The following is a 50,395-nucleotide window of genomic DNA, read 5'->3' as shown; positions in this document are numbered from 1 at the left end:
GCCGGCCAGCACGGCGAGCCCGGCCGGCACCAACGTCGCCTCGCTGACGCCTGCGACTACGCCGGCTGATCTCAGCCGCTCGGTGCAGACCGAGCTCGGCCGCGTCGGCTGCTTCTCCGGGCAGGCCGACGGCAACTGGAATACGTCCTCGCAGCGATCGCTGTCGCAGTTCAACCGCTATGCCGGCACCAGGCTCGACGTGAAGGTGGCGAGCACCGACGCCCTCGATGCGGTCAAGGCCAAGCCGTCGCGCGTCTGTCCGCTGGTCTGTGAGCACGGCTTCAAGGCCGATGGCGACAAGTGCACCAAGATCGTCTGCGGCGACGGCTATGCGCTGAACGACGACAACGAGTGCGAGAAGAAGCGCGCCGCCAAGCCCACAGCCTCCAAGCCCGCGACCTCGCGGCGCGACGACAGCGAGGAGCGTCCGGCGCGGCAGCGTCGCCAGGCCGGCGGCGCAGCGGGCGGCTATGGTGCCGCTGCTGGCATTGCTGCTGCCGCGCGCGTCGGCCGCGCCGCGGGTGGCGGGCAGGTTTATTGCAATGGCAGCGGCTGCCGTCCGGTCTCGCGCGGCTGCCATCTCGAATATCGCGGCGGCGGCGGCCCCGGCAACGACGCCAATGCCGAGGTGTGCAATTAGGTCCCGATGTCGTCCTGGCGTTCGCCGGGACGATCGTGGGAGAGACTATGGCGCAATCGCGCTCGCCGCGATGTTCACCGTCAGCGCCAGCAACGCCGTGTTGTAGATGAAGGACACGATGCCGTGCGCCGTCGCCGTGCGGCGGATGGTCTTGTCGGTGATGCCGACGTCGGAGACCTGCGCGGTCATGCCGATCACGAATGAGAAATAGACGAAGTCCCAATAGTCGGCGTGGTCTTCCTTGTCGCCGCTCGGGAACTGAAGGCCGCCCGGCTTGGCGTGCCGATAATAATCATGAGCGTAATGCAGCGCGAAGGTCGTGTGCACGGCGGCCCATGACAGTGCGATGGTCGCAATCGCGACGGTCAGCTCCGACACGCCGCGATGCGGCGTGCCGAGCTCCGAGACGATCGCAGCGATGCTGGCGAAGGCGCCGGTCGCTGTCACCAAAAGGATCACGAAGCGGCCGTCGTCCTGCATCGCGGCGGCGCGGCGGATGTGCTGGTGATCGTTGCAGAGCATCATGGTGTAGACCAGCACGAGATAGACCGCGATCAGCGCATCCCAGCCGAACAGCAGCCGCGTCACGAGCCGGTGCGCGCCAGGGATCAGCAGGCAGACGAGGATGCCGGCCCCGAGCGAGATGAACGTCCGCGGCCGCGCATAAAGCAGCCGCATCGGCCGCGACATCTGGCGGAAGCGGACGAGGACGGGATCTTCCTTGCCAGTGGCCATGACGATGGCGCCCTCTCGGTCAACTCGCGTTGGCGCCGCAGCGGCGCTCTGCTCCCTCTCCCCGCAAGCGGAGCGAGGTGAAGATCGTGCGCTGCGTCAGCTCTTCCGCTCGGCGACAAACCGAGCGGCGGCTTGCAGCACGGCGGCGCGATCGCCGAAGATCGATACCGCGTTGTCGGCACGTGCGAGCAGGTCGCCTACGCGCTGCTTGGCGCCTTCGAGGCCGAGCTGGGTGACGAAGGTGGTCTTGCCGAGCGCTGCGTCCTGGCCCGAAGGCTTGCCGAGCGCCGCCGCATCGCCTTCGACGTCGAGCAGATCGTCGGCGATCTGGAAGGCTTCGCCAAGCGCGCGGCCGTAATCGTCGAGGGCCTGGTATTCCTTTTGCGAGGCCTGGCCGAGGATCGCGCCGGCGATGCAGCCATAGCGAAGCAGCGCGCCAGTCTTCATCTGCTGGAGACGCGCCACATCGACCGGCTCGCGGTCGCCAAAGCGGCCTTCGCCGGCGAGATCGAGCATCTGGCCGCCGACCATGCCGCCGATGCCGGAGCAGCGCGCCAGCGCGCGCGTCAGCAAAAGCCGCACATTGGCGTCGCGATGGATCTCGTCGCGGGTGATGATGTCGAAGGCGAGCGTCAGCAGGCCGTCGCCGGCAAGGATCGCGGTCGCGTCATCGGTCTTCTTGTGCAGGGTGGGACGGCCGCGGCGCAGGTCCGAATTGTCCATCGCCGGCAGATCATCATGGATCAGCGAATAGCAGTGGATGCATTCGAGCGCGGCACCTGCGAGCAGCGCGGCCTCGCGCGGCACGCCGAACACGGCAGCGCTCTCGACCACGAGGAACGGCCGCAGGCGCTTGCCGCCATTCAGGCTCGAATAGCGCATTGCGTCCATCAGTCGCTTGGGGCGGACGATTTCATCGGGCAGGATGTCGTCCGACAACAAGCGCCCGAGCAGGGCTTCGGTGTCATCAGCGGTCTTGTCCAGACGCTTGGCGAAATCGGACGGGGACGTGCCGGTCATCAAGAAAGGCTCCAGAACTAAAATTCGGCCGGACAATCCTTTATGCGCCCGCCTCAGTCAATCGTTTGGAAGGCGTAAAAAGTGCTGGAAAACGCCCGAATTACCACAGACTTAATGGCGGACTCCGTGGCCGAGTTTCATTTTTCGCCGGAAAGGTTGATTTGCGCGTCGTCAGAATCCTGCTGGTGGTGCTCGCGGTCGTAGCTCTCGCGCCCTACGTCATTGCGCCGTTCTATCGCGCCGGCCACCCGGTTTCGACGCTGATGGCCTGGCGCTCGCTGCGGGGCGCGCCGATGCATCGGGAGTGGATCGATCTGGCGGCGATGTCGCCCTATCTGCCGCGGTCGGTCGTGGCGGCGGAGGACGCCCATTTCTGCAAGCATCACGGCATCGACTGGGGTGCGCTGCGCGAGGCGATCGATGATGCGCAGGAGGACGGTACGCCGTTCCGCGGCGCCTCCACCATCACCCAGCAGGTGGCAAAAAACCTCTTCCTCTGGCAGGGGCGGGATTTCGTCCGCAAGGCGCTCGAATTCCCGCTGGCGCTGTGGATCGACTTCGTCCTGCCTAAGGCGCGAATTCTGGAGATTTACCTCAACATCGCCGAGTTCGGCCCGCAGGGGCAGTTCGGGGTGGAGGCGGGCAGTGCCTATGCCTTCGGCAGGTCAGCGGCTGACCTCTCTCCCCGGGAGGCGGCCCTGCTGGCCTCGATCCTGCCCAATCCGGTCAAACGCAGCGCCAGGGCCCCCGGACCGGGCGTCCGGCGGCTGGCCGTGACCTATGTGGCAAGGGCGCGGGCCAGCTCGCTTTCGACCTGTTGGCGGGAAAATCGCTGATTTCGGGTCCTTTTCAGGCGTATTTTCCGGCCCAAAAGCCTAGCTTTACGGCCAGCCTTCCTCTATAAGCCCGGCCTTGATCGGCATTCAGCTCGCCTCGGATTGCGGGTGCTGAGCCGTCCCCTCGCGGACGATGCCCTGATAACACCAATCCCTAGAGGATATTGAAATGGCCGTTCCGAGAAGAAAAACCTCGCCGTCGCGTCGTGGCATGCGCCGCTCGGCAGACGCCATCAAGAAGCCGACCTACGTGGAAGACAAGGACTCCGGCGAGCTCCGTCGTCCGCACCATCTCGACCTCAAGACCGGCATGTACAAGGGTCGGCAGGTCCTGAAGAAGAAAGAGTCCTGAACCCAGGACCTTTCTTTGGGCCGGATGGTTTGACCTGCCTGATTTCGGCCAACCCATGAGATATGACGGTGACGGCGGCGGAGCAAATGCTTCGCCGCTGCATTGTCCTGTCCGGATATCTTGATCGAGAAGGCATTTCGCCGATGGTCGGTTTCCCGCTGCTTCTGATTCCGCTCGCGGTCTACAACATCGTCGCCTTCCTGATGCCGAGCGTGTCCTTTACGGACGTGCTATTCAAGGTGCCGATGATCACGGGCGAGACTTGGCCGGTCACGCTCGCCGACCTCCTGCTGGCGCTCGGTATTGTGCTGTTGCTGCTCGAGGTGGTCAAAGGCGCGCGGCCCGGCTCGAAATTCCTGATGGATCACTTGCTGTCGCTGATCGTGTTCGGCGCGGCCGCCGCCGAATTCGTGATGTGGCCCAAATTCGGCAACTCGACCTATTTCCTGCTGGTGCTGCTCGCGATGGCCGATTTCCTTGGCGGCATTGCCCAGCGCACGCGCCGCCGCGTCACCTATGTCGCCGAGACGACAGTGCCGGCGCCGCGCAAGGCCAAGCGCCGGGCCGAAGCGCCGGCGGACGATGCAGTGGCCGAGCCCAAGTTCGAGCCGGTGTCGGCGCCGCAGCCTGCTCCGGTCGTGCCACCCGCGCCCACGGCGCAATCCGTCGCCGAATCCGTGCTGATGGACCATCCTGCGCCCAAGCCCGCGCCGACCATCACGCCCTCGCCGGAAATCCCTTCGCCGCATCTGCAGCCGGGCAACGGCACGCCGCCCTCGTCCGATACGCCGCGCTGATCGATATCAAGCCACCTGCCGCGTGCGCGCGCTGACGCTCGGCAGCGGGTGCTTGCTGCCATAGGCCATCCGCGCATCGTCGGAAGAGGCGCGCCGGAGCCGGCTCGTCTGGGGCAGATGTTCGGCATTGGCGATGAGCTGGGTGACGAAGTTCGAATCGGGGCGCGGCAGCGGCGCCTTGCGGACCCACTGCAACGTCGGCATCAGCGGCACCAGGGCCGTGCCCGTGCCGTTGTCCGCCTCGTCCGATCGATCAGTACCCAACATCGCAATCACCGTTGACCCGGCGAGGCCTGTCGCGTTTCGGGACGCGGGCGCCGGGGCGTGTCATGTACTCGCAAGGCCTATGCCGGCCGGGCCGGTTTGGTTCCGGCCAGCCGGAAAACGTGGTTTCCAAATTGTTTATGAACTTCGCCTAGGGTCATAGGCAAATCTGGCCGTATTCTGTGCCGGCTCAGGACTCTCCGCTGTCCCGAAACGAGGCGATTTTGACACCAGCATTGCCGCAAGCCTCCGACATCCTGGCCGCGCTCGGCCAGGCCGTTTTCGCCTGGGACATCGCCAGCGACGTCATTGTCTGGGGTGAGCAGGTCAGCGCCGTCTTCCCCGGTATCCCGCCCGAACGGCTCGCAACCGGTGCCGAATTCGCCAAGCTGATCGAGCCCGCGCAGTTGCTGCGGACCGCCGCGCTTGCGCAGACCTCGGCCGTGCATGGCGTCGACGGCACGCCCTACCGGATCGAGTACGGCGTGCGCATGAGCGCCGCTGACCCGGTGGTCTGGATCGAGGAGACCGGCCGCTGGTTCGCCGGCCCCGACGGCCGTCCGGTGCGCGCGTTCGGCTCCGTCCGAATCAACAATGAGCGGCATGCCCGCGATGAGGAGCTGACGAGGCTGGCACGGCTCGACCCGCTGACCGGCGAGCTCAATCGCTCCCACTTGCTCGCGGCCCTGGCCGAGGCGATAGAGGAGACGACCCGCTTCCGCTCGACTGCGGCCTTCATGCTGGTCGGCATCGATCATCTCGCTCGCGTCAACGACGCCTTCGGCTTCGACGTTGCCGACGCGGTGATCCTCGACGTCGCCAAGCGCATCCGCGCGCGGCTGCGCGGCGGCGATGTGCTTGGTCGCTTCTCCGGCAACAAGTTCGGCCTGATCCTGAAGAACTGCACCGTCGACGACATGAACGTTGCCGCCGAGCGTTTCCTCGCCGGCATCCGGGACGAAGTCGTACCGACCAAATCCGGCCCGGTTTCGGTTACCGCGTCGATCGGCGCGGTCAGCGTGCCGCGCTATGCCCGCAACACCGACGAGGCCGTCAATCGCGCTCATGAGACGCTGGACGCTGCAAAACAACGCCGCGCCGGCTCGTTCGCGGCGTGGCGTCCGGATGCCGCGCGCGACGCGCAACGCCGCGTCAACATCCGCGTTACCGACGAGATCGTCACCGCGCTGAACGAGCGCCGCATCAAGCTCGCCTATGAGCCGGTTGTTGCGGCCGCTTCGCGGGAACGTGCGTTCCACGAGTGCCTCGTGCGGATGGAACAGGGCAACGGCCAGGTGCTGCTCGCACCCGACATCGTGCCGGTCGCCGAACGGCTCGGGTTGATCCGCCTGGTCGATCACCGCGTGCTCGAGCTTGTGGTCGCTGAACTCGCGGCCGCGCCCGACGCCCACCTCAGCCTCAACATCTCGCCCGACACGACGATGGATCCGGACTGGTGGGCCAGCATCGAGTCGCTCATGCATGCCCATCCCGGCGTCGCCGAGCGGCTGATCGTCGAGATCACCGAGACGGTCGCGATCCAGGACATCGACGACGTCCGCGCCTTCGTCGGCCGTCTCAAGCATTTCGGCAGCCGCATCGCCATCGACGATTTCGGCGCCGGCTACACCTCGTTCCGCAACTTGCGCAATCTCGGCGTCGACATCGTCAAGATCGACGGCGCCTTCGTGCAGAACATCACCCGTTCCGCCGACGACCGCGCCTTCGTGCAGACCCTGATCGATCTTGCCCGCCGCCTCGACATCAAGACGGTCGCCGAATGGGTGCAGGACGAAGAGGCAGCAAACATGCTGCTGGATTGGGGCTGCGATTACATCCAGGGCCGCCTGATCGGACTGGCGTCGGCCGAGCGCCCGTGGGGCACATCGCCGAACAACGCACTGCCTGCGGCGGGGTAAGTATCAGTGCCATCGTAGGGTGGGCACGGCGCAAGGGCGCCTTTGGCCACTCTACGATTTTGGCTATGCGCTCAGTCCTCTCCTCCGTCATTGCGAGCGCAGCGAAGCAATCCAGGATATTTCCCGAGGCGGCAGTCTAGATTGCTTCGCTGCGCTCGCAATGACGATGTGTGGCTATGCCACGCAAATGCCTGGCACCGCGACCTTCTGGAACAGATGCGGGCTTGCGACGGCGGATGCGGGGTAGTCCGCGATCTTCGCGCGGAATTCCGGGTGGGTGAACGCCGCGCGGAAATGCGCATTGGACTCCCAGACTGCGCAATTGAGATATGTCGGATTGTCGCCGACGGCGCGGTGGAGCTGGGTGGAGATGAAGCCCGGTTGCCGCTTCATGAAAGCGGCATCGTCCTGCCAGCTCTTCAGGAAACTCTGCTCGTCCGCGGCATCGAGCGTGAACAGATTGACCAGCACCACGGGGCCGACATCGAGTGCGATCTGGCGATCGATCGGAAAGGTCGGGTCGAGCGGACGCATCTGGGGCATGGCATCACTCCGTGCGATTTGGTATTATAATGTCAATTCGACAATATATTACATGGAAATTTGACATGATGATGTCAATAAGGGGTGATCGCTGCAAATGAGCAAGACCAAACGGACCCCGGCGGGCGAGGCGCTGACCGGCTTCATCCTCGACCTGTTCCGGGTCAACGGCCTGCTCCTGACGGCCGGTGACCGGCTGGTCGCGCCACTCGGCCTCACCAGCGCGCGCTGGCAGATCCTGGGGGCGATCGTCGATGCCGAGCGCCCGGAACCGGTCGCCTGGCTGGCGCGAAATCTCGGTGCCAACCGCCAGAACGTGCAGCGGATCGTCAACGATCTCGAGCGGGATGGCCTCGTCGCGTTCGAGACCAACCCGCATCACAGCCGCGCGCAGCTCGTGGTGCTCACCGGCAAGGGCAGGCAGGTCTACGATGCCGCCGGCCGTTCGCAGGTCCCGTGGGTCAACGGCCTGGCGGATGGTTTGTCGGTGAAGGAGATCGAAATGGCCCATCGCGTGATCGGCGCCCTGCGCGATCGGCTCGAGGGAGCCGGCGAGGGCTGATTGCGCCGTACCTTACGCCACGCGTCGATTGCAAATCTCCTCACGCGCCCTCATCCAACGCCACCAGCTCGCGCTTCTTGCGCAGCGTGGGCAACAGCGGAGCGATCAGCAGCACCAGCGCAAGCGCAAGGCAGGCCGCCGAGATCGGCCGCTGCACAAAGGTCCAGAGATCGCCTTGCGACAGGATCAGCGACTTGCGCAGATTGTTCTCCAGCATCGGGCCGAGCACGAAGGCGAGCACCAGCGGTGCCGGCTCGTAGCCGAGCTTGCGCATGAAATAGCCGATGATTCCGAACGCGATCATCACATAGACGTCGAACACGTTGTTGCTCGAGCAGTAGACGCCGAGGATCGTGAACAGGATGATCAGCGGGAAGAGGATGCTGTAGGGCAGCTTGAGCAACTGCACCCACATGCCGATCATCGGCAAATTGAGGATCAGCAGCATGACGTTGCCGATATACATGCTGGCGACGATGCCCCAGAACAAGCCGGGGTTTTGTGCGATCAGCAGCGGTCCCGGCTGCAGGCCGTGAATGACGAATGCGCCGAGCAGCAGCGCCATCACCACGTTCGGCGGGATGCCCAGCGTCATCAGCGGAATGAACGCGCCGCCGGCCGCCGCATTGTTGGCGGACTCCGGGCCCGCGACGCCCTCGATCGCGCCGTGGCCAAACCGCTCCGGCGTTTTCGATAGCCGCTTCTCCAGCGCGTAGGACGCAAACGAGGCGACCACCGCGCCGCCACCCGGCAGGATGCCGAGCAGGAAGCCGAGCAGGGTACCGCGCGCCACGGGGCCGGCGCTCGCCTGCCAATCGGCCTTGTTGGGCAAGAGCTGCGTGATCTTGGCGTTGATGATGTCGCGCTTGATGGCCTGCTCGGTGTTGAGCAGCACCTCGGCAACGCCGAACAGACCCATCACGACAGGCACGAGACCGATACCGTCGATCAGCTCCATGCGGCCGAATGTCAGACGGGGCTGCGCCGTGATGCTGTCGAGCCCGATCAGTCCAAGCACGACGCCGATGCACGCCATCAGCAGCGCTTTCGGCATCGATCCCTGGGTGAGGAAGGTGAGCACCACGAGGCCGAGCACCATCAGGCTGAAATACTCGGCCGGGCCGAATGCGATCGCGATGCCGGCAAGTCTCGGCGCCACCAGCATCAGCGCCACCAGCGCGAATGTGCCGGCGATGAAGGAGCCGAAGGCGGAGATGCCGAGCGCAGGGCCGGCGCGGCCCTGCTTCGCCATCTGGTGGCCATCGATGCAGGTGACGACGGAAGCCGCCTCGCCGGGGATGTTGACCAGGATCGAGGTGGTCGAGCCGCCATACATAGAGCCGTAGTAAATGCCGGCCATCATGATGATGCCGGATTCCGGCGTGCCCGACAGCGTCACTGGCAGCAGCAGCGACATCGCCGAGATCGGCCCGATGCCCGGTAGCACGCCGACCAGCGTGCCGATGAAGACGCCGATGAAACAGTAGAGGAGATTGATCCCGGTCAGCGCGACGCCGAATCCATGCGCGACATTAGCAAGCGTATCCATAAGGTCACCCGATCCCGAACAGGCCCGAAGGCAACTGGATCAAGAGCAGTCGATTGAGCACCCACCACATGCCGAGCGGCACCAGCACTGCGATCGGGATCGCCAGCGGCCAGCGCACGGGGTCGATCAGCCGCAACAGCAGCAGCATCAGCGGGATCGACGACAACAGGAATCCCAGCGGCTCCAGGGCGAAGGAGAACGCGGTGAGGCAGGCGATGATGAGAAGCGGTTTGCTCCAGCGCGCATTCTCCCAGCGTGAGGCTAGCGTGGGTCCGCCCTCGGTGATGGCTGAGACGATAATGGAGCCTGCGAATACGCACATCAGGATGCCCGTGTAGAACAGCACGTAGCCCGAGCCGGGATCGTTGATTGTGCCGAGCTTGAGCTTCAGCCCCGACCAGATCACGAAGCCGCCGAGCCCGAGCCCGATCAACCCGCCCCAGAGTTCGGAGTTGTTGAGGCGGAATTTGACGTTGGTTTGATCGTTCATCGACGCCCTCTCGGCCGTTCCCCGGACGCTGCGCAGCATGAAGTGGTGCGCTGCAGAGCCGGGGCCTATAGGTTCGTGGCAAAGGTGGATCCGCGCTCTGCGGTGCACCGCTGAAGAAGCGCTGCACCGCGTCCGGGACACGAAAGTGGCCGCAAGCCTATTTCTTCGCAAGTCCGAGCGTGTCGATGATCTTGCGCTCGGACTCCGTGACCTCGACGACGAATTTCTTGTAGTCCTCGGTGTTCTTGTAGTTCGGCACCATGTCATATTTGGCGAGCGTGGCGATCACAGCGGGGTCCTCGACCGCCTTCTTGAAGGCGTCGTGCAGCTTGGCGACGATCTTGGGATCCATGCCCTTCGGACCGGCAATGCCGAACGGGGAATCGTAGACCATGGGATAGCCGAGCTCCTTCAGTGTCGGCACATCAGGATAGTTCGGCGATCGCGCGCCAGTCCAAACCATCAGCAGCCGCAGCTTGCCGGCATCGACCAGCGGCCGCCATCCCGTCGAATCGGCTTGCAGCATGGTGTGCTGCCCGAGCACCGCGGCGTTGGTCTCCGCGCCGCCCTTGAACGGCACCTGCGTGAGCTTGATGCCGGACATCGCCGCGATCTGCTCCATGCCGATATGGAGCGAGGTGCCGGTGCCCGGCGTGGCGTAGGTCACCTTGCCCGGATTGGCCTTGGCGAACTCGACTACGTCCTTCCAGGACTTGAACTGCGACTCTGCGCTCGTGGTCACGCCGAACGTATAGCCCGTGAGGTGAATGATATAGGTGAAGTCCTTCGCCGGATCCCACGACACTTCCTGCATCAGGGGCAGGCGGAACACCGTGATCGGAAGCTGCGCGATGGTGTAGCCGTCCGGCTTCGCGGCCGCGGCCATGGTCGCAGGTCCGACCGTGCCGCCGCCGCCGGCCTTGTTGTCGATCACAATCGGCTGCCCCAGCACCTTCGAGGCGCTGTCGGCGATTGCGCGCATCGAGATGTCGGTCGAACCTCCGGCCGGCCACGGCACGATCAGCGTGATCGGTTTGCTGGGATAGTCCTGCGCACCGGCGGCGGTCGCGAGCAACGCGGCCACAACAGCGTATATGGCGGCAGAGGCGATCGTCTTCAGCCTGTATCGCGACATCGAAACTCCTCCCTCGCAGCGGCCTCTTTGGGACCGCCGTTTCGCATTCTTGTGAGGCGATTGTTCCCGAAATCACGAAGGAAGAAAAGCGCATTGCGCGGACCACGCTTGTCGGTGGATGCGGCAATCCTGGCGGAATCGGCACGTGCGACAATTGGTCGTTCGAAGGTGTGCCGAGCGGCGGCATTTGGGGCGGCCGAAGCCTTACGCCACGCGGCGGACCGCGTTCAGCGTCTCGATGGTTCGTCCGACCTCGGCTGCCGGGCAGGGCTTGCCGAAATAATATCCCTGCACCGCGGTGCAGCCGCATTCGCGGACGAAGTCGAGTTGCTCGATCGTCTCAACGCCCTCCGCCGTGGTCTCGACGCCGAGCACGGAGCCGAGGCTTGCGATGGTGCGGACGATGGCGACGCTTTCCGGGCTTTCGCCAAGCGTGCCGACGAAGGAGCGGTCGATCTTGATGCGGTCGAACGGAAACTTGCGCAAATAGCTCAGCGAGGAATAGCCGACGCCGAAATCGTCGAGGCTGACGCGCACGCCGAGCGCGCGGAGCTGGTGCAGGATCTCGATGGTCGCCTCGCTGTCGTCGAGCAGCGCCGTCTCGGTGACCTCGAGTTCGAGTCGCCGTGGCGGCAGGCCGGCCTCTGCAAGCGCGCTCGTGACCATCGTCACCAGCCCGCGCGAGCGAAACTGCACCGGCGACAGGTTCACCGCGACGGTGACATCGGGCCACGACACGGCGGTCGCACAGGCGGTGCGCAGCACCCATTCGCCGATCGGAACGATCAGCCCGTTCTCTTCCGCGATCGGGATGAATTCGACGGGCGAGACGAAGCCACGTGAAGGATGCATCCAGCGCAGCAGCGCCTCGAAGCCGGTGAGCTCGGACGAATCGAGCCGCACCTGCGGCTGGAACACCAGGTGGAATTCGCGCCGCTCCAGCGCGGTGCGCAAATCGTGCTCCAGCGCGTGGCGGCTGCGCGCCTGTTCCTCCATCTCGGGTTCGAACAGCTGATAGGCGCCGCGTCCCTTGGCCTTGGCCTGGTACAGCGCGAGGTCGGCGCATTTCATCAGCTCGTCGGCATCGAGCCCGTGCTCGGGCGCGATCGCGATACCGACGGAGACGCCGACATGGATCGACTGGCTTTCCAGCGGCGGCGGGTGACCGATGATCTCGACAAGGCGGTGGGCGAGCTTTTCGGCCGATTGCGGCTGCGGTCCGCGCTGGAGAACGGCGAACTCGTCGCCGCCGAGACGGGCGATCGTGTCGTGCTCGCCGACATTCTCTTTCAGGCACGCCGCGACCCAGCGCAACAGCCGATCGCCTGCAGCGTGGCCGAGACGGTCGTTGACGGTCTTGAAATTGTCGAGGTCGAAGTACAGCACGGCCATCTCGCCGCCGGCGATCGCGACCTGGTTCAGCCCCTCGCTCATCTCCTCGCGGAACAGCGTGCGATTGGGCAGGTCGGTGAGCGAATCGTGCCGCGCCATGTGCGCCAGGCGGGCCTGGGCCTTGTGGCGCTCGGTGACGTCCTCATAGGTGACGACCCAGCCGCCAAGCTCCATCCGCTTGTGATTGAGCTTGATGATGCGGCCATCGCTCAGATGCCGATGCAGTGTATGCTCGCCCTCGCGTAGCCTCTCGACATAGTCTGCATAGAGCCGCGCACCCGTGGTGTTCGGATGGATGCCCAGCTCGCAGCTGTGCTCCATGATCTCGCGCATCGAAACGCCCGGCTTCACGACGTCAGGCGCCAGTCCATACATCTCGATGTAGCGGCGGTTGCAGACGATCACGTGCAGGCTCGAATCGAGCATGCACAGCCCCTGGCTCATGTTGTTCAGCGCCGCGTCAAAGCGGCGATACTGCTCGCTCAATTCCTCGACCGCGCGCTCGCGCTCGGTAATGTCCTCATAGGTGGCGACAAAGCCGCCTTCGGCCAGCGCGCAGTAGCGCACCGAGACCACGGTGTCGTTCGACATCCGCCGCCGCATCGGCGAGGAATCGTTACTGTCGATCCGCGTGTGGAGGGTTTCCAGAATTTGCTGGAGGCTGTATTCGGACGCGAAGGCGCCGTTCGCCATCGATCGTTCGACCAGCTTCGAGATATGCGTGCCGGGAGCGGCTTCCGCGGGCGACAGATGGTAGATCGTCCGGTAGGTGGTGTTGCAGACGCGCAGGCGCATATCGCTGTCGTAGAATGCGAGGCCGTGCGCCATGTTCTCGAGCGCGGCGTCCAGCATGAAGTTCTGCTGCTTCAGCGCCTCTTCATATTGCAGCCGTTCGGTGACGTCTTCATGCACCGTCACCCAGCCGCCGTCGGGCATGAACCGGGAGGTCGCCTGGACCTTTCGGCCGTCGAAGCGCGTCACCAGGATCAGCCTCGGGTTCCGGGTGCGCACATCGTCGTTTCGGCGCGCCTGGAATTCGTCCTTCGACATGCCGGGCAGATTGCCGCGCGACGCCCAATGCTCGACGACGTCGCGATGCGTGACGCCCGGTTTCACGATCTCGGGGTCGAGGTCGTAGAATTGGAGGAATCTCTCGTTGCAGACGACGACACGGCTGTCGGCATCATACATGATGAGGCCGTGCGACATGTGGGCGAGCGCATGTTGGCTGCGTTCGGTTTGAAGCTGCAGTTCCGCTTCGAGCCGGGCCCGGCGCGTGACGTCGTCGCAGATCGTCATCCAGCCGCCCCCGGGCAGCGGCTTCATATCGAGGGACAGCACGAGGCCGTTCGGCGGCCGCTGCTCGGTCCGGAACGGCTTGCCCGCCTCGATCATCTTCACGCGCTTGGCATAGAGCGCATCCAGCTCACTCACTGGAAAATTGCCGAGCGAGGCGCTGTGGGCGAGCACGTCGCGATAGCTGGTGCCGAGCCGCACGACCTCGGCCGACATGTTGAACATGGTAAGATAGCGCTGGTTGACCAGAACGATCCGGTTGTCGGCGTCGTAGACGCACACGCCCTGCTCCATGTGGTCGAGCGCGAGCTGGCTCAGCGCAAGAAGGGCCCCCGGGCCTTGCTCGCGGCGTGCACCAAGCTCGTTGTCGTGGGTCGAAGTCATGGGATCGGCGGGGTCTCGGCGGGCAATAAACCTAACGCAACGCAATTCCGGTGCCGAGGGTAGCGAAGACCAGGGAAAATTCCCTTAAGCGCAGTAGTTTACGGAGGGTGACTGACGATGGAGAGACGCGTTGCCCGCACGACGCAACGCTCGAAACGCAGGTTGCTTTGTGCCGTCATCCTGAGGTGCCGGAGCGAAGCGGAGGCCTTGAAGGACGACGGCCCGGCTGTATCCCGGCCGTCCATTCTTCGAGGCTCGCCGGCTGCGCACGGCGAGCGCCTCAGGATGACGGAGCTAGAGCGCGGCCCGCGTGCCTGCTCAAGGCCCGTACAGCACGAGCTCCGTGTCGGTGAGGTCGCCGAGCTGGGGCTGATGGGGGCCCTTGAAGTATTTGCGGCCGCGCTGCTCGGTGTACATACCGACGAGGCCCGGAATCGGGCCATTGGAATCGATGGCCACCGAGATCTTGCCGAGCCGCAGCAGCAGCCGGCCGATGCGGCCGGCGCAGGCGGCGTATTCGGCGGCGCTGCGGCAGTAGATCAGCTTCATCGCAGGCGGCGCGATGAAGCCGCGGCGGATGCGCACCGGTTGCAGGATGAAGGGGAACGTTCCCTTCTGCGTGCGGCAGACGAGGCTGAGGCAATTGTAGCGCGCATGCCGCTTCAGCAGCTCGGTCTCGTCGTCGGAAAGCCCCTCGATCGTCTTGGCGTGCTGCGAGATCACCTCGATCTTGCTCCAGCGCGGGGCGCGCGCCAGCGCCGGCACCGAGAAGAATATTCCGCGGCAATAGGCGCGAAAGCCCTGCGTCTCGATAATCGGCCAGGTCCACGGCGCCGGGCTGATGTTGAGATAGGTGACCTCCTTGTGCCGCTGCGCGATCTTGGTCAGCAGTGGAGCGTAGTTGCGGTACGCCGGATCGACGTACCAGCTCGACAGATTGCACTGGATGGCGGTCTCTTCGCCGTCCTTCCGCGCCGTGTAGATCAGCAGCAGCACGCCGACCGGCGTGCCGTCATTGTCGAGCATATAGCCGAAGCGCGGATAGCCCTCCGGCACGGGCCGGAAGGCCTGTCGGCGCAGGCCCTGGATCCAGTAGTTGCGCGAGCGGCCGACGAAGCCGCGCGTCAGCAAGTCCGCGATCGCTTCGACGTCGGACTCGGTGATTTCGCGGCATCGGACCTTGGTGTGGATCACGCTTGTCTTGCCCGTGGAAATGGTAGGCCTCGTTCGCTTAGCGCCAGCCTTCGCCACGGGCATCGGCCGCGAGCTGCGGCTGCATGCCCAGAATGTCCCGCACCTTGGCGGGCCAGGCGGAAAGATCGGTGCCGTGAGTGTGGAACATGGCGACAGCGAGCCGGTCCATGCCGAAAGCAACGCAGCCGGTGTGCGCCGGCTCGCCATTGGCGTCCTGGATGCCCCAGGTCGTGCCGAAATGCTCGCGGTGATAGTTGAAGCTCATGCAGGCGGTCGGCTGCTCTTCCGAGCGCAGCGGAATGAGGAGCTCGAACTTGAGCTGCTGCTGCTTCTGGCTCACCGCCTTCATCTGGCCGACGCGGCCGAAGAACGGATCGCTGGCATAATCGACGCGGAAGGTCAGGCCGAGATCGCGGGCGATCGCCTGCGCGCGCACCATCCAGCGCTCGCGGAAGTCGGCGACGTCCTCGGGTGTGCCGATGCAGACATATTCGCGCATCCGGAACGATTGCAGCCGGTCGAGATGCTTCGACGGTTCGCGGCGGAAGCAGTCGGCGGCGACGTCGAAGCGCACGCCGCCCTTCGGCAATTGTCCGCGGCTCGCCGCGATCGGATAGACGGGATAGCAGGCCGCCGGCGACAGCACGAGATCGGCGGGCGAGAGCGAAGTGGTCCAGTCGCCGCCGGCATCGAAGCGGCTCACCGCGGCGTTGATCTCGCGTTCGGTGCCGTGCAGGCCGCAGACGCAGCCGAGCAGGTTCGGAAAGCTCTTCAGGTAGCCGGATTTCTCGAGCTGGGCGCGGCTCATCACTGGCGGGAAGCGCATCACCTCGGTGCCAGCTTCGCGATGGTTCGTGATCAGCGCGGCGAGCCGCTCGACGATGCCCTCATAGAGTGCGGTACGGGCGTAGACGCCGTCCGAGCCCATGCGGTGGAACAGCTTGTCGGCGAGATGGTCGAGTGGATCTGCGATTTGCGGAGCGGTCTCGGGCGAATCGGGGAGGACGGCAATATTCATGGAATGTCCTGCTATCTCAAGTTTGTTCTTGTTGGTTTAGTCGCGAAGGCTCAATGGCACGCCGCTCATCAGCGTCGAGGTGGCGGCGTTGGCCAGGATGCGGTCGTTGTTGATCATGATCGGCGACGACAACACGTCGCGCAGGTGGCGGCCCATGGTGAATTCGCCGTCGTTGCGGTAGCCGGAAAGGCCCGCGGTGCGCATCGCATGCATCACGGTCTCGACCGCGAGCTCGGAGGCCTGCACCTTCAGAAGCGTGATCGAGGACTGGAAGTCGAGCGAGCTCAGCGCGCGCTCGTCATGCTCGGCGCGGGCGAAGACGTCGAGATTGGCGGCGATCAGCGCGCGCAATTTGGCCAGCGACATCTTCGCGGCGGTGAAGTGCGACGCGGCCGGCGGCATCTGGCCGCCCGAGCTGCGCGCCGCTTTGCGGATGAAGGCCTGCGCGCGGGTCACGGCCGCGGCGGCGATGCCGGCCCAGGCTGACGACCAGCACAGATGCGCAAACGGCGTCATGGTCTGGGCGTGGATCTTGTCGTAGGATTCCGGGAAGACGCGGTCGGCGGGGCAATCGACTTTCAGCTCGAAACCTGTCGAGCAGGTGCCGCGCATGCCGAGCGTTTCCCAGCCCTGCGTCTGCTTCAGCGAATAATCGTCCTTGGCGAGTGCCAGCAGTACCTGATCGGAGGCTGCGGCTTCGGTGGCGCGGCGAGCGATGGTGACGAGACCATCCGCCTCGGCGCCGTAGGAGATCACGGTGGCGTCGCGCACGAGCGAGACGGTGTCGCCGGCGTGATCGATGGCAGCCGCGCTGGCGCGGATGTTGCCGCCGTTCTGGCCTTCGGTGGTGGAGGAGGCGAGCAGCCACTGGTCGCGGGCGACCCGGCGCATCATGGTTTCCATCCAGGGAATGCCGTGGCCATGCCTGACGACGCAGGCGACCTTGGTCTGGTGCATCGCGTAGATCATCGCGGTCGAGGCGCAGGCGCGCCCGAGCGTGTAGCAGATGTCGGTGACGTCGTAGATCGAGGCACCGAAGCCGCCGTACTCGACCGGGATCATGACGCCGAGCAACTTCTGCTCGCGTGCGACCTCGAAAGCCTTGTGCGGGAAGCGGGCGTCACGATCGACAGCGTCTGCGTCGGCAGCCGCCGCCGCGGCGGTCCGGGCCGCGCGTTCGGTCAAGGAGGGACCCTGCTCGAGGAAGCTCGCCTGGGTTTCGTCGACAGTGAGGACTGCTTCACGCACGTTCATACTCGTCCGCCTCCGGTTCGTCGTTCAGGATCGCCGGCATCATTCGCCATGCCGCGTAAGCGATCCTCCGACCATCTTTGCTTGTGAGACGAGGCTACGGATTTAATTCAAATTCGTCGATGAAATAGAGGGTAAACAAAGCGCAATTCCGGACGAACAGTTAAGGCCCGGTTGTCTGCAGCGCCCGAATTTCCGCGATCGCGTTAGTGATCTGGAAGAGGCCGAATTTTAATCAATCTGAGTCATCGTTTACTAAGAAAGGCGAAGTAATCCTCGCGCCCATTGTGGGACCGGCTGCCCGCGGCCATCCTGGCCGTCAGTCCGGTCCGCCCCGATAGATAAATGGGAATTTGCCGATGCAGGCCTTCGATACCGACGTCCGCGATCGAATCATCAAGCTGGTGAAGGGCATCCTCGAACAGAACTCGCTCGCCGCGGACATCACGCCGTCGGCCAGGCTCGTCGATGTCGGCCTGACCTCGATGGACATGGTCAATTTGATGCTGGGCGTGGAGGCCGAGTTCGACTTCACCATCCCGCAGTCCGAGATCACGCCGGAGAATTTCCAGTCCGTCGAGACGCTGGAGCGGATGGTCGCGACCCAGTTGCAGCCGGCGACGGCGGCTTAGTCAAGCGCACGAATCTCTCCCGGGTCATTCTGGCCTTCGCCGGGACGACAGGGAGCGTGGAGGTAGCGCTGAGCGCGCCTCGCGGCATTGACCCCGGCCCAACGCCCCCGTTCCAAAACCATCGCAAAACTGGCATAGCTTCTTCACGTAATCGCGTAGCGCTGATAGGGTGGAGCAGGCATGACGCAGGCGGTATTGGGCATCATCGGCGGCTCCGGCATCTACGACCTGCCGGGACTGCAAGACGCTCGCGAAGAGGTGATCGAGAGCCCCTGGGGCGAGCCTTCTGCTCCCTTGCGACGGGGCTCGATCGCCGGCCTGCCGGTCGTGTTCCTGCCGCGGCACGACAAAGGCCACCGGCTGTCGCCCTCCGACATCAACTACCGCGCCAATATCGACGTCCTGAAGCGGGCCGGCGTCACCGACCTGATCTCGCTCTCGGCCTGCGGCTCCTTCAGGGAGGAACTGCCGCCCGGAACCTTCGTTCTCGTTGATCAGTTCGTCGACCGTACCCACAAGCGCGAGAGTTCGTTCTTCGGCAGGGGCTGCGTCGCGCATGTGTCGATGGCGCATCCGGTCTCGCCGCGGTTGCGGATCCATCTCGCGGCCGCGGCTGAGGCCGAGGGCATCGCGTTCGCACGCGGCGGAACCTATGTCTGCATGGAGGGGCCGCAATTCTCCACCTATGCGGAAAGCATGACGTACAAGACGCTGGGCTATTCGGTGATCGGCATGACCAACATGCCCGAAGCGAAGCTCGCCCGTGAGGCCGAGATCTGTTACGCCACCGTGGCGATGGTGACGGATTTCGACTGCTGGCATCCCGATCACGATGCCGTCACCGTCCAGGACATTATCCGCGTGCTGACCTCGAACGCCGACAAGGCGAAGGCGCTGGTGGCGCGGCTGGCAAAGGATTTCCCGCGCGACCACGAGCCGTGCCCGATCGGCTCGGACCGCGCGCTCGACACTGCGCTGATCACGGCGCCCGAAGCGCGCGACCCGGAGCTTTTGAAGAAGCTCGATGCGGTGGCGGGACGCGTGCTGCGCGGTTGAAGCGAAAGGCAGAATGCCATGAAGGTCGACGGCAAGCATTTCCGCAGCATCTGGCGCGATCGCGACGGCTGGTCGGTCGGCGCGATCGACCAGCGCAGGCTGCCTCATGAGTTCGTCGTTGCGAAGCTGACGTCATGCGAAGACGCCGCGGTCGCCATCCGCGACATGCTGGTGCGTGGCGCGCCGCTGATCGGCGCCACGGCGGCCTACGGCATGGCGCTCGCGATGCGCGAGGATGCCACCGACGCCGGCCTGAAGCGCGCCTACGAGACGCTCGTCGTGGCGCGCCCGACCGCGATCAATCTGAAATGGGCGCTGGACGAGATGCGCACGACGCTCGCACCGATCGATTCGGTTGAAAGGGCGGAGGCGGCGTATGCGCGGGCCGACGAGATTGTCGAGCAGGACGTCGAGATCAACCGTGGCATCGCCGGTAACGGCCTGAAGTTGATCGAGGCGATTGCGGCGAAGAAGAAGCCGGGCGACACAATCAACGTGCTGACCCATTGCAATGCCGGCTGGCTTGCCACCGTTGACTGGGGCACGGCGACGGCGCCGATCTATCTCGCACACGAGCGCGGCATCAATGTCCACGTCTGGGTCGACGAGACCCGCCCGCGCAATCAGGGCGCCTCGCTCACCGCCTGGGAACTCGGTCATCACGGCGTGCCGCACACGGTGATCCCCGACAACACCGGCGGGCACCTGATGCAGCACGGCATGGTCGATCTCGCCATCGTCGGCACCGACCGCGTCGCGGCCAATGGCGACGTCTGCAACAAGATCGGCACCTATCTGAAGGCGCTCGCCGCGCACGACAACGGCGTGCCGTTCTATGTGGCGCTGCCATCGCCGACGATCGATTTTGCGGTCGATGACGGCATTCGCGATATTCCGATCGAGCAGCGCAGCGGCATTGAAGTTTCTGACATGACCGGCCGTACCGCCGATGGACGGCTCGAGACGGTGCGCATCGTGCCGGAGGGATCGCCAGTTGCCAACTACGCCTTCGACGTCACGCCGGCGCGTCTCGTCACCGGCCTCATCACGGAGCGCGGCGTGCTGAAGCCGGATCGAGACTCACTCGCTGCCGCCTTCCCTGAGCGGATTGCCACTGCGGCGAAGTAGATTTTGGTTGGGCGGCATCCCGCCACAGCTGTCGTTGCTCTGCTGCGCTCGCAATGACGAGGCCGTGACGACCGCGGATGCGAATCTCTCTCCCTCACCCTGAGGAGCCGCGAAGCGGCGTCTCGAAGGGCGAGGGGCACAAGCGGGGCCTTCATCCTTCGAGACGCGCGCTAAAGCGCGCTCCTCAGGATGAGGGATTGGCAGCGCAATTAACCGAGCTTCAGCCCCGTCGCCGCCTCGAGTTCCCGAATCGCCTGCGCGCCGCTGGCGACCTTGATCGTGGTCATGCCCATTTCGCGCGCGGGTTTCAGATTGACGCCGAGATCGTCGAGATAGACGCAAGTCTTCGGATCGACCTTCAGGGTGTCGACCATCATTTTGTAGATGCGCGGATCGGGCTTGCGCAGGCCGATCTTGGCGGACTCGATGACGTGGTCGAACAGCACCATCACCTCGGCGACGTAGAGTGAGCGCCCGGTCATGCTGCCGATGGCGTTGGCGGGCAGGTTGTTGGTGATGCAGCCGGTCTTGAAATTCGCCTTGATGCGTTTCAACGCCTCCACCATGTCAGGGCGAAGATCGCCCTGGAGCAGCGGCAGCACTTCGCGGCCGCGCACCTCCGCGCCGAGCGCACGTGATTCGTCGGCGAACAGCTTGTCGAAGGTTTCGATATCGACCTCGGCACGCTCGAACTTGGCCCAGGCATTTTCCAGATGGTTGGCGGCGTTGGTGCGCCGGATGATGTCGATGGGCAGCCCGCGCTCCGTCTCGAACCGCGCAAACGCCTCGAACGGCGAGCTCGTCAACACGCCGCCAAAATCAAAGATCACAGCCTCGATCGCCAATGTCCTGCCCTCGTCAATTCCTTTCCAAGAGGGCTAGCATGCGATATCGGCAAGGACCAGTCCGAAGCATCCCCCGACCTCACCCATGCCGACGCCAGAGCATGTTCCCATGAAGAAGCTTGTTACATTCATTATAGCCGCGCTGCTGCTCGCGACCCCCGCCCATGCAATCGTCGGCGGCGGCACGCCGCAGGCCGATGGCGTTGCGCGCGCCGTCGTCACCATCGTCGGCTCGCGTGGCAATTTCTGCACCGGCAGCCTGATCGCGCCGAAGCTCGTGCTCACGGTTGCCCACTGCGTGCAGCCCGGCGCGGACTACAAGATCGTCGATCGCGGTGCCGACGGTCAGCCGCAGTTGCAGAACGTTCGCACCGTCGCGATCCATCCGAACTTCAACATGCAGGCGATGCAGGTGCATCGCGCCACCGCAGACGTGGCATTGCTGCAACTCGAAATTCCACTCAAGGGAAAATCGGCAGTGCCGGTCGGCATGCCGAATATTCCGATCCAGGTCGGTAGCCGCTTCGTGATCGCCGGCATTGGCGTCACGGTGCGCGGTGATGGCAAGAGCGGCGGCGCGACGCGCGTCGCGGCGCTCGTGGCCACCGGTCAGCCCGGCACGCTGCAGATCCGGCTGGTCGATCCCGTAACCAACGGTGTTCGCGACGGAATCGGCGCCTGCACTGGCGATTCCGGCGGCCCCGTGTTCGAAGACAAGCCCAATGGCACGGTGCTCGTCGGCGTCATCAGCTGGTCCACCGGGCCGAACGGCGCCGACGGCTGCGGCGGATTGACCGGGGTCACACCGCTCACGCTCTATCGCGACTGGATCTTGCAGACAGCGCGGAGCTGGGGTGCGGCGCTGTGATTTGACCGCAAATTGATCTATGTCATTTTGCAGTGGAAGCGCGATGGGCGACCATGCCCGTCGCGGAGGAAACGCGCCGTCCGGTGAAGGGCGGCCACAAAAACAAGCAAGGCATAGAAGCAACAATGAATATCGCTGTTCGCAGTCACGCCACGGCCAAACAGGCTTCTGAACATTTCGACGTGCTGATCGTCGGCGCCGGCATCTCCGGCATCGGCAGCGCCTATCACCTGACCAAGCAGCTTCCGGGCACGGGCTACGTGATCCTGGAAACGCAGGAGACGTTCGGCGGCACCTGGACCACGCATCGTTATCCCGGCATTCGTTCCGATAGCGATCTCCACACCTTCGGCTATCGCTTCAAGCCCTGGATTGGACCGCCGATCGCGACCGCCGAAGAGATCCTCGCCTACATGAACGAGGTGATCGAGGACAACGATATCGCCCGTCACATCCGCTACAAGCACAAGATCAATTCCGCGAGCTGGTCGAGCGAGCAAAATCTCTGGACCATCGAGGCGGTGACGACCGACACGGGTGAGCCCAAGATGTTCACCGCCAATTTCCTCTGGATGTGCCAGGGCTATTATCGCCATTCGGAAGGGTATACGCCGGAATGGAAGGGCATGGACCGCTTCAAGGGCCGGATCGTCCATCCGCAGACCTGGCCGGATGATATCGACCTGACGAACAAGAAGGTGGTCGTAATCGGCTCGGGCGCGACGGCGGCAACGCTGGTGCCGAACATCGCGGACAAGTGCGCGCATGTCACCATGCTGCAGCGCTCGCCGACCTATTTCCGTCTCGGCCGTAACGCGATCGAGCTCGCGGAGGAGCTGCGCCGGCTCCAGGTCGATGAGGAATGGATCCACGAGATCGTACGGCGCAAGATCCTGTTCGAGCAGGACGCCTTCACCAAGCTCTGCGTGTCCAAGCCCGAGCAGGTCAAGAAGGAGCTGATCGGTCAGATCAGCGCGGTCCTCGGGCCCGACTATGACGTCGAGACGCATTTCACGCCGACGTATCGGCCCTGGCGCCAGCGCATCGCGTTCGTGCCGGACGCCGATCTGTTCAAGGGCATCGCCAGCGGCAAGGCTTCTGTCGTCACCGACGAGATCGAATGCTTCGTTGAGAACGGCATTCAGCTCAAGTCGGGCAAGCTGCTCGAAGCCGACGTCATCGTCACCGCGACTGGTTTCAACCTCGCCGCCCTCGGCGACATCGCCTTTGAGGTCGACGGCAAGCCGCTGGCCTTCGGCGACACCGTCACCTATCGCGGCATGATGTTCACGGGCGTGCCGAACATGGTCTGGGTGTTCGGCTATTTCCGTGCGAGCTGGACGCTGCGCGTCGATCTCGTCGCCGATTTCGTCTGCCGGCTGCTCGGCCACATGAAGGCCAAGGGCACGAAGAAGGTCGAGGTCAAGCTGCGCGCCGAAGACCACAACATGCCGATCCTGCCCTGGATCGATCCGGAGAACTTCAACCCCGGCTACATGATGCGCAACATGGACCTGTTGCCAAAGCGCGGCGACAAGCCGGAATGGCAGCACAGCCAGGACTACTGGATCGAAAAGGACGAGATTCCGAAGACGGATCTGGACGACAAGGCGTTCGTGTACGGGTGAGCGGCGCCAAAGGTTTCCCGACCGGATGAACGGCTGGTCTGCGTCGGCAACTTTCGAAGGCGAGTTCTCGAACGTCCCACGCTCCTCCGCCGGCAAGGGTGTCGTGCGCTGTGCGTGGTAGACGCTACCGCTTCTGCTCCGTGGGCTTGCGAGGCGGGCGCGGGGCAGCGGCGGCGGCGGGCGTACCGGCCATCTTGTTGGCGGCCTCGCTGACGTCGAGCAGTGAGCGACGGATATCCTCGATGTAGCTCGCCGATTTCTTCTTCATGGTGTTGGCGAGCTCGCGCAATTCCTTGATCTTCTCGAACAGCTCGTCGGCCTTGCCGTCGACGAAGCCGGGTACCACGCCCTCGATCTTGGTGACCGCCTTGTCGAAGCCTGCAAAGGCGCTGTCGACCTTGGCCATGACGGAATCGATCTCGTCGCCCTTGGCCTTGAAATCGGCGGTGTAGTTCTCGAATGTGCGCAGACCCTCCTTGATCGCGGGGGGCGTTGCTCACGATCGCGCGGTCGACACTGTGCAGGGTCTCGACGATGGATTCGGCATCGCTGAGATCGGCGGTCAGCACCGGGATGCCGTCGGAATCCAGGGGCACCGGCGGCGCGGAGGGGGCGCCGCCGACCAGCGAGATCGCGGCGACGCCGGTGAGGCCCTGGAACTCGATGCCCGCCACGGTGTCCTTGCGGATCGGCGCGGTGTTGTCGAGCATCACCAGCGCGACGATCTTGCGCGGATTGTCCAGCTTGATCGACAGGATCTGTCCGGCCGGCACGCCGTCGAAATTGACCGGGCCGCCGCGGCGCAGCCCGCTTGCGGAACCGCCTTCGAACACCACGCGCAACTGGCTGCGGCTCTGAATGGCGCGCCATTTCTGCACGCCGAGCAGGCCGCCGAACGCCAAGGCGATCACCGCCAGCGTTGCCGTTCCGATCACCAGATTGCTCGCGCGTGCCATGCGGGGCGATTCTACGGCCAAAGCGGGGAAGTTGGAAGGATGATGCTTCGGCCGCGATGTTTAAGCAGGGCGGGTTAGCGAAGCGTAACCCGCCACCGTCTCTCGTGTGCGTGACAGCGAATCGGCTGATTACGCGACACTAATCCGCCCTACGCGACATCAATGCCCGGCCGCGCGTTTTGCCGCAGCATTATTCAGAACGATCAGGGCATCGACGGCCACGCCCGTTTTGGAGTTGATTAGGAACGGGTTGATGTCGATCGAGGCGATCCGGTCGCCGGCATCCGCGATCAGGTTGGACAGGCCGACCAGCGCCTTCACCGCGGAGGTTTCGTGCAAGGCCGGCTTGCCGCGATAGCCGCGCATCTTGATGCCCGCCTTGGTGCGGCCGACCAAAACCCGCGCCTCGGTCTCGTCCAGCGGCGCGCCGGCGAGCGCGACGTCCTTCATCAGCTCGATGTCGATGCCGCCGGTGCCGAACAGCACGACGGGGCCCATCTCGGCGTCGAGGGACGCGCCGACCACGAGCTCGAGATCGGCCTTGACCTGCTGTGCAATCAGGATGCCGTCGAGCTTCGGCTTGCCCTTCAGCTTCTTCACGCGCGCGGTGATGTCGACGAATGCCTTTTTCACATCGGCGGCATTGTTGAGGTTCAGCACCACGCCGCCGATGTCCGACTTGTGCAGGATCTCGGCGCTGACGACCTTCGCCACGACCGGAAAGCCGATCTGCCTGGCGATCTTCACGGCTTCCGCCGCCGTCTGTGCGATCGCCTCCTTCGAGATCGGAATGCCATAGGCCTTCAGAAGCTTTTTCGAGGCGACCTCGTCGAGCGCGGCGCCGTTCGCCGATTTCAGCGTTTTTTCCAGCACTGCGCGCGCGGCCGGCTTCGAGCTCGACACGATGTCGGGCACTTCCTTGCGCAGCTTCGCATAGTCGAGCAGCGACTTGATCGCGGTCACCGCGCGGTCCATGCCCTGCATGACCGCAAGATGCGGCAGCGATTTGCGCAAGGTCTTGGTGAACTCGGTAAAGCCGATCGACATCGCGCTGATGTAGATCACGGGCTTCGAGGCCTGGCTCGCCATCTCGTTGACGATGCGCAAGTTTCGCTCGCGCTGCTCGTGCGGGGCCTTGGGCAGCTCGGAATCGACGATGACGATGTCGATATCGGGATCGTCGATCATCAGCTTGATCGACTTCATGTAGACGGAGGGGTCGACCACCGCAGCAAAGCCCGCGTCGAGCGGATTGCCGACGATCGACCCCGGCCCGAGCATCTTTGCCAGTTCGCCGCTGACATGCGGGCTGAGCGGCGCGAAGTTCAGGCCCTCCGCATAGAAGGCGTCGATCAGCATGCCGCGCTTGCCGCCGGACAGCGTGACCGCGGCGAGCCGGTCGCCTTTCGGTACCTCAGAGTGAACAAAACATTCCGTGGTCTCGATCAGCTCGTCGAGTCCGCCGACCCGGATGACGCCTTCGCGCGTTGCAATGGCGTCGAAGGTCTCGATCGAGCCTGCGAGCGCGCCGGTATGCGCCATCGCCGCTGCGCGGCCACCCTCGGATGCCCCGAGCTTGAGCGCAATCACGGGCTTGCTCGCGGCGCGCGCCGCCTTGCAGGCGTCGCGAAAGGCCTTGGTGTTGCGCACGCCTTCGAGATAGACGACGATCACCCTGATGCTCGGATCCTCGGCGAAATAACGCATCAGGTCCGGCGTCTCGAGTCCGGCCTCGTTGCCGGTCGTCACCATGTAGCCGACTCCGACGCCGCGATCCTCCAGCGCCTGGCGGATCGCCATGACGATGGCGCCGGATTGCCCGGCGATCGCCACCGCGCCCTGGTCCATGGTGACGGTGCGGTCGTCGATGTTGGTGAAGAGCTTTTCGCCAGCGCTCAAATTGCCGAGACAATTCGGACCGGTGACGGCAAGGCCGGTCTCGCGCACGGCCGCCTGCAATTCGGCGGCGAGCTTCTGGCTCTCGTCATCCTGCAACTCGCTGAAGCCCGAGGTGACGATGGTGGCCGAACGCGCGCCGGCTGCGGCGGCGTCGCGGATCACCTGCACGGCAAAACGTGCAGGCACCAGCACCAGCACGTGGTCCGGCTTTTCAGGGAGGCTCGCAAAGTCCTTGTAGCAGGGGACACCCCAGATGGTCTCGCGCTTGGCGTTGACCGGATAGAGCCCGCCCTCGTAGCCGTACTTGACCAGATTATTCCAGATGCGCTCGGCATAGTTGCCGGGCTTGTCGGTCGCGCCCACCAGCACGATGTTGTGCGGGTGCAGCATGGCGTGGATGCCTTTGACGACGTCACTCGCGTCGGGAGGCGGAGACCATGGGCGCGGAGAAACGGACGCAGCAGACACGTGGGCTTCCATGGCATGACCTCACCTATTGTTTTTGTTGCAGCGCGTTGTTTTGTTCTTTGGAGAGTTCCGGCGAGGCCATCGCGACAAGCACAATGCCGCCAGACGGAATGGGCGGGACTTCATGCGAGAAGGCTAGCATCACCGGACTTTTGGCGAAAGTGCGAACGATCCGGCAGCGTGACAACGATCGTCAACGCCGTGCTCCCGCAATCGCTGTTCTCACGCAGTGTCGAATTGTTCGGTCCGCTACCACACCTCACGCGGCCGTGGCGGCGAGGCGAGGCCGGCGAGCAGCACGGCGAGAATTCCCGTGAGGAAAATGCCGTCGAAGGTTCCTGCGCCGCCGATCGACGCGACGGGCGCGCCGAGACCGCCGATCTTGTCGAGGTTGAGGAGATCGGCCCCGATCAGAGTTCCCATCGAGCCGCCGATATAGGCGAGCGGCGCTGCATACTCGCGCGACAGCAGGAACGCCAGGATCGCGGTGGCGACGACAGGCACAAATACGGGCACCGCGATGCCAACCCCCCTGCACGGGCGCTGCCATCATGTGGATGATGAATGCGATTGCAATCACGGCGATCGCTGCTTTCACCCAGAGCTGATACCTCAGCACCAGATAGGTCGACATGATCGCCGGGATGACCGCGCCGCCGACATTGACTGCGAGCACCGTGCCCGGCCATTGCGTCACCAGTGGCACCACATAGCGCATGCCGAAGAAATCGACGATCTCGCCCGAGCGCACCACCTTGGCCGGCAGAACCGTGATCGGAATGTTGAAATAGCTGCCGACCAGCGAGCCGAACAGCAGGAGCAGCGCCATGCCTGGACCGACGCCTAGCCGCATATAGGCGTAGCGCAGGATGCGGAGCTGGATCAGGACGATCAGCCCGGCGAACGAACAATAGCACCAGGATGGAGAACAATCCTGGCGTGATCGGAAGGTACTGAACGTCGCCATTCATGGTCGGATCCGATCGCAGACGATTTCGACCGGCAGCATTCCACGGGACGGCAGGAATGACAAACCTATCCGTCGGCCCCGATCAATGTGGCATGCAGGATGTAGCGCTCCGGACCGGACGTGACAGCGTCGAACGGCCAACAGGTCGTGAGCACCAGTTCAAAATCCTGTGTTGCCGGATCGATGCCCGAGGCGTCGAAACGGACCACGGCCGAGGAGTCCGCGCGATAGCGAAAGTGTTTTCCGTCGCTGCGCGTGATCTCGATCACGTCGCCGATCGCAACATTCCGCAGGAAACGGAAATGCGTGTCGCGATGCGCGGCATAGACCGCAACGCCGCGTTCGCCGGCGTCGGCCGTTCGTTCGACATGGCCGGGGCCGAAGGCGAGCGCCTGGCCGCTTGAGCCGGCCAGCACGATGGCGTTGGCGCCGATCCGCTTCACCTCGATCCGTGCGACCGGCCAGGTGTCGGCCCATGACCATGGCTTCACCAACTCGCCCGTCGCAACGCTTCTGTCGAACGCGCGCTCCAGCATCACCTGCGCAAGCCACGCCTTGGCGTGGATGTAGGCGCCGTCGCCGAACAGGATGACGCCGACTAGCGCCAGAACCAGGGGGGGAGATGAAGCGGGGCATTGGTTCCGCCATGACGGCAAGGAAAAAGGCGCGCGCGGCTGTTGGTGTGGGACGGGCAGCCGCGCGCGCCGAAGTAGAGGAGTTCGGGGGCTCCTCTCTCAAGCGACATCAGTGAGCAAGGGCTGACGCCGGTTGAACACGAACAGGATCAGGGCGAGCACGATCAGGATCAGCCCTGCCGTCATTTTCAGCTCAGCCGAGGTTGCGGTCTTGGGCAGACGGATCGCATCGGGTGCGGCGGGCGTCGGCCTCCTCGCGGCCTGCTGGTCGCGCGCATCGGCATGGCGTTCGCGCAACTGCGCAGGCACCTGCTGCCGGTCGCCGAACACCTTCTCGAAATCCCAGCCGGCCGGCAGGTTGATCGGCAATTCGCTGAGCTTGAGCGGCTCGCCTTCGGGTCGGCTCGGCGTTTTGTCGACGGCGACGAGGCTGGTCAAGCGCGTGACGATCTGATGGTCGAGCGCCAGCGCCAGGATCGCCTTGTCGGCATCTTCCGGCGTCATCTCGCGCATGGTGCGCGCCACCTCTGCATCGCCGATCTTGCGCTGGGCCCAGAGTTTCGACAGGCCCTTGCCTTCGGCGGCGTTTTGCAGCGGCAGCGTCACCGACCACGGGCGGTCGCCGACGCGTCCCTTGATCTCGAGCGAGCCCGCGAGCTTGTCGAGCCTGGCCGCCAGCACCAGCGGCTCGTCGCGATAGACGTCGGGAATGATCGCCGGGGTGACGTCGGCGTTGGCCTCGGAGAACTTTGCGCTGAGACCAGTCACCGCCGGGTTCTCCAGCTTGGCGAACAGGCCGCGCATGCGCTCCTCGACCTGCTCGACGGAGCCGATATGGGTGAAGGCGCCGCGGCCGAGCTCAGCAGCGCGCGTCATCAGATAGGTGTTGGGCGCGGATCCGATGCCGACCATGAACACGCGCGAACGCCCGCGCATTGCGGTGATGGTCTCGAACAATTGCTGCTCGTTGCCGATCGCGCCGTCGGTCAGGAACACGACCTGGCGAACCATGTTCGTGTCGCCGAGCTTGTCGGTCAGCGCGGCGCGCATCGCCGGCACCATCTCGGTGCCGCCGCGCGCCTGCAAGGCGCTGACGAACGAGGTGGCTTCACCGACATGCGCGGCGTCCGCCGGGACGGAGGTCGGAAACAGCACGTCCATGGTGTCGTCGAAACGGATGACGTTGAAGCGGTCATTGGGCTGGAGGCGGCCGAGCGCGTAGGTCAGGCTCGCCTTGGCCTGGACGATCGAGGTGCCGCCCATCGAACCGGAATTGTCGATCACGAACACGACCTCGCGCGGCAGCGGTTTCTGCGTCGCCTGCTCGGCGCCGGGCGGTGTGACGAAGGCGAGCAGGTAATCGGCATCACCGACATGCTCGCGGAACAGGCCGACCGACGGTGCCTTCTCCGCTGCCGGCTTCCAGGTCAGCTCGAAATCGCGGTCGGCGGGCACGGCGCCATCGGCGAGCGTGACCACGCGCGTTGCATTGTCCGGGCTCTCGATCTTGACGTTGTGGTGATGGCTCTTGACCTCGCCGAGCGCAAAGCCCGCCTTCAGGCGCACCGTGATGCTGGTCGGGTTGACCGGCGCGTTCTTGGCGGGATCCAGCACCGGCGGCGAGATGCGGTCGCGGTCCGGCACCGGGGCCGATGTCGTCGCACCCCAACCGGAGCCGTCCTGGCGGAAGTCGACGCTCTGGACGATCGGCGCCGGATTGTAGCGCGGGCCGACCACCAGCGGCAGGCGCAGCGAATATTCGTTGCCGGATTGGTGCACCGGCTCCTGGTACTCGATCTGCACCAGCACAGTTTCGCCGGGACCGATATTGGCGACCGAGTTGGTGAAGATGTTCGGCCGCTCCTGCTCGGTGAGCGCGGCCTTCTGGCCGGCGCGGCGCGCCTGCTCGTAGATCACACGCGCCTGCTGCCGCTCCTTGATGTCGCCGACGATGACGCGGTCGCCGACCACCATCTTCAGCGTGTCGACGGCGCCGCCGGTGGGGAGCGGATACACGTAGGTCGCCTCGACCCAGTCCTTGGTCGGGTTACGGAAGACCTGTGTGACCCTGGCGCGCAGCGTCGGGCCTGATACCGTGACGTCGACATCGATGCCGAGGCGGATCGCTTCGGTGTAGGCGCCGTCCTCTTTCAGAAGGAGACTGCCGGACCGGGCATCGCCGGGCTGGAGCAGGCTGGCCTGCTCTGATGTCGCCGACCAGCCCGGCGTGAAGCTCACCAGCAAGGTCACGAAGGCGACAAGCATCACCGCGATGCCTTGCACGAGAAGAAACAGTCCGATCTTGATCAGCCGGCCCAGCATGGGGTGTTCGTCACTGTCGGCTGCGTCGTAGGTGTCCATTTGGCCTGCTCCCGAAGGATGTTTGACGGCCTGGAGCATCGGCCGGGAGCGGCTGATTTCGCGAGCAGAATGATCAGCAATGTTCCGCCGTGGCCGGCCGGGGTGGCCGTTGCCGAGGCTGCCATGTGCGGTTTTGTGCTGACTTGTCCGCCCTGCTAGAATGACCGCTCTGGAGCAGGGTAGACGATGCAGACGCAGGATAAACTCACCGACAAGCAGCTTTCGGACGAGCAGAGCCGCGAAATCGCAGAGACCATTCGCGAGGAGCTGGCCAGGCGCCGGATCTCGCGGCAGGCGCTGGCCGAGCAGGCCAGGCTCAGCCTGTCCACGCTGGAGAAGGTGCTTGGCGGGCGCCGGCCGTTCACACTCGCGACAACCGTGCGGCTGGAGCAGGCGCTGGGCGTGTCGCTGCGCAAGAACTCCGTCGCAGTGGCGCCTCCGGCAGCAAGCGATGTCGCGCCCGACAGCCTCGGTTCCTATTCGCATCGGGCGGTGACCTGGCTGGAAGACGTCTACATCACGCTGCGGCCGTCTTTCGGCGATAAGGACGCGATCTTCGCCTATCGCACCGAGATCGTCTGGGAGCCCAAGGTCTCTTCACTGGTTTTCCGCGAGGGCGAGCGGACCGATGCCGCCTATGAGCACACCGGCGAAGTCGCGGTCCCGCATCAGTCCGGCTTCATCTACCTCGTCATCATCAAGCACGGCCAGCATCGCGTGATCACGGTATCGCGGCCGACCGTCGCCGGTGAGATGTACGGCATCATCTCGACGCTCCGCGCCGGCCCCGGGTCGCAGCTGACGCCGATCGCGGCGCCGATCGCGTATGTGCCGCTCAGCAACGTTCCGCAACCGTCTTTGGGGCGGGTCGCGCCCGACGATTCCAACCATGCACTCTATCGCAGTCATCTGCGCCGCACGGTCGACGAGTCGTTCGCGTTGTTCCTGCCGGGATAGTTTGTCTCGGCGGCATGCGTGCAAAAAAATAGCGGCCTCTCGGCCGCTATTTCGTCGAGGTTCGCGCAGTGGACGCGGGCTAGCCGCTGGTTTCGGCGCTGATGATGGGGCCGAACAGCTCCCACTGGCCGTTCTTGAACCGCCACATCTTGAGCTGTTCGATCGGCGCGAAGTCGGCGGGCGAGGTGTTGATCGTGATCCCCGGGATCAGCGTGTCGGGGGCGAAGTCCTTCAGGCTGGCGGCCTGCTTCATCACGTTCTCGCGGGTCAGATTGTCGCCCGCCTGCTTCAGCACCTGCACCATCGTCTGGGCTGCGGCGTAGCCGTAGACCAGATTGGCGTCCGAAATGTTTGCGCCGGGCATGTACTTGTCGATGAAGGCCATGAACTTCTTCATGCCCGGATCGTCCTTCCACTGCGGATCCGACGCATCCTTCAGATAGCCGGCCGACAGCACGCCTTCGGAGGCTTCGAGCCCGGCCGGCTTCATCACCGCGCCGATGGACACCGAGACGTCAGTCATCAGGTGCATCGGCTTCCATTCGAGCTCGGCGATCTTCTTGATCGCCTGCGCGGCGAATTTCGGCGTTGCGATGTTCACAAAGACATCGGCGCCGGTGCCCTTGAGCTTGACGATATGGGCATCGATCGAAGGCTCCGACGTCTCGTAGCTCTCTTCGGCCACGATCAGCTTCGACGCCTTGTCACCGAACACGTCCTTGATGCCGGCGACGTAGTCTTTGCCGAAGTCGTCGTTGGCATAGAAGATCGCGACCTTCGCGTCCGGCTTCTCCTTCAGAATGTACTTGGCGAAGATCCGCGCCTCGACCCGGTAGCTCGGTTGGAAGCCCATGGTCCAGGGGAAGTTTTGCGGATCGTTCCACTTGCTGGCGCCGGTCGCGAGGAAGAGCTGCGGCACCTTCTTGGCGTTGTGATATTTCTGCACGGCGGTCTGGGTCGGCGTGCCCAGCGCGTTGAACACCAGGAACACCTCGTCGCTCTCGATCAGCTTGCGGACCTGCTCCACGGTCTTCGGCGGAGAATAACCGTCGTCATAGGAAATGAAGTTGATCTTGCGGCCGTTGATGCCGCCCTGGTCGTTGATCATCTTGAAATAGGCTTCCTCGGTCTTGCCGATGACGCCGTAGGCGGAAGCCGGACCGGAATAGGCCTCGACGTTGCCGATCTTGATCTCGGTGTCGGTGACGCCCGTGTCGTACGCTTTCTGGGCGAGGGCGCCTTGGGCCGTGAACAATGTCAATGCTGTTGCTGCGGCAAGCAGGGAGAGTTTCCTGTTCATGAAGATTCCTTGGGGTTCTTCTGGGTTGGAGCAGGCACGTCGAAAAAGAAAAGCGCCCGCGAGAGGGGCGCTTTGATCAGGCGTTGGCGGCTTTCTTGTCGACTTCGGAAGCCACCGAGAACTCCTTGCGCAAGGTCGGCTTGTGGATCTTGCCGGTGGCGTTGCGCGGCAGCGCTTCGACGAAGCGGACCTGGCGCGGGCATTTGAAGCGCGCGAGATTCGCCGCGCAATGCGCGAAGACATCGGCCTCGGTCAGGCTTTGGCCCGGCTTCACCGCGACGATGGCGAGGCCCACCTCCCCCCATTGCGCGTCGGGAATGCCGATCACCGCGGCTTCGGCGATCGCCGTGAGCTGGTGCAGGACGTTCTCGACCTCGGCCGGATAGACGTTCTCACCGCCGGAGATGTACATGTCCTTCCAGCGGTCGACGATGTAGTAGAAGCCTTCCTCGTCGACGCGCGTTGCGTCGCCCGTGTGCAGCCAGCCGTCGGTGAAGGAGGATTTGTTCGCCTCAGGCCTGTTCCAGTAGCCGGGCGTGATGTTCGGTCCCTTCACCCAGAGCTCACCAAGCTCGCCGACATCGGCGTCGCTGCCGTCGGGCCGCACGATGCGGACTTCGGTGTGGAGCACCGGCTTGCCGGCGGAGCCCGCTTTGCGCGCTGCGTCTTCACGGTCCAGCACCAGCACGGCCGGCGAAGTCTCGGTCATGCCGTAGCCCTGCTGGAGCGCGACGCCGCGCGCCTCCCAGACTTTCAGCAGCGGCACCGGCATCGGTGCGCCACCGACGCCACCGACGATCAGCCGGGTAAGATCGGTGGTCGCGAAGGCCGGATGCTGCGCCATGAACTGATAGATCGCCGGCACGCCGAAGAACACGTTGAGGCCCTGTGCGGGATCGTTGATCAGGCCGAGCGCCGTGCCGGGATCGAAGGCACGCATGATCATCACGGTGCCGCCGGCATGCAGCACGGGATTGGTGTAGCAATTCAGCCCGCCGGTGTGGAACAGCGGCAGCACCGTGAGCAGCACCGAGGACGGCCCGATGCAGGCCGGGCCGCCGAGATTGACGCAATTCCAGAAGGTCATGCCATGGGTGATGGTCGCGCCCTTCGGATGGCCCGTGGTGCCCGACGTGTACATGATGGTCGAGACGTCATCGAGCGTGACCTCCTCGATGGCCTCCAGCGGCGTGGCGGCGGCGATGCCGGCCTCGTAGGCGCCGCCGGGGCCGAGCAGCAGGCTGGTCGCAACACCGCAGAGCTTTGCGACGCTATGCGCCGTCTCGGCGAGATCGGCGTCGTGAATCATCACCTTCGGCGCGCAGTCGCCGGTGATGAATTGGAGCTCGGGGACGGTGAGGCGGGTGTTCAGCGGCACGAAGATGGCACCGAGCCGCCCGCAGGCGAACTGCACCTCCAGCGTATCGGTCGTGTTCAGAGCGAGCACCGCGACGCGGTCGCCGCGCGAGACTTTCAGCGTGTGGCGAAGGAAGGAGGCAAGACGCGAGACGCGGGCGTCGAGCTGCAAATACGTGAAGCGGCGCTCGCTGGCGAGGTCGATGACCGCGACCTTGCCAGGCGTGCGGCGGGCATGATGAGCGATCCAGTCGTAGTAACGAACGGCCAAAAATCCCTCCCTCGGCGGTCTTGTGCCGCCTGCATTCTTATTGCCGTGCACCATGCCCGGCATGGCCCCGTGAGGCCAGCCGGAGTTTTGTGCATCGACGTTTTTTGTTTCCGAGTTGGCCCGCGAGGGGCGAAAAGCGTCTTGCGTTGAGTTGCTAGGCTATGGCCTGCGCGGAGCGGTTCCCCCAGCCAGCCACTCCGCGCAAGTGAGCCGCGAATGTTCCGGCCATGGTGGATGAGACGAATCCGTCTGTGAGGCGAGAGTGCGATGAAGAGCCCGTTCTATACCGCCGAGCACGACGCCTTCCGCGACGTGATGCGCCGCTTCGTCGAGAAGGAGATCGCGCCTTTCGCCCATGAATGGGACGAGGCCGGCGAATTCCCCCGCGCGCTCTATCGCAAGGCGGCCGAGATCGGGCTGTTGGGCCTGGGATTCCCCGAGGAATATGGTGGGATCGCCGCCGACCAGTTCATGAAGATCGTGGCGAGCCAGGAGTTGGCGCGGGCCGGCGCCGGCGGCGTCGGCGCCAGCCTGATGAGCCACACCATCGGCTCGCCGCCGATCGCGCGGGCGGCACGCCCCGAGGTCAAGGCAAGGGTGCTGCCGCAAGTGCTGTCAGGGGAGAAGATCTCCGCACTGGCAATCACCGAGCCGGGCGGAGGGTCGGACGTCGCGGGCCTCCGAACCAGGGCGCGGCGTGACGGGGATCACTACGTCGTGAGCGGCGAGAAGACCTTCATCACCTCGGGCGTGCGCGCCGACTATCTGACCGTTGCGGTGCGCACCGGCGGCGAGGGCGCCGGCGGCGTCAGCCTGCTCCTGATCGAGGGGGATACGCCCGGCCTGTCCCGGACGAAGCTCAAAAAGATGGGCTGGTGGGCCTCCGACACCGCGACGCTGCATTTCGACGATTGCCGCGTGCCGGTCGGGAACCTGATCGGCGAGGAGGGCCAGGGCTTCAAGATCATCATGCAGAACTTCAACAGCGAGCGCATGGGCATGGCGGCAGGCTGCACGGCCTTCGCCCGGGTCTGTCTCGACGAGGCGGTCGCCTATGCCAAGGAGCGCAAGACGTTCGGCAAGCCGCTGGCCCAGCACCAGGTGATCCGCCACAAGATCGTCGACATGGCGCAGAAGGTCGCCGCGTCGCAGGCGATGCTGGAGATGCTGGCCTGGCGGCTGGGGCAGGGCGAGAGTCCGGTCGCCGAAATCTGCATGATGAAGAACCAGGCGACACAAACCATGGCGTTCTGCGCCTCCGAAGCCGTGCAGATCTTCGGCGGTGCCGGCTTCATGCGCGGCATCAAGGTCGAGCGCATCTACCGCGAGGTCAAGGTCAACGCCATCGGCGGCGGCACCGAGGAGATTATGAAGGATCTGGCCAGCCGGCAGATGGGGTTGTGACTTTCTGTCATTCCGGGGCGCGCGCAGCGCGAACTATGATGCGCAATTGCGCATCTGAGAATCCATCGCGCCGCACGCGCCCGCTGAGAAATGGATTCCGGGCTCATCGCTTCGCGATGCCCCGGAATGACGAGAATAAATCGATTGGAGCTCGAAAGAGACAATGCTGTTTGCCGCCGACCACGACGAGATCCGACGCTCCTTACAAAAATTCATCGCCAACGAGATCAACCCTCATGTCGATGAATGGGAGAAGGCCGACATCTTCCCGGCACATGAGCTGTTCAAGAAGATGGGCAGCCTCGGCTTCCTCGGCCTGAACAAGCCGGTCGAGTTCGGCGGCTCGGGCCTCGACTATTCCTACGCGCTGATGATGGCGGAGGAACTCGGGGCCATCACCTGCGGCGGCGTGCCGATGGCGATCGGGGTGCAGACTGACATGGCGACGCCGGCGCTGGCGCGATTCGGCTCGGACGAGGTGCGGCGCGAGTTTCTGGCCCCCTCGATCGCGGGCGATTACGTCGCCTGCATCGGCGTCTCGGAACCCGGCGCCGGATCGGACGTCGCTTCGATCAAGACCAATGCGCGCTCGGACGGCGACGATTACGTCATCAATGGCGGCAAGATGTGGATCACCAACGGCACCCAGGCCGACTGGATCTGCCTGCTCGCCAACACCGGCGAGGGGCAGGTTCACCGCAACAAATCGCTGATCTGCGTGCCCATGAAGAGCAAGGGCGTCACCGTCGCCCGCAAGCTCGACAAGATGGGCATGCGCTCCTCCGACACCGCACAGATATTCTTCGACAATGTCCGCGTGCCCAAGCGCAACCGGATCGGCGATGAGGGCAAGGGCTTCACCTACCAGATGATCCAGTTCCAGGAGGAGCGGCTCTGGGGCGCCGCCGCCTGCCTCAAGGCACATGAATACATCATCAACGAGACCATCGAATACACCCGCAACCGAAAGGCCTTCGGCCAGAGCATCCTCGACAACCAGGTCGTGCACTTCAAGCTTGCGGAAATGCAGACCGAGGTCGAGCTGCTGCGCGCGCTGATCTATCGCGCCGCAGAGGCGCTGGTGGCGGGCGAGGACGTGACGAGGCTCGCGACCATGGCCAAGCTGAAGGCCGGCCGGCTCGGCCGCGAGCTCACCGACGCCTGTTTGCAATATTGGGGCGGAATGGGCTTTACCAACGAGACGCCGGTCAGCCGCGCCTATCGCGACAGCCGCCTGACCTCGATCGGTGGCGGTGCCGACGAGGTCATGCTGACGGTCCTGTGCAAGATGATGGGCACGCTGCCCGGCAGCAAAGGAAATGCCTGATGATCACGCTGTATCACTGCGACGCCGCACGCTCCTTCCGTCCGCTCTGGATGCTCGAGGAGATGGGACTTCCTTACGAGCTGAAGATGCTGCCGTTCCCGCCTCGGGTCTTCGCCAAGGACTATCTCGGCATCAATCCGCTCGGGACCATCCCGTTCATGATCGACGGCGAGGCGCGGATGACCGAGTCCTCCGGCATCTGCCATTACCTCGGCATCAAATACGGGCCGACGCCGCTGATGGTCGGGCCGGAGGATTCCGCCTATGCCGCGTTCCTGAACTGGATGTATTTCAGCGACGCCACGTTAACCTTCCCGCAAACGCTGGTGCTCCGTTACACCCAGCTCGAGCCGGAAGAGCGCCGCAATCCGCAGGTCGTCGGCGACTACGCAAAATGGTTCTTGGGTCGGCTGCGCGCCGTTGAGGCAGCGGCTGCGAATGCCGAAACCTTGTGCGCCGGCCGCTTCACCGCCGCTGACATTGTCATCGGTTACGCGCTCCGTCTCGCCAGCAATATCGGGCTCGCAAAGGACTTTGGACCTAATGTCGCAGCCTATTGGGCGCGATTGCAGCAACGCGACGGGTTCAAGCGCGCAGTTGCTGCGGAACAAAGGGCTGGAGCCGAGCAGAACGTCGCGCCTCGCGTGAGGGCGTAACAGGGTTCGTCATTCCGGGGCGATGCGAAGCATCGAACCCGGAATCTCGCGCGGTAATCTCCAGGTTCCGGGTTCGGTCCAGCGGAACGCCCCGGAACGACAATGCATGTCTCCATGACAGCATTATCCCATCGTGACAGCGCCCAAATTTCCGCTAAGGTGACCTTCGTTCCGCAGCGGCCAGAGAGCCGCGCGAGGAGGAGTTCCAATGGAAGAAAAGGGTCGCGAATCCGACCATCTGATGCTGATTACGCCCGAGCGGGTATTCTATGCCGGCTTCCTTGGCCGGCCCCGCAAGCGGACTCCCGGCTGCTGCCACGTCTATGTCGCGGTCAAGGCCAGCCTGCATCTGACGATAGACGATGTCCTCGCCACCGGCGAGCTGTTCGTCACCCTGCCGAACCAGCGACATTCCATTGCCAGCGACTACCGCACCGTAATCAGCGTGACGCTCGAACCCGAAAGCATGCCGGATGGCGTGCTGGAAGCCCTGGCCCGGCGGCTGACCGGACCTGACAGGTCCGTCTATGCCCGCAAGATTCTCGTCGCCTATGCGCTGCTGCGCCAGCGCCGCTATGGCGACATCACGACAGCCGAATTCGACGAGATGTGTTTTGGCGAGGCGCTGCCGCGCCGTATGCTCGACCCGCGGGTGACGCGCGCGGTCGCGCGCATCGAGCGTTTCTCCGGCGAGCCGGTGACGGCGGATACGTGCGCGGCGGAAGCCGGTCTTTCAGCCTCGCGCTTCCTGCATTTGTTCAAGGAAGAGACCGGCATCTCGTTCCGCTCCTTCCGCGCCTGGAAGCGCGCGCGGCACCTGCTGCACTTCGCGAACCAGGATCTGAACCTCGCGCATCTCGCGCAGGACATCGGCTATCCCGACAGCACCCATTTCAGCCATTCGATCCGCCGTTTCTACGGACTGAAGCCGCGCGCGATCTTCGTCGGCTCGCGCGACCTTGCGATCTATCGCAGCAGCGAGACGGTGAGGGAACTCGCGGAAGCGAGCTAGCATCGCTTCGTAGGGTGGATTAGCCGAAGGCGTAATCCACCACTTCTGCATCCGCGGTGAGAGACGTTGGTGGGTTACGCCCAGCGAACTGCGCTTCGCGCAGTCACAAGGCTAACCCACCCTACGTTTCGCCGTTTTCCGCTAGCTTCTCCGCGCAAGAAGCCGCGTGTCGCGCGCCACATGATCGCAAACGTTGAACTCTCAACATGCGAGACATCCAAGTCATGAGCGACAAGGCATGAGCGACAAGGCCGTCATCACCTGCGCGCTGAACGGCGTGCTCACCGACCCGAAGCAGCACAACGTGCCTGTTACGCCGGAGCAGATGGCGCGCGAGGCCAAGGCCGCGTTCGATGCCGGCGCCAGCATCATGCATATCCATCTGCGCCAGCAGGCGCCGAACAAGGGGCATCTGCCGTCCTGGGAAGTGAGCGTCAGCAAGGAGATCCAGCAGGCAATCCGCGAAGCCTGCCCCGGCGTCATCATCAATCACACCTCCGGTGTCTCCGGGCCGAACTACAGCGGCGCGCTGGATTGCATCCGCGAGACCAGGCCGGAGATCGCCGCCTGCAACGCCGGCTCGCTGAATTATCTCAAGGTGAAGGCCGACAACACCTGGGCCTGGCCGCCGATGATGTTCGACAACGCAGTCGAGAAGGTGAAGGACTATCTCGACGTCATGAACTCGGTCGGCACCATCCCCGAGTTCGAATGCTTCGATGTCGGCATCGTCCGCTGCGTCGGCATGTATCACCAGGTCGGCATGTACAGGGGGCCGCTCGAATATAACTTCGTGATGGGCGTCGCCTCCGGCATGCCGTCGGATCCGGAGCTGCTGCCGATCCTGATCAAGCTGAAGCGTCCGGAAGCGCATTGGCAGGTCACCGCGATCGGCCGCGAGGAGATCTGGCCGCTGCACCAGCGCTGCGCCGAGCTCGGTGGCCATTTGCGCACCGGTCTGGAGGATGCCTTCTACCTCGCCGACGGCAAGAAGGTGACGTCGAATGGCCAGTTGATCGAAGCCATCGCCGCCTGCGCGCGCCGCGCGGGTCGCGAGATCGCGAGCCCCGCCGAGGCGCGGAAGATCTTTGGGACGAACCGGTAGCCACACACTCCGTCATTCCGGGATGGCCCGAAGGGCCAGGCCCGGAATCCATACTCCCGACTCGTGGTTATGGATTCCGGGCTCGCGACTTTGTCGCGCCCCGGAATGACGACTGGGATAGATTTCATGTCCATTCTCGAAAACACCATTTCCCCCGGAAGCGCCGCCTACCACGCCAACCGCGACGGCATGCTCGCCCTGATCGATCGCATGCGCGCGCTGGAAGAGCGCACGCGTGCGGCGTCGGCGGCCGCAAAGGATCGATTCCACAAGCGCGGGCAATTGCTGCCGCGCGAGCGCGTCGCGCTGGTACTCGACCCCGGCGCGCCCTTCATCGAGCTGTCGACGCTCGCCGGCTACATGTTCGACGTGCCTGATCCGGCCAAGAGCGTGCCCGGCGGCGGCGTCATCGCCGGTATCGGCTTCGTCTCGGGCATCCGCTGCATGGTCAGCGCCAGTGATGCGGGCATCGATGCCGGCGCGCTTCAGCCCTACGGCCTCGACAAGGCGCTGCGGGTGCAGGAGCTCGCGCTGGAGAATAAGCTGCCTTACGTGCAACTCGTCGAGAGCGCCGGTGCCAATCTGCTGCGCTACCGCGTCGAGGACTTTATCCGCGGTGGCAACATCTTTCGCAATCTCGCGCGGCTCTCAGCGGCAGGCTTGCCGGTCGTCACCGTGACCCATGGCTCGTCCACCGCCGGCGGTGCCTATCAGACCGGCCTGTCCGACTATATCGTTATGGTTCGCGGCCGCACCCGCGCGTTCCTCGCTGGGCCGCCACTGCTGAAGGCCGCAACCGGCGAGATCGCGACCGAGGAAGAACTCGGCGGGGCCGAGATGCACACGCAGGTCTCGGGCCTTGGCGACTACCTTGCCGAGGACGACCGCGACGCACTTCGCATCGCGCGCGAGATCATGGCGGCGCTGGAATGGGAGCGGCCGGGCCGGGTGGCGGCGCAATTCAAGTCCCCGCGCTACGACCAGGACGAACTGCTCGGCATCATGCCGATGGACCACAAGCGCCCGGTCGATATGAAGCAGGTGATCGCGCGCATTATCGACGATTCCGATTTCACCGAAATCGCGCCGAACTACGGACCGGCCACAGTTTGCGGCCACGCTCGCATCGAGGGCCAGGCGATCGGCATCATCACCAATAACGGTCCGCTCGATCCTGATGGCGCCAACAAGGCGACGCATTTCATCCAGGCCTGCTGCCAGACCCGCACGCCGCTGCTCTATCTCAACAACACCACCGGCTATATGGTCGGCAAGGCCTATGAAGAGGCCGGCATGATCAAGCACGGCTCGAAGATGATCCAGGCGGTGACCTCGGCGACGGTGCCGCAGATCACGATCTATTGCGGAGCCTCCTTCGGCGCCGGCAATTACGGCATGTGCGGGCGCGGCTTTCATCCGCGCTTCTGTTTCTCCTGGCCGAATGCCAAGACTGCCGTGATGGGCGGTGAGCAGGCGGCCGAGACCATGGCGATCGTGACCGAGGCCGCCGCAGCACGCCGCGGCAAGCCGATCGAGAAGGACAAGCTGGAGGCCATGAAGGCGCAGATCGTCGGCGTGTTCGACGGCCAGATGGATGTGTTCTCGACCAGCGCGCGTGTGCTCGACGACGGCGTGATCGATCCGCGCGATACCCGCGCGGTCCTCTCCGAAGTGCTCGCGATCTGCCGCGAGGGCGATACGCGCACACCCCAGCGCATGCAATTCTCGGTGGCCCGCCCATGAGGAACGGATCAGTGCAGCACCGGCCGTTCTTCAAGGTCCTGGTCGCCAATCGCGGCGAGATCGCATTGCGCGTGATGCGAAGTGCGCGGCAGCTCGGCCTTGGCGTCGTTGCGGTCTATTCGGATGCCGATCGCGATGCGCTCCATGTGCGACAGGCCGACCAGGCCGTGCGCATCGGCGAAGCGCTGCCGGCGCAATCCTACCTCAACATCCCCGCGATCATCGCCGCGGCCAAGGCCAGCGCCGCGGATGCCGTGCATCCCGGCTACGGCTTCCTCGCCGAAAACGAGGAGTTTGCGAGAGGCTGCAAGGATGCCGGCCTCATCTTCATCGGCCCGTCGCCGCAGGCGATCGAGGCGATGGGCAACAAGGCGGGCGCCAAGGAGATCATGAAGAAGGCGGGCGTGCCTGTCGTGCCCGGCTATCAGGGCGCCGACCAGGGCGATGAGGTCATGCTCGCGGAGGCCAGGAAAATCGGCTTCCCCGTGATGATCAAGGCGGTCGCGGGCGGCGGCGGGCGTGGCATGCGGCTCGTCGCCGGCGCCGCATCCTTCCCGGATGCGCTGCGCAGCGCACGGTCGGAGGCGAAGGCAGCGTTCGGCGATCCCACGGTTATCCTCGAACGCGCCATTCAGAACCCCAGGCACATCGAGATCCAGGTCTTCGGTGACAGCCACGGCAACGCCATCCATCTCGGTGAGCGCGACTGCTCGGTGCAGCGGCGGCACCAGAAGCTGATCGAGGAGGCGCCGTCGCCGGCCGTGACGCCGGAGCTGCGCGCGAAAATGGGCGAGGTCGCGGTCGCCGCTGTGAAGGCGCTGCGTTACGAAGGCGCCGGCACGCTGGAATTCCTGCTCGATGCGAGCGGCGAGTTCTACTTCATGGAGATGAACACGCGCCTCCAGGTCGAGCATCCCGTGACCGAGGCGATTACCGGGCTCGATCTCGTCGAGCTCCAACTGCGCGTCGCGCGCGGCGAGCCTTTGCCCGTGAAGCAGCAGGATATCCGCTTCTCGGGCCATGCCATCGAGGTCCGGCTCTGTTCGGAAGATGCCGCGCATGATTTCATGCCGCAGTCCGGCCGCATGGCGCGCTGGCAGGTGCCGGACGGCATCCGTGTCGAGCACGCGCTGCAATCGGGCTCGGAGATCCCGCCGTTCTACGATTCCATGATCGCCAAAGTGATCAGCCTTGGTGCGACCCGCGAGGAGGCGCGTGGGCGGCTGATCGTCGGCCTGGAGCAGCTCACTGCGTTCGGCGTGACCACCAACCAGGCCTTCTTGATGTCGTGCTTGCGTCACCCCGGCTTTGCCAAGGGCGAGGCGACGACGGCATTCATCGGCGCCCACCGCGACGAGCTGCTGGCGCCACGGGCAGGCGCCGCTTTCGATACGGCGCTGGCGGGCCTGCTGCTCTACGTGACCAATCCGTTGGCGCCGTCATGGCGCGGCGGTCGGAGCCTCGCGGCAACCTTTCCGCTGCCGGCGAAAATCGAGATCGCAGGCCAAGCGCATGAACTCGAAGTCACGCGCGAGCGCGACGGCGGTTACACCGTCGTCGTCGACGGCCGTCAGAACCGGTTCGAGATCGACGAGCTCGAACCCGACGCTGTCCGCTTCCGCCACGATGGCGTGACGGACAGCGCAAGGTTTCTCCGCGACGGCGACCGGCTCTATCTCCAGCACCGCGGCATCCCGCTCACGGTGACCGATCTCACGCTCGCCGCGCCAAAGGCCGCCACGAGCAATGGCGGCGACGGCAAGGTCCGCGCCGCCATGAACGGCCGCGTCGTCGCCGTCCTGGTCAAGCCGGGCGACCGCGTCATCGCCGGTCAGCCGGTGATGACGCTGGAAGCGATGAAGATGGAGCACGTCCACAAGGCCGGCATCGACGGAATCGTCGCCGCGATCGACGTCGCCGAGGGCGAGCAGGTGACCACGGGCAGGATCGTGGCGGAGATCGAGGCGGGTTAGCGCGGCAGGCGCTGCTGTCGTAGGGTGGGCAAAGGCGCATAGCGCCGTGCCCACCGTCGTGCGGCGATTGTACGGGGACGGTGGGCACGCTTCGCTTTGCCCACCCTACGGCACCTACTGGCTCCGCCCCGTCCCCTCATTCAGCAAACACGCCACCCGGTGCCCGCCGCCCGCGTCCACCAGCGCCGGCCGTTCCGTCTTGCATCGCTCCATCGCAAAGCGGCAGCGGGTGTGGAATGCGCAGCCCGAGGGCGGATTGACCGGGCTCGGCACGTCGCCGTCGACCAGCGGCGCGAGTTTTTTCGCGAGCGGGTTGGCGATCGGCACGGAGGCGAGCAGGGCCTGCGTGTAGGGATGGCGCGGGTTGCGGAACAGCTCGTCCTTGTCGGCGATCTCGACGATGCGGCCGAGATACATCACCGCGACACGGTGGCTGATATGCGCGACCACGGCGAGGTCGTGCGCGATGAAGAGGTAGGAAAAACCGTGCTGGCGCTGCAGGTCGATCAGGAGGTTGATGACCTGCGCCTGGATCGAGACGTCGAGCGCGGACACCGGCTCGTCGCAGACGATCAGGCGCGGCTCCAGCGCGAGCGCCCGCGCGATGCAGATGCGTTGACGCTGGCCACCGGAGAATTGATGCGGGAAATTCGGCATCTGGTCGGGCCGCAAGCCGACCTGCTCGAACAGTTTCGCGACGCGCGCCTCCAGCGCCTTGCCGGTCGCGAGACCATGCACGGCCAGCGGCTCTCCGACGATGTCGCCCGCGGTCATGCGCGGATTGAGCGAGGCGAAGGGGTCCTGGAACACGATCTGCATCGAGCGGCGGTGCGGCCGCAGCGCCGTCTTGGACAGATGGGTGATGTCTTCGCCCTCGAGGCGGATCTGGCCTGACGTCGGCTCGACCAGCCGCAGCACGCTGCGCGCCACCGTCGACTTGCCGCAGCCGGATTCGCCGACGAGCCCGAGCGTCTCACCGGTGCCGAGCGAGAACGAGACGCCATCGACCGCATGCACGGTGCCGACCTGCCGGCGCAGCACGCCGGCGCGCACCGGGTAATGCTTCCTAAGATCGGTGACTTCGAGCAGCGTCTCGGTCATGCCACCTCCGCCACTTCGCCCGCGCGCCAGCAGGCAGCGAGATGGCCGCCGCCCCCAGTCCGCCAGCGGCGGATACTCGGCCTCGCAACGTTTGACCGCGAGCTTGCAGCGCGGCGCAAAGGCGCAGCCTTTTGGTAGCCGTACCAGCGACGGCACGGTGCCGGGAATTTCGTTCAGCCGCTCCTGCGCGGCGACACCGGACGCCGGCACGGCCGGGATCGAGGCCATCAGCCCGCGCGTGTAGGGATGCATTGGCGCGGCAAAGAGCGCTTCGACGCTGGCCTCCTCGACCTTCCGGCCCGCATACATCACGATCACGCGCTGCGCAGTCTGTGCGACGACGCCGAGATCGTGCGTGATCAGCACGAGGCCCGTGCCGAGCTCCTTTTGCAGGTCGAGGATCAGGGCCAGGATCTGCGCCTGGATGGTGACGTCGAGCGCGGTGGTCGGCTCGTCCGCGATCAGGAGTGCCGGCCGGCACGCCAGCGCCATCGCGATCATCGCGCGCTGGCGCATGCCACCGGAGAGTTGATGCGGATATTCCCTTGCGCGGCGGGCCGGTTCAGGAATTCGCACCAGCCGCAGCATCTCGACCGCGATGTTCTGCGCCTCTTTCGACGGTATGTTCCGGTGCAGCCGCACGGCCTCCACGATCTGGTCGCCGATCCGCATGACCGGATTGAGCGAGGTCATCGGCTCCTGGAAGATCATGGAGATGCGGTTGCCCCTGACAGCGCGCATCTGGGCTTCATCCAGCGCCAGCAGATCGGTGCCTTCGAGCGCGACGGAGCCGCCAACGATGCGGCCGGGGGGATCGGGCACGAGCCGCATGAGCGACAGCGCGGTGACGCTCTTGCCGCAGCCGGATTCACCGACGATCGCCAGCGTCTCGCCGCGCCTGACGGTGAAGGAGACGTCGTCCACGGCCTTGAACAGGCCGGAGTTGGTGAAGAACACCGTCTTCAGGTTCTTCACTTCGAGCACGAGATCGGATTTTTCCGCCATCAGCCGCGCTGCCTCGGGTCGAGAATGTCGCGCAGGGCGTCACCGAACAGATTGGCGCCGAACACGGCGAGGCTGATCGCGATGCCCGGGAAGATCACGAGCCACGGCGCGGTGCGGACATATTCGGCGGCGGACTCGGAGAGCATGCGGCCCCATGACGGATAAGGCTCGGGAATGCCGAGGCCGAGGAAGGAGAGGGAGGCTTCGGTGAGGATGGTGGAGCCGAGCTGGGCGGTCGCGAGCACGATCAACGGCGCCAGCGTGTTCGGCAGCACGTGGCGGAGCGCGATGCGTACCTCGCTCATGCCGATCGACTTGGCGGCTTCGACGAATGGCAGCTCGCGCAGCGCCAGCGTGTTGGCGCGGATGACGCGCGCGACCGTCGGGATCAGTGGAATGGCGATCGCGAGGATCACGTTCGGCAGCGACGGACCGAGCGCGGCGGTCATCACCAGCGCCAGCACGAGCAGCGGCAGCGCCTGGAGGATGTCGGACACGCGCTGGAACACGAGATCGACCCACCCGGAGAGATAACCGGAAGTGAGGCCCACGATTACGCCAATGGAGCCGCCGAGCGCGGTCGAGCCGATGCCGACCGCGAGCGAGATCCGCGCGCCATGGATGATGCGGCTGAAGACGTCGCGGCCGAACGAGTCCGTGCCCATCCAGTGCGCCAGGCTCGGGCGCATCAGCGCGTGGGCGGAATCGACCGTGAGCGGATCATATCGCGCGATGAAATCGGCGAAGATCGCAGTGAACACGAATGCCGTCATGATGACGAGCCCGGCCGCGCCCAGCACGTGCCGCCGCGCCAGGAACAGCACTCGCCGCCAGCCACCGGTCGCGTGCGCTCCGGCGCGCCTCAGTTCAACGTCAAAGTCGATCGCGGCCATGCTGCTACCTTCCCCCTCGCCCCGCCTGCGGGGAGAGGGTTGGGGTGAGGGGGGCTCTCCACAGGGACGGTGAGAGTTGGACTCGCGGAGAGCCCCCCTCACCCGAATTTGCGCCTTGCGCAAATTCGACCCCGCCTCGCAAGCGGGGAGAGGTGAAAGAGAGCGAATTCACTGTGTGAGCAAAAATCATACGATCAATCCGTGTACCGGATGCGCGGATCGAACACCGCGTAGAGCATGTCGACGGTGAAATTCGCGAACACCACCACGACCGCGATGAGCATCACGAGGTTCTGCACGATCGGATAGTCGCGCCAGCGGATCGCCTCGACCAGGAAGCGTGCGACGCCGGGGATGTTGAACACGGTCTCGGTGACGATCAGGCCGCCGATCAGGAACGCCGCCTCAATGCCGATCACGGTGATGACAGGCAGAATCGCGTTTTTCAGCGCGTGGTGATAGTTCACGGCCGCATCGGATGCGCCCTTCGCGCGTGCGGTTCGGATGTAATCCTGCCGCAGCACCTCCAGCATCGAGGATCGCGTGATGCGCATGGTGAGCGCGGCGCTGCGAAAGCCGACGGCGGCCGCCGGCACGGCATAGGTCGCGAACGCTTCGAGCCAGGTCTGCGGATTGGGGTTGAAGATCGGCATCTGGCCGAACATCGCCACCGACGCGGTGAGAATGAGCAAGCCGAGCCAGAACGAGGGCAGCGACAATCCGCTGAGGCTGACGACGCGCAGCGCGTAATCGAGCTTTGTTCCCTGCTTCACCGCGCTGATGACGCCGAGCGGGATGCCGATCGAGGCCGAGAACAACAGCGCAAGGCCAGCGAGCCGCGCCGTGATCGGGATCCGCGGCAGGATCTCCTGCAGCGCGGGCTTCTCGGAGACGTAGGAGTAGCCGAAATCGCCGCGCAGGAAGCCGCTGATCCAGTGCCAATATTGCACGATCAGCGGCTGGTCGATGCCGAGCTCCTTCTCCAGATTGGCCTTGTCGGCGGGATCGACATAGCCGGCCGCGGCGAACAGGATGTCGACGATGTTGCCGGGCACGATGCGCAGCAGGAAGAAGATGACGATCGAGATCCCGAACAGGGTCACGAGCATCAGGAACAGGCGCCGCACCAGATAGGCAAACATGCATCGCCTCCTGTCGAACCCGTCAGCCGCCCGAGGCCTGCGCTACTTGTCCATCCACACGTCCTCGTAGCGATAGCCATTATAGGAGCTGTTCGACATCACCGTCACGCCCTTGACATAGGGTTGCCAGCAGGTGCCGGCCCGCGCATGGAAGATGATCGGGCGGGCGACGTCCTCCTGCAACTTCTTGTCGATCTCCCAGACCAGCTTCTTGCGTTTGTCGATGTTGGTCTCCTGCGACTGCGCGTCGAAGAGCTTCTCGATCTCCTTGTTGCAGTAATTGGTGTAGTTGCGCTCCGAGCCGCAGGAATAGTTCTCGTAGAAGGACTGGTCGGGATCGTCGACGGCATTTCCGGTGAGGTTGAGGCCGAGCATGTAATCCTTGCGCGCGACCTTCGGGAACCAGTTTGCGGTCTCCACGACGTCGAGCTCGCCGTCGATATAGATGCTCTTGAGCTGGTCGATCAGGATCACGGCGGGATCGCGATATTCCGCGAGGTTGCGCGTCGAGACCTTGACCGGGAGATGCTTGTCCGGACCATAACCCGCCTTCTGCATCAGCTTCTTCGCCTCCTCGCGGTTGGCGTTCACATCCGGGCCATAGCCCGGAATGCTCTCCAGCATGTCCTTCGGCATGCCCCAGAGACCGTGCGGCGGCGGCAGCATGGTGCCGCCGATATCCGCTTGCCCCTCGAACAGGATGGAGACGAACGCCTTGCGGTCGAGCGCCAGCGCCATGGCGCGGCGGATGTCGACGTTGTCGAAGGGTGGCGCCGTGGAGTTGACGATGATGTTGGTCGAGACGTTGGTTGGCTCGACCACGCAAATCGCGTTCGACGCCTGCGATTTCACGTCCTTCAGGAGCGGAATCGTGATGTGCGTCGGAAAGGTCATGTCGAACTTGCCGGCGACGAAGGCGAGGATGGCAGTCGAGCGGTTCTGAATGATGGTAAATTCGATGCCGTCGAGATAGGGGCGGCCCTTGCGCCAATAATCCGGATTGCGCGTCAGCTTGATCGATTCATTGGCCTTGAAGTCGACGAATTTGAACGGTCCGGTGCCGATCGGATGCGTGCGCATGTCGCCGGGCGAGACATGGCAGGGGTAGACCGGCGTGTAGCCGGAGGCGAGCAGCGCCAGCAGCGAAGGCTGCGGCCGCTTCAGGTTGAACGAGACCTCGAAATCGCCATTGGTCGCGACGTCGTTGACCTCGTTGTACCAGGCTTTGCGCGGGTTCTGCCGGAACTTCTGCTGCGACTTGCCCATCAGCATGTCGAAGGTGCATTTGACGTCGGCCGCGGTGAACGGCTTGCCGTCATGCCATTTGACGCCCTGGCGCAGCTTGAAGGTCAGGGTCTTGTTGTCGTTGACCCAGGCCCAGCTCTCGGCGAGTTCCGGGACGATGTTGTTGAGGCTGTTCTGCGGCTCGTCCTGCTTGTAGATGACGAGATTGTTGAACACGGGCATGAAGGGAACATTGAGCGAATAGGTCGCGCCCTCATGGATCGACGCATTGCCTGGGCTGTCGCGATGATACATCCGCAGGATCCCGCCCTGTTTGGGCTCGCCGGCGCGCGTGGTGGTTGAAGCCGTCAGCACAGATAGCGCCGCCACTGCGGCGAGCGCCCACACGCTCCGCATCCTCTTCCTCCCTGACACATCAACTTTTTGGGCCTTTTGCGGCCTGTTTGATGAGACGATAGCGACGCAGGCGCAGCGAGGCAACCGGCAAGGCCGCCTGCCGTCTCGACAATTCGGATGACGGAAAGCCGCAGGGCTTCACATTCTAATGCAGGGCTTCACATGCTTATAATGTGAGAGTGCAGGTGCGAACGGACGGTTCCTATGCCGATGTTCTGCGCAGCCGCATCAACAAACTCTGCCGTCGTCCCGGGGCGCGACGAAGTCGCGAGCCCGGGACCCATATGTGGACGGCCCCCGTGGCACAAGAGCTTTGTGAGGTTTGATCGGATCGCTTGCATCCATATGTCCGGCCTGTCGGTGCAGCTTGGTAGCCGCTGGCCAAGATGGTTTCCGCAACACGAGTTCCAATCAACCCTGCGACCTTGTTCGGCCAATGGGTCCCACGGATTTGCTCGCGTCTCGGGTCGATCGATCGCACCATCTCCTCTGCTCTTGCAGCTCCGGTTCGGCCGGTGGACTAAGCCGCCGGTCGGCCGAATCTCTCAACTACGCGGCAACAGCCATTTGGCATCAATCCGCGCGCTATCGTAGCTTTCTCCCGTCGTCATCAGTTTCCAGGCGATACGGGCCATCTTGTTGGCCATCGCCACTGCGGCAAGCTTCGGGGTCTTGCGCTTGAGAAG

General features: G+C 64.6%; 38 protein-coding genes and 6 pseudogenes. 20 read left to right on the top strand and 24 right to left on the bottom strand.

Features of this window, described 5'->3' with window-relative positions:
* Positions 1–640: pseudogene (locus AC630_RS28260) on the top strand (caspase family protein); the annotation flags it as partial.
* A gap of 45 nt (positions 641–685) precedes the next feature.
* On the opposite strand, the gene AC630_RS28255 reads toward AC630_RS28260, so the two are convergent.
* Both AC630_RS28255 and AC630_RS28250 read right to left on the bottom strand, forming a co-directional pair.
* The gene (locus tag AC630_RS28255; RefSeq protein WP_074121734.1) at positions 686–1,375 is read right to left on the bottom strand and encodes a DUF1345 domain-containing protein; all 690 of its coding nucleotides are present in this window, start codon (positions 1,373–1,375) and stop codon (positions 686–688) included.
* Between the two features lie 96 nt (positions 1,376–1,471).
* Positions 1,472–2,395, bottom strand: coding sequence for a polyprenyl synthetase family protein (locus tag AC630_RS28250; RefSeq protein WP_074121733.1), 924 nt, complete (start codon positions 2,393–2,395; stop codon positions 1,472–1,474).
* A 161-nt stretch (positions 2,396–2,556) separates the two neighbouring features.
* Here AC630_RS28250 and mtgA point away from each other — a divergent pair, with 161 nt between their 5' ends.
* The 3 genes from mtgA (at position 2,557) to AC630_RS28235 (ending at position 4,380) form a co-directional block, all read left to right on the top strand.
* Positions 2,557–3,231: a monofunctional biosynthetic peptidoglycan transglycosylase gene (mtgA, locus tag AC630_RS28245; protein ID WP_074121732.1), complete on the top strand. Its 675-nt coding sequence runs from the start codon at positions 2,557–2,559 to the stop codon at positions 3,229–3,231.
* Between the two features lie 169 nt (positions 3,232–3,400).
* Positions 3,401–3,583, top strand: a complete 183-nt coding sequence (rpmF, locus tag AC630_RS28240; protein ID WP_007598106.1) for a 50S ribosomal protein L32 — start codon at positions 3,401–3,403, stop codon at positions 3,581–3,583.
* Between the two features lie 143 nt (positions 3,584–3,726).
* A complete protein-coding gene (locus tag AC630_RS28235) occupies positions 3,727–4,380 on the top strand; it encodes a hypothetical protein (protein ID WP_074121737.1) in 654 nt (217 codons plus the stop codon).
* A 6-nt stretch (positions 4,381–4,386) separates the two neighbouring features.
* On the opposite strand, the gene AC630_RS28230 is transcribed toward AC630_RS28235, so the two are convergent.
* Positions 4,387–4,647 (bottom strand): hypothetical protein, encoded by a 261-nt coding sequence (locus AC630_RS28230; RefSeq protein ID WP_074121731.1) that lies wholly within the window; start codon positions 4,645–4,647, stop codon positions 4,387–4,389.
* A gap of 221 nt (positions 4,648–4,868) precedes the next feature.
* On the opposite strand from AC630_RS28230, the gene AC630_RS28225 reads away from it, so the two are divergent.
* Entirely contained in the window at positions 4,869–6,563 is a 1,695-nt protein-coding gene (locus AC630_RS28225) for a bifunctional diguanylate cyclase/phosphodiesterase (RefSeq protein ID WP_074121736.1), read from the top strand.
* A gap of 174 nt (positions 6,564–6,737) precedes the next feature.
* Here the strand turns inward: AC630_RS28225 and AC630_RS28220 are convergent, their stop codons facing one another.
* Positions 6,738–7,106, bottom strand: a complete 369-nt coding sequence (locus AC630_RS28220; RefSeq protein WP_074121730.1) for an antibiotic biosynthesis monooxygenase family protein — start codon at positions 7,104–7,106, stop codon at positions 6,738–6,740.
* Between the two features lie 97 nt (positions 7,107–7,203).
* On the opposite strand from AC630_RS28220, the gene AC630_RS28215 reads away from it, so the two are divergent.
* Positions 7,204–7,668, top strand: a complete 465-nt coding sequence (locus tag AC630_RS28215; protein ID WP_074121729.1) for a MarR family winged helix-turn-helix transcriptional regulator — start codon at positions 7,204–7,206, stop codon at positions 7,666–7,668.
* A 40-nt stretch (positions 7,669–7,708) separates the two neighbouring features.
* Here AC630_RS28215 and AC630_RS28210 read toward each other — a convergent pair whose 3' ends face one another.
* The 7 genes from AC630_RS28210 to AC630_RS28180 all read right to left on the bottom strand — a co-directional run bounded on the left by AC630_RS28210 (position 7,709) and on the right by AC630_RS28180 (position 17,380).
* Positions 7,709–9,217 carry a tripartite tricarboxylate transporter permease gene (locus tag AC630_RS28210; protein ID WP_074121728.1) on the bottom strand — a complete coding sequence of 503 codons (1,509 nt, stop codon included), beginning with the start codon at positions 9,215–9,217 and terminating at the stop codon, positions 7,709–7,711.
* Positions 9,218–9,221: 4 nt separating this feature from the next.
* Complete coding sequence (locus AC630_RS28205; protein WP_074121727.1) at positions 9,222–9,707, bottom strand: tripartite tricarboxylate transporter TctB family protein; 486 nt, start codon at positions 9,705–9,707, stop codon at positions 9,222–9,224.
* 157 nt (positions 9,708–9,864) lie between these two features.
* On the bottom strand, positions 9,865–10,842 hold the full coding sequence (locus tag AC630_RS28200) for a tripartite tricarboxylate transporter substrate binding protein (protein WP_074121726.1): 978 nt from the start codon (positions 10,840–10,842) through the stop codon (positions 9,865–9,867).
* Positions 10,843–11,046: 204 nt separating this feature from the next.
* Entirely contained in the window at positions 11,047–13,914 is a 2,868-nt protein-coding gene (locus AC630_RS28195) for a PAS-domain containing protein (protein WP_074121725.1), read from the bottom strand.
* A 318-nt stretch (positions 13,915–14,232) separates the two neighbouring features.
* Positions 14,233–15,108, bottom strand: a complete 876-nt coding sequence (locus AC630_RS28190) for a GNAT family N-acetyltransferase (RefSeq protein ID WP_074121724.1) — start codon at positions 15,106–15,108, stop codon at positions 14,233–14,235.
* Between the two features lie 37 nt (positions 15,109–15,145).
* Complete coding sequence (locus AC630_RS28185; RefSeq protein ID WP_074121723.1) at positions 15,146–16,126, bottom strand: amino acid--[acyl-carrier-protein] ligase; 981 nt, start codon at positions 16,124–16,126, stop codon at positions 15,146–15,148.
* 36 nt (positions 16,127–16,162) lie between these two features.
* Positions 16,163–17,380 (bottom strand): acyl-CoA dehydrogenase family protein, encoded by a 1,218-nt coding sequence (locus AC630_RS28180; protein WP_074121722.1) that lies wholly within the window; start codon positions 17,378–17,380, stop codon positions 16,163–16,165.
* A 356-nt stretch (positions 17,381–17,736) separates the two neighbouring features.
* Between AC630_RS28180 and AC630_RS28175 the strand changes: the two genes are divergently transcribed.
* The 3 genes from AC630_RS28175 (at position 17,737) to mtnA (ending at position 20,193) form a co-directional block, all read left to right on the top strand.
* Entirely contained in the window at positions 17,737–18,009 is a 273-nt protein-coding gene (locus AC630_RS28175; RefSeq protein ID WP_074121721.1) for a phosphopantetheine-binding protein, read from the top strand.
* A 180-nt stretch (positions 18,010–18,189) separates the two neighbouring features.
* Positions 18,190–19,065, top strand: a complete 876-nt coding sequence (locus tag AC630_RS28170; protein WP_074121720.1) for an S-methyl-5'-thioadenosine phosphorylase — start codon at positions 18,190–18,192, stop codon at positions 19,063–19,065.
* A gap of 18 nt (positions 19,066–19,083) precedes the next feature.
* A complete protein-coding gene (gene mtnA, locus AC630_RS28165) occupies positions 19,084–20,193 on the top strand; it encodes an S-methyl-5-thioribose-1-phosphate isomerase (protein WP_074121719.1) in 1,110 nt (369 codons plus the stop codon).
* Positions 20,194–20,402: 209 nt separating this feature from the next.
* Here the strand turns inward: mtnA and AC630_RS28160 are convergent, their stop codons facing one another.
* Positions 20,403–21,038, bottom strand: a complete 636-nt coding sequence (locus AC630_RS28160; protein ID WP_074121718.1) for an HAD-IA family hydrolase — start codon at positions 21,036–21,038, stop codon at positions 20,403–20,405.
* A 109-nt stretch (positions 21,039–21,147) separates the two neighbouring features.
* Between AC630_RS28160 and AC630_RS28155 the strand changes: the two genes are divergently transcribed.
* From AC630_RS28155 to AC630_RS48430, 3 genes and pseudogenes are all read left to right on the top strand, one after another.
* Positions 21,148–21,906, top strand: a complete 759-nt coding sequence (locus tag AC630_RS28155; protein ID WP_074121717.1) for a S1 family peptidase — start codon at positions 21,148–21,150, stop codon at positions 21,904–21,906.
* A 125-nt stretch (positions 21,907–22,031) separates the two neighbouring features.
* Positions 22,032–23,534, top strand: coding sequence for a flavin-containing monooxygenase (locus AC630_RS28150; protein ID WP_074121735.1), 1,503 nt, complete (start codon positions 22,032–22,034; stop codon positions 23,532–23,534).
* A gap of 25 nt (positions 23,535–23,559) precedes the next feature.
* Positions 23,560–23,655: pseudogene (locus AC630_RS48430) on the top strand (autotransporter outer membrane beta-barrel domain-containing protein); the annotation flags it as partial.
* Positions 23,656–23,658: 3 nt separating this feature from the next.
* Here AC630_RS48430 and AC630_RS28145 read toward each other — a convergent pair.
* The 5 genes and pseudogenes from AC630_RS28145 to AC630_RS28125 form a co-directional block, all read right to left on the bottom strand.
* Positions 23,659–24,490, bottom strand: a pseudogene (locus AC630_RS28145) (MlaD family protein).
* Between the two features lie 159 nt (positions 24,491–24,649).
* Positions 24,650–26,869: an acetate--CoA ligase family protein gene (locus tag AC630_RS28140; RefSeq protein WP_074121716.1), complete on the bottom strand. Its 2,220-nt coding sequence runs from the start codon at positions 26,867–26,869 to the stop codon at positions 24,650–24,652.
* 237 nt (positions 26,870–27,106) lie between these two features.
* A pseudogene (locus tag AC630_RS48110) lies at positions 27,107–27,828 on the bottom strand (DUF1614 domain-containing protein).
* 64 nt (positions 27,829–27,892) lie between these two features.
* Positions 27,893–28,463, bottom strand: a pseudogene (locus AC630_RS28130) (class GN sortase).
* A gap of 98 nt (positions 28,464–28,561) precedes the next feature.
* Entirely contained in the window at positions 28,562–30,823 is a 2,262-nt protein-coding gene (locus tag AC630_RS28125) for a marine proteobacterial sortase target protein (protein WP_074121714.1), read from the bottom strand.
* A 186-nt stretch (positions 30,824–31,009) separates the two neighbouring features.
* On the opposite strand from AC630_RS28125, the gene AC630_RS28120 reads away from it, so the two are divergent.
* On the top strand, positions 31,010–31,780 hold the full coding sequence (locus AC630_RS28120; RefSeq protein ID WP_074121713.1) for a helix-turn-helix transcriptional regulator: 771 nt from the start codon (positions 31,010–31,012) through the stop codon (positions 31,778–31,780).
* A 79-nt stretch (positions 31,781–31,859) separates the two neighbouring features.
* On the opposite strand, the gene AC630_RS28115 is transcribed toward AC630_RS28120, so the two are convergent.
* Positions 31,860–33,080 carry an ABC transporter substrate-binding protein gene (locus tag AC630_RS28115; protein ID WP_074121712.1) on the bottom strand — a complete coding sequence of 407 codons (1,221 nt, stop codon included), beginning with the start codon at positions 33,078–33,080 and terminating at the stop codon, positions 31,860–31,862.
* Positions 33,081–33,156: 76 nt separating this feature from the next.
* On the bottom strand, positions 33,157–34,707 hold the full coding sequence (locus tag AC630_RS28110; protein WP_074121711.1) for an acyl-CoA synthetase: 1,551 nt from the start codon (positions 34,705–34,707) through the stop codon (positions 33,157–33,159).
* Between the two features lie 267 nt (positions 34,708–34,974).
* On the opposite strand from AC630_RS28110, the gene AC630_RS28105 reads away from it, so the two are divergent.
* The 7 genes from AC630_RS28105 to AC630_RS28075 all read left to right on the top strand — a co-directional run bounded on the left by AC630_RS28105 (position 34,975) and on the right by AC630_RS28075 (position 43,927).
* Positions 34,975–36,111, top strand: coding sequence for an acyl-CoA dehydrogenase family protein (locus tag AC630_RS28105; RefSeq protein WP_074121710.1), 1,137 nt, complete (start codon positions 34,975–34,977; stop codon positions 36,109–36,111).
* A gap of 163 nt (positions 36,112–36,274) precedes the next feature.
* Entirely contained in the window at positions 36,275–37,438 is a 1,164-nt protein-coding gene (locus AC630_RS28100) for an acyl-CoA dehydrogenase family protein (protein ID WP_074121709.1), read from the top strand.
* Entirely contained in the window at positions 37,438–38,094 is a 657-nt protein-coding gene (locus AC630_RS28095; protein WP_074121708.1) for a glutathione S-transferase family protein, read from the top strand. Before AC630_RS28100 ends, AC630_RS28095 begins: the two co-directional genes overlap by 1 nt.
* A 208-nt stretch (positions 38,095–38,302) precedes the next feature.
* On the top strand, positions 38,303–39,106 hold the full coding sequence (locus AC630_RS28090) for a helix-turn-helix domain-containing protein (protein ID WP_074121707.1): 804 nt from the start codon (positions 38,303–38,305) through the stop codon (positions 39,104–39,106).
* Between the two features lie 238 nt (positions 39,107–39,344).
* Complete coding sequence (locus tag AC630_RS28085) at positions 39,345–40,211, top strand: beta-keto acid cleavage family enzyme (RefSeq protein ID WP_074121706.1); 867 nt, start codon at positions 39,345–39,347, stop codon at positions 40,209–40,211.
* 126 nt (positions 40,212–40,337) lie between these two features.
* Entirely contained in the window at positions 40,338–41,954 is a 1,617-nt protein-coding gene (locus tag AC630_RS28080) for an acyl-CoA carboxylase subunit beta (protein ID WP_074121705.1), read from the top strand.
* A complete protein-coding gene (locus tag AC630_RS28075) occupies positions 41,951–43,927 on the top strand; it encodes an acetyl-CoA carboxylase biotin carboxylase subunit (protein ID WP_074121704.1) in 1,977 nt (658 codons plus the stop codon). The genes AC630_RS28080 and AC630_RS28075 overlap by 4 nt, the downstream gene beginning before the upstream one ends.
* A gap of 114 nt (positions 43,928–44,041) precedes the next feature.
* Here AC630_RS28075 and AC630_RS42995 read toward each other — a convergent pair whose 3' ends face one another.
* The 5 genes and pseudogenes from AC630_RS42995 to AC630_RS28055 form a co-directional block, all read right to left on the bottom strand.
* Entirely contained in the window at positions 44,042–45,028 is a 987-nt protein-coding gene (locus AC630_RS42995; protein WP_083636428.1) for an ABC transporter ATP-binding protein, read from the bottom strand.
* Positions 45,025–46,033 (bottom strand): annotated as a pseudogene (locus AC630_RS42990) (ABC transporter ATP-binding protein). Before AC630_RS42990 ends, AC630_RS42995 begins: the two are co-directional and overlap by 4 nt.
* On the bottom strand, positions 46,033–46,926 hold the full coding sequence (locus AC630_RS28065; protein ID WP_074121702.1) for an ABC transporter permease: 894 nt from the start codon (positions 46,924–46,926) through the stop codon (positions 46,033–46,035). Before AC630_RS28065 ends, AC630_RS42990 begins: the two are co-directional and overlap by 1 nt.
* 194 nt (positions 46,927–47,120) lie before the next feature.
* On the bottom strand, positions 47,121–48,068 hold the full coding sequence (locus tag AC630_RS28060) for an ABC transporter permease (protein ID WP_074121701.1): 948 nt from the start codon (positions 48,066–48,068) through the stop codon (positions 47,121–47,123).
* Positions 48,069–48,110: 42 nt separating this feature from the next.
* Entirely contained in the window at positions 48,111–49,709 is a 1,599-nt protein-coding gene (locus AC630_RS28055) for an ABC transporter substrate-binding protein (RefSeq protein ID WP_074121700.1), read from the bottom strand.
* Between the last annotated feature and the right edge of the window lie 686 nt (positions 49,710–50,395).

The organism is Bradyrhizobium sp. AS23.2, from assembly GCF_001908185.1.
Lineage (GTDB): Bacteria > Pseudomonadota > Alphaproteobacteria > Rhizobiales > Xanthobacteraceae > Bradyrhizobium.
Note: the sequence above shows the minus strand (reverse complement) of the source record. Positions and strands in the feature narration are given on the sequence as shown.

Bases quoted from the DNA above. Each gene is read 5' to 3' on its own strand.
- AC630_RS28065 (WP_074121702.1), bottom strand. From the start codon at position 46,926: ATGGCCGCGATCGACTTTGACGTTGAACTGAGGCGCGCCGGAGCGCAC.
- AC630_RS28255 (WP_074121734.1), bottom strand. From the start codon at position 1,375: ATGGCCACTGGCAAGGAAGATCCCGTCCTCGTCCGCTTCCGCCAGATG.
- AC630_RS28140 (WP_074121716.1), bottom strand. From the start codon at position 26,869: ATGGAAGCCCACGTGTCTGCTGCGTCCGTTTCTCCGCGCCCATGGTCT.
- AC630_RS42995 (WP_083636428.1), bottom strand. From the start codon at position 45,028: ATGACCGAGACGCTGCTCGAAGTCACCGATCTTAGGAAGCATTACCCG.
- AC630_RS28085 (WP_074121706.1), top strand. From the start codon at position 39,345: ATGAGCGACAAGGCCGTCATCACCTGCGCGCTGAACGGCGTGCTCACC.
- AC630_RS28210 (WP_074121728.1), bottom strand. From the start codon at position 9,217: ATGGATACGCTTGCTAATGTCGCGCATGGATTCGGCGTCGCGCTGACC.
- AC630_RS28235 (WP_074121737.1), top strand. From the start codon at position 3,727: ATGGTCGGTTTCCCGCTGCTTCTGATTCCGCTCGCGGTCTACAACATC.
- AC630_RS28170 (WP_074121720.1), top strand. From the start codon at position 18,190: ATGACGCAGGCGGTATTGGGCATCATCGGCGGCTCCGGCATCTACGAC.
- AC630_RS28120 (WP_074121713.1), top strand. From the start codon at position 31,010: ATGCAGACGCAGGATAAACTCACCGACAAGCAGCTTTCGGACGAGCAG.
- AC630_RS28215 (WP_074121729.1), top strand. From the start codon at position 7,204: ATGAGCAAGACCAAACGGACCCCGGCGGGCGAGGCGCTGACCGGCTTC.
- AC630_RS28060 (WP_074121701.1), bottom strand. From the start codon at position 48,068: ATGTTTGCCTATCTGGTGCGGCGCCTGTTCCTGATGCTCGTGACCCTG.
- AC630_RS28150 (WP_074121735.1), top strand. From the start codon at position 22,032: ATGAATATCGCTGTTCGCAGTCACGCCACGGCCAAACAGGCTTCTGAA.
- mtnA (WP_074121719.1), top strand. From the start codon at position 19,084: ATGAAGGTCGACGGCAAGCATTTCCGCAGCATCTGGCGCGATCGCGAC.
- AC630_RS28105 (WP_074121710.1), top strand. From the start codon at position 34,975: ATGAAGAGCCCGTTCTATACCGCCGAGCACGACGCCTTCCGCGACGTG.
- AC630_RS28155 (WP_074121717.1), top strand. From the start codon at position 21,148: ATGAAGAAGCTTGTTACATTCATTATAGCCGCGCTGCTGCTCGCGACC.
- AC630_RS28185 (WP_074121723.1), bottom strand. From the start codon at position 16,126: ATGAATATTGCCGTCCTCCCCGATTCGCCCGAGACCGCTCCGCAAATC.
- rpmF (WP_007598106.1), top strand. From the start codon at position 3,401: ATGGCCGTTCCGAGAAGAAAAACCTCGCCGTCGCGTCGTGGCATGCGC.
- AC630_RS28175 (WP_074121721.1), top strand. From the start codon at position 17,737: ATGCAGGCCTTCGATACCGACGTCCGCGATCGAATCATCAAGCTGGTG.
- AC630_RS28195 (WP_074121725.1), bottom strand. From the start codon at position 13,914: ATGACTTCGACCCACGACAACGAGCTTGGTGCACGCCGCGAGCAAGGC.
- AC630_RS28230 (WP_074121731.1), bottom strand. From the start codon at position 4,647: ATGTTGGGTACTGATCGATCGGACGAGGCGGACAACGGCACGGGCACG.
- AC630_RS28180 (WP_074121722.1), bottom strand. From the start codon at position 17,380: ATGAACGTGCGTGAAGCAGTCCTCACTGTCGACGAAACCCAGGCGAGC.
- AC630_RS28080 (WP_074121705.1), top strand. From the start codon at position 40,338: ATGTCCATTCTCGAAAACACCATTTCCCCCGGAAGCGCCGCCTACCAC.
- AC630_RS28075 (WP_074121704.1), top strand. From the start codon at position 41,951: ATGAGGAACGGATCAGTGCAGCACCGGCCGTTCTTCAAGGTCCTGGTC.
- AC630_RS28100 (WP_074121709.1), top strand. From the start codon at position 36,275: ATGCTGTTTGCCGCCGACCACGACGAGATCCGACGCTCCTTACAAAAA.
- AC630_RS28125 (WP_074121714.1), bottom strand. From the start codon at position 30,823: ATGGACACCTACGACGCAGCCGACAGTGACGAACACCCCATGCTGGGC.
- AC630_RS28115 (WP_074121712.1), bottom strand. From the start codon at position 33,080: ATGAACAGGAAACTCTCCCTGCTTGCCGCAGCAACAGCATTGACATTG.
- AC630_RS28200 (WP_074121726.1), bottom strand. From the start codon at position 10,842: ATGTCGCGATACAGGCTGAAGACGATCGCCTCTGCCGCCATATACGCT.
- AC630_RS28055 (WP_074121700.1), bottom strand. From the start codon at position 49,709: ATGCGGAGCGTGTGGGCGCTCGCCGCAGTGGCGGCGCTATCTGTGCTG.
- AC630_RS28220 (WP_074121730.1), bottom strand. From the start codon at position 7,106: ATGCCCCAGATGCGTCCGCTCGACCCGACCTTTCCGATCGATCGCCAG.
- AC630_RS28205 (WP_074121727.1), bottom strand. From the start codon at position 9,707: ATGAACGATCAAACCAACGTCAAATTCCGCCTCAACAACTCCGAACTC.
- AC630_RS28095 (WP_074121708.1), top strand. From the start codon at position 37,438: ATGATCACGCTGTATCACTGCGACGCCGCACGCTCCTTCCGTCCGCTC.
- AC630_RS28090 (WP_074121707.1), top strand. From the start codon at position 38,303: ATGGAAGAAAAGGGTCGCGAATCCGACCATCTGATGCTGATTACGCCC.
- AC630_RS28250 (WP_074121733.1), bottom strand. From the start codon at position 2,395: ATGACCGGCACGTCCCCGTCCGATTTCGCCAAGCGTCTGGACAAGACC.